The sequence below is a fragment of the Veillonella sp. 6_1_27 genome (assembly GCF_000163735.1).
Lineage (GTDB): Bacteria > Bacillota > Negativicutes > Veillonellales > Veillonellaceae > Veillonella > Veillonella parvula_A.
The window spans coordinates 504,730-546,532 of record NZ_GG770216.1 but is presented as its reverse complement, the minus strand read 5'-3'; the positions used below and the strand labels follow the sequence as shown (position 1 = coordinate 546,532).

Here is a 41,803-nt window from a genome sequence, read left to right as displayed (position 1 = left end):
TGGCCTGGGCAGTCAACGTGTGCATAGTGACGGTTAGCAGTTTCATACTCAACGTGTGCAGTGTTGATTGTGATACCGCGTTCACGTTCTTCTGGAGCTTTATCGATCATGCTGTAATCTTGGAAGTCAGCTTGACCTTTTTCAGCCAATACTTTAGTGATTGCAGCAGTCAAAGTAGTTTTACCATGGTCAACGTGACCGATTGTACCGATGTTAACATGCGGTTTCGTACGTTCAAATTTTTCTTTTGCCATTAGGATTATATCCTCCTTCACAAAAACAAATTACATTCTAGTATTAATATAATATATTAACCCTAATTTATCAATGGAATATAAGATTTCCTTACCTATTATTATACCATATATACAAAGTCTTAGAATAGCATGTCATATGTAAAGAAATAAAAAAATCCCCACCAAGGTGAGGTTTAATGGTGGCGGCACACGGATTTGAACCGCGGACACACCGGGTATGAACCGATTGCTCTAGCCAACTGAGCTATGCCGCCATGTATGGAGCTAGTGACCGGGATTGAACCGGTGACCTTATCCTTACCAAGGATACGCTCTGCCGACTGAGCTACACCAGCACAATGAACGATCATTTCACTGTGGTTTTTATGGTTGCGGGGACAGGACTTGAACCTGCGACCTTCGGGTTATGAGCCCGACGAGCTACCAACTGCTCCACCCCGCTATGAATGGTGGAGGGAGAAGGATTCGAACCTTCGAAGTCGAAGACGGCAGATTTACAGTCTGCTCCCTTTGGCCGCTCGGGAATCCCTCCATAAATAAAATGGAGCTGGCGATAGGAATTGAACCCACAACCTGCTGATTACAAGTCAGCTGCTCTACCTATTGAGCTACGCCAGCATCATTACGACAAGATGAATTGTATCACCTAGCACACTAAGTGTCAAGAACATTTAAAAACTTTTTTGAAGTTTTTCGTTCACTGTGGTCACTCTTAGTGCTTAATCATAATAACATGAAACGATACCCTATGCAAGTATTTTGTCAAAAAAAATTTATATTTTATCAATCCTCTATAAAATGCCTCGTTTTCAGTATATATCCAGTAATCAACTTTTATTTACTAGTATATTCTTTATATACCTTTACATAGTTTCATTCCTTACCAGTCCATGTCTGCTAACATCCATATTTCAGGTTTACTAAAATCAAATAATAGGAAATTACAAAACTATATTTTTTACCTAATAACTGTAATTATATAACTAAAAAAGGAGATAGCCCGCTATCTCCTTCTATACATCTATAGTTTTCCCTATATTCAACCAATATGTTCAAACATACATTTAGTCGATTGCAATAACATGATCTGGATGTGCAATACTAACTACAGCATGTTTAGGATTATTGTTATGTTCTAAGTACAACTGGTCCCCTTCAATATGTCCACGCCAGCCAACGACAATAGGATACTTCTTACTAATAGTTTTTAACAACTCAAATGGTTTTAGATTTAAGATAGGTGCAAAGAATACATTAATACCATCTAGCAGAACTACTTCCGTATCGCTACGGCTAAGAGCACGGCAAATAACTTCTTCCGCTAATTGAGGCCGTTCATCACGAGGCACGAGCAAAAACTCTTCCTCGATGAGTTGCTTAGCTTCCAAGTATTTCCAGCCCTTCTGCTCAGACAGTTCACGAATTAGCAAACTTTTACCAGAACCTGGACCACCAACGATAAACAATATACGTTCATCATCACCTTGAATCTTTTCCCAACGTTCTTTTACATCTTGTACAGTAACCATACCCTTTGCCTCCTCGCTGTGACCTATCCTATTTTACAGGACGGTCAGATAACATAACGGATTTGATATATTGGTTTTTATCATCTAGGGCAAACTGTAAATAAGAGTTGCTTGCCGCTGGATTTTTATATTCATATACGGTAGACGTCCCCGCCTTTGTTGTAGATTCAACAATACGAGTTGGCATACCATACACAAAGAGCAATAAATATTTGGTATCACCCATTGCGATTCCACGACGTGTAGGCGTATACACATTTAATAATACGCGATTGATAAGATCTTTTTTATCTACACTCACACCGTATTCATTATAGCCAATAAAAGTGGAACCAAACAATATGCCTTGATGTTTCCAATCATTATTAGGATCATTAACAAAATGGTCATTCAACTTGAACCCACGCAATACAAAATCATCAGCCGTAAGTGTACCAGCTTCAAAATCATACACTTCAGCTTTCGGCAATCCAAATCTAGGCCATACTTGTCCACTAATAATATCTACAGCCTCTATATTACTTTGTTTAATGGTGAAAGCAATATATTCTTTTTGCTGACCAAGCATAGATTGTTGTTGGCTATTACTATTTGTATTCTCTACGGGACTCTTAAACTCCTTTTTTTGAGGCAATGAATTTTCGGAATGCCCCTCATAAAGGAAAATATATGTCTCATTTTTCTTATCACGCCACATCGCATTAGGACTGCCATAGGCAAATATCAATTCCATCCGTGTGCTACCAGGACCAATGTCGCGTACTGTATTAGAGCCTTTTTTCGTACTATGAATATTTGTAATAGTATTTGGTTCAAAGAAGTAAGTCGCCCCTTGCCCACGTAATTGATTGTTAACCAACAATTCTTGAGCAGGTCCAGTATATACAGTTACTGCTACATCTTTCATGTAATACGTAGTAAAGTTATCACGTACCTCAGTTTTTTCTACATCTTTTGGAACTTCAAACTGATCTCCCAATCGGTATGTGCCGATAGCATAGTCATCCTGAGAACCTAAAGGCGGTAAACTGTTTGCCGTATAAGACTTACCAATATCAGCTAAATTATTTTGAGTGATACTCGGCAAAGGACCTTCGTTCTCACTAGCCGCTTGCCAGAATTGTATAGAATCACCAAATTCAGTTACAGCCATTTGCTCTGCGAGCCATCCGGTTTTAGAACCTTCCTGTTTCGTTTTTGGATCTAGCTTAACAACTCTAACTGGTGCATTATCAAGGTAAGACAAGCTATCAACCTCACCAGTTCCATCTACACTACCATCATTGCTCGCATTAGCGGAATCTTGAGCTACAACGTTAGTGTCATCAGTAGTTTCTACTGCAACTGGATTAACAGTGGAAATGGCAGGCTCTGCTGCATAACTGATTGTAGTAGCACACAAGCCCACAAGGAGGGCCGCTACAATACGGCTCTTCATAGAATAGTTCATCGATTATTCTCCAACTGTGCACGCAACCAATTCAACCATGGTTCAAGACCGTTGTGGGCCGTGCAACTTACTTCAAAAATTTCTCCATTTGGATTTAAATTACGGATATCTTGTATTGCCTGCTCCTTTTTGAAAGGCACATAGGGCAATAAATCAATCTTGTTAATAAGGATGGCCTTAGACTCTTTAAAGATTAACGGATACTTAAGGGGCTTATCTTCACCTTCGGTAACAGATAAAACCGTCACTTTCATGTTTTCACCAATCTCAAATTCCGCAGGGCACACTAAATTGCCTACATTTTCGATAATAATCATATCGAGGTCATCAAGATTCAGATCACCTAAGGCATCTTGAATCATCTGTGCATCGAGATGGCACCCACCAACCGTATTAATCTGGATAACAGGCACACCCAACTCATGAATGCGCTTGGCATCCTTTGCCGTAAATAAATCGCCTTCAATAACGGCTAAGCGATACTCCTTTTTTAAATCTTGTAGGGTTGCCTCCAAAAGGGAAGTCTTACCTGCCCCAGGTGAACCTAACAGATTAAATACAAATATATTCTTTTCCTTAAACAACTGTTGTAAAGCCTCTGCAATAGCATCGTTTTTTGCCAGTACATTAGTTTTAACTTGAACTTGCATGCCCTAACCTTTCTATCAATCGATATCCATAGAGGTCACTTGTAACTCACGACCGCCTATAGTTTGTACGAAATGGCTGTCACAATAAGGACAAATAAACGTATAATTTTTTACAGAAAATATTTTATCACAATCTAAACACTTTCCTTCAATAGGAATAGTATTGATTTCTATGCGTGAGCCTTCCGCAGGGGTTCCCTTTGTAATGGCTTCCCAACAAAATAACAATGAATCAGGTTCTACCCCACTCATTAACCCTAAGTCTAGTTGAATAGAATGAATGACTGTCGCATCGTGTTGACGTAAGGTATCGAGCGCTACATCAAGAATACCTTCTGCTATAGACATCTCATGCATGGTATGCCTCGTATACCGCTTCTAGCATCATTGTCGTTGTTACGGATCCAACACCTCCTGGTACAGGAGTAATGGCAGATGCAATATCTTTTACCGCATCATAATCAACATCACCTACAGTTTTGCCGTCCAGTTCATTAATACCTACATCAATAACAACAGCACCAGGCTTAATCATATTAGCAGTAATCATATGAGCACGACCAGCCGCAGCAATAATAATATCACCACGCTTTACTTGCTCTACTAGATCAGAAGTTCTAGAATGGCACATTGTAACAGTACCATGTGCAGCGAGTGCCATAAGCGCTACAGGTTTACCGATAACTTGGCTACGACCGACTACAACCACATGTTTTCCTTCTAAAGGAATATTATAGTGATTTAAAATAGCCATACAAGCCTTAGCCGTACAAGGAGCAAAGCCACCCTTACCAGCTGTTACTAAACCGATGTTATATGTTGTAAGACCATCAATATCTTTTTTAGGATCTAATATATCGATAAGAGCTTCTGTATCAATGTGTTTAGGCATTGGCATTAGCGGTAAAATTCCATGAATAGATGGATCAGTATTTAATTCATGCAACGCCGCTACTACTTCATCTTGCGTTGCCGTTTCAGGCAATTGCTTTAGCACAAAACCATAGCCAAAATTTTTAGCTGTTTTTTCCATAAATGTAGCATACATATGAGCGCCGTGGTCTTCACCGACAAGTAACACTGCCATAGTAATCACAGAGTTGCCTACTGCTGCAACTTTTTCTTGTAAAATCGCCTTGTGAGCATCTGCTACCGCTTTCCCTCGTAATTCGATCATAAGTATCTCCATTCATTCAAACTATTTATAAAAAAGGTGCCTCCTGAGAGGCACCAAAGTCTCTTATTCTATTATATAACGAACTGTCTATAATTTCTAATTATCTACTAAAGTGAACGGTAATTGCCGTCCCGGGTTGAACAGTAGTGCCCCCACTTTCATCTTGAGAAACGGCAATACCCGTTCCATCTGGCTTAAACGCAAGCCCCGCCTTATGTAACCAATCACGTACCTCACCATAGGTGAAGCCCGTAAAATTAGGTAATGTTACGGAACCATCACCAGAAAGATGTGGCTCTGGTAATGTATTGCTAGGTTTAACAGCTACAGGAGTACTATCTTTAACATATGGGCTCAATTGGTAGTACCGTACAAGTTGAGACACGATGTCTTTAAATACTGGCGCTGCAATTTGTCCACCATAAATAGACCCTTTTTGAGGATCGTCAATGGCTACAAGGACCACAAATTTTGGATCCTCTACAGGGCCAAAGCCGATAAAGGATGCAATGTATTGACCATCTAAATAGCCCCCACGTTTAGTGTCTAATTTTTCTGCGGTACCAGTTTTACCACCGAAGTGGTAGCCTTCCACCATCGCTTTGTTACCACCGCCTTCAGACACCTCTTTTTCCAAGATATCTACAATAGTTTTTGCTGTTTCCTCTGGCACTGGTTGACCTACTACAGTATTTTCAGTAGTGCTTGTTACTTCCCCTTGAGCATTGCTATAAGACTTGATAATATGCGGACGCATCATAGCGCCCCCATTAGAAAGAGCACCAAAGGCACGTACCATTTGTAATGGCGTAACCGCAATACCTTGACCGATAGACATAGTCGCTACATCCAACTTACTCATATCTTCCGGATTATACAGGATACCTGCCCCTTCACCAGGCAATTCAATGCCCGTTTCAGAGCCAAAACCATAATCGCGTACATATTTAGAAAGGATATCTGCTCCAGTTGTTGTACCAATTTCTGCCATACCTGTATTGATAGAATACTTCAAGATATCTAGCAATCGAACTGGTCCATAACCTTCACCATTCCAGTTTCTCATCACATGACCATTCGCTACAAAGGCCCCTTTATCATTGTACACTGTTTCTAATTTCCACTTTCCTGATGCAAGAGCTGCAGATGCAACGATTGGTTTGAATGTAGAACCTGGTTCGTATAAGTTAGTAACAGCAATATTTTTGAAAGCCTCTTCTCCACTTTGGTTATAATTGTTAGGATCATAGCTTGGACGATTTGCCATCGCAAGAATTTCACCAGTCTTAGGATCCATAACGATAACGCTAGCATGTTTAGCCCCTGTATCAGCCATCGCTTTATCAAGCGCACGTTCTGCAATAAATTGGATGGTCGCATCGATTGTTAATGTTACGCTTTTACCCTTATCAGGTAAGAACTTGGACAATACGGAACCAAAGATAGCATTACCTTTGTTATCGGTAGCAACGATTTCTTGCTGTACACCACCCTTTAACTCTTCATCAAGGACCATTTCGAGACCATCAAGGCCTTTATCATCGGTACCTACAAACCCTAGTATTTGAGCCGCTAGTACACCATTTGGGTAATAACGTTTGGACTCTTCCACAAAGTTAAGGCCCGCAATATTATTATCCTTAATAACTTGTGCCACCGCCTTAGACTTGTCCGCATCCATCATGCGATTAATCCATACGAAGGCAGAATCCTCTTGCAGAGCTTTCACAATATTTTCTTTTGACATGGTTACATATGGCGAAATGAGTTCCGCAATCTCTTGGGGAGACTGTTTAATCATCTTAGGGTCCGCATACAAAGATTTTGTAACCACACTCATCGCCAAAGGCTTACCATTACGGTCATAGATCGTACCGCGCGGTGATTGTAATTTTCTATCTACTTGAACCTGTAATAAATTTTTCTTCTCCAGGTCAAATGTATCAAAGACCTGCAACTGTGCCAAACGCCCTATGAGGACAAAGGCAACAGTCATTAGAATGGCAAGACACCAAGTAGTACGACTCCAACCACTCATGCGTCGCAACGCTTTATTTAGTAAATTCATCATTTCTCCACTGGACGGCGTAACTTATGGTCTAATGCGTCATATAGCGCATCTGGTTTATTAGGAATAACCCCATTTTGTACCTGACCTAATAAATACTGCAATCCTTCCCCTACTTGTTTCCCAGCGAGCTTAATCACTCGTTCGTCATAATTTAAATCCTTGGTATGTACAGGCATCTCTAAACTAAGATCTGCCATACATTCTCCAAAGGCTAATGTTCCGTCTGTAGACGAGTAAGGTTTCCCACAACCTAATACATCGGCAGCACAAACCTTAGCTAATTGCTCCCATGCAGTGCGCATAATTTGGCTATCTCGGAATTCACCACTACGGGCTTCCTTGCGAAGCCATTTTTTCTCATTTGCATCGCCATTTTGTACAAAATAGTGAAAACGCATGTGGTTTTTCACAATCCACGCCACGCGTTTTACAAAGGTCTTCGGATATCCTAGTCGGGTTAATAACGTTTCTGCCATCTCCGCACCTAGTGTATCATGCCCACGATCCGTAAGGCGTCCATTAATAATAGCACGTACCGCTGGCATTCCCTTTGCCACATCATGTAATAAGGCACCCCAACGCAACACCAAATCCGGCTCCGTATGGGACACAACGGCTAGTGTATGATACCAACCATCGAATTCGTGAAAGTCCTTTTCTTGGGGCAAATTCACGAGATGATATAGTTCAGGCAAGATGGGAACCTCCCGAGCCGTACCATTTTCTACAACACGACAAGAGCATTCTGCCAAGCGGGATTGAACAAGGACATCAAGGCCTTTAGCCACCGCAGGCTCTAACATGAGACGATTAATCTCATTTCGTACACGTTCTAAAGACAAGCCAGGTACGCGGTGAAAAGCCTTAGGCATAGCCTCTAATAGATCTTTACTCGGCAAGAAATCCAACTTCGCCACAAAACGGCACGCCCTAAATAATCGTAACGCATCTTCTTCAAAACGTTCCTGCGCATTACCAATGGTTCGTAACATCTTATGTTTAATATCACGTCGTCCACCTACAAGGTCTATAACTTCACCATAACGGTTCATAGCCATGCCGTTGACAGTAAAATCACGACGCAACACATCTTCTTCTAAGGTATCGGCATAAGTAATTTCTTCGGGACGATGGCTATCTGCACCATATCGTTCTGTTCTATATGTAGCGATTTCGTATTGCTTGCCCTCTAATGTAGCTACCACTACACCAAAAGATTTTCCTACGAGGTCTGTCGTTTGAATATCATGACCGCGAAGAACCTCAATCACTGTATCGGGACGTGCAGACGTCACAATATCGAAGTCATGTGGCTTTTGATGCATCAACATATCGCGCACAGCGCCGCCTATGATATAAGCTTCATGGCCGGCTTCTTCTAATACGGTCAATATTCGATTTGCTTGTTCCATCATACACGCTCCTTTCTGAACTAGTCTAATCTTTATTTTACTACAAATGAAAGCATGAAAAAAGTGCAATCCTTATAAGGATTGCACTCGTTCTGCAATAGCTGTACCTGTCGGTGTCACCGCAAGACCGCCATCACTTGTTTCACGCAATGCTGCCGGCATAGCACGGCCTATATTATTCATCGCTTCAATGACTTCATCTGGTGGAATTTGGCTTTCAATATTCATTAACGCCATTTCAGATGCAGTAATAGCATGGACTGCATAAAAGCCATTACGCTTAACACATGGCACCTCTACGAGCCCTGCTACCGGATCACAAGCAAGTCCCAATAGATTTTTCATGCACAATGCAATAGCATGACCTACTTGACGTGGTGATCCACCCATCATTTCAACAATGGCCCCTGCCGCCATACACGCCGCTGTACCGATTTCCGCTTGGCAACCGCCAACAGCACCAGCAACACAAGCGCGATTTGCTACTACATTACCAATACCAGACGCAGCTAAGAAGCCTTTTACCACTGTAGCTCTATCTAATTGGTAGTGGTCCGCTACGGCTTTCACAGCACCAGGCATAACACCACAAGAACCCGCCGTAGGACAAGCAACAATGCGGAACATCTTTGCATTTGCCTCATTTACAGCAATAGCATACGTCATTGCCTTATACGCAATATCACTCATAAAACGAGGTGTTTGCCCATTAAGCTGTGCCGCTTGACCACCGGACATACCAGAAGCCGTTTTCTCCGCATAAGCTATGCCATCTTGAATGGAGCTTTCAAAAATATCTAAGCGATTCTCTATTTCACGAACAACCGCGTCTTCACTGCGGTCGTAATTCTCTAATTCATAACGCAATACTACATCGCCAAAAGAAATATTGTTTTCCTCACCTAGGCGAATAATATCTGCAATTGTATCATATGCATAACTCATCATTCGCCCTCCTATAATGCTTCAAAGGTCATCACATCCTGGATGCCTGGAAACTCGCGCATAAACTGAACTGTAATAGGATTTACCACTGTATCTGTAGTAATAACCATGACTGCATCCTTATGCTTGCCCTTACGGAATACGCGCATCGTAGCGATGTTAATATCGGACTCACTCAATGCTTGGCTCACGAGAGAAATCGCACCAGGTCTATCCTCATGGAACACAACGAGCGTAAACTCATCTCCTGTAATGGACATATCATTTCCATCTACTTCGGTAATCATAATCTGACCACCGCCGAGAGAGCGACCAATAACAGTCATATGACGATTATGTTCATCATACATATCAAAACGCACCACATTCGGATGCCCTACATCAAGAGGAGACTCAATAAAAGAAAACTCCATCCCCTCTTTTTTCGCTAATTCATGGGCAACTCGGATGTTCGCATCATCCTCTTTATAACCTAATAAGCCGCCAATCAAAGCACGATCCGTGCCATGCCCTTTATAGGTTTTTGCAAAAGATCCATATAATGTTAAATCTACCTTTTTGGGAGTAGAACGAAAAATACAACGCGCCATCTTCCCTAGCCGCGCAGCCCCCGCTGTATGCGAACTAGACGGACCAATCATAATAGGTCCTATAATATCAAAAATACTATTCATATATGCCTCTACATACACACAAATAATGTGAGAAAGTTCTTACTTACCTATAGTATAACAATCAATATTGATAAATGTCTATATGCACATTAGAGGCATATTTGTGCGTCTATGAAGGACTACTATTTATATGAAAACTATCAAAGAGAAGTATGTTGATGGGACGCCTTTATATCTACAGTTATAAAAAGGAAAGACTATACTTATGCAGCGACATCAGGTCACGAGGAGCAAAGAAGTATAGTCTTTCCTTTCTAACTAAGTTGTGGATACAAAACTGGGCCCCATCAATATGCAAATACTCGATAGATAGCTTTCACAATAATAGTAAAAAAACGCACCTAAGGATAACCCTAGGTGCGTTATTTATAACAACAGTCCTAAATCATAAAAGAGAGGGGACGTAGGACTGTGGTTAACAGATTAATAGATCCTATTAGCCCAAGATAGCTTTCATGTCAGCTTCTGGAGTTGTAATTGGATGTAATTGGAATTTATCTACCAAAATGTTCAATACATTGCTGGAGAAGAATTTAGGCAAGGAAGGTCCGATGTAAATGTTACGGATACCCAATGCCAACAATGTTAACAAGATACATACCGCTTTTTGTTCGTACCAGGACAATACCAATGTCAATGGCAAATCGTTTACATCACATTCAAATGCACCAGCTAAAGCTACTGCTACTTGAATAGCGGAGTAAGCATCGTTACATTGACCCATATCAAGGATACGAGGGATACCACCGATTTCGCCGATGTTCATGTCGTTGAAACGGAATTTACCACAAGCCAATGTCAATACTACAGTATCATTTGGAGTTTGTTTAACGAATTCAGTGTAGTAGTTACGGCCTACTTTAGCACCGTCACAACCACCTACCAAGAAGAAGTGTTTAATAGCGCCAGCTTTTACAGCGTCAATTACTTTATCAGCAATACCCAATACTGTGCCATGACCGAAACCAGTAGTTACTTCATGACCACCGTTGATACCAGTGAATTCTTGAGCTTCTTTGTAGCCGCCCAATTCGATAGCACGGTTGATAACTGCGGAGAAGTCTTTAGTACCATCTTCTTTTTCTTCGATATGTGCACAACCATCGAAACCTACCATATCTGTAGTGAAGATATTAGCTTTGTAGTTTTCTTTTGGTGGCATAATGCAGTTTGTAGTGAACAAGAATGCACCAGGAACATCAACAAATTCTTTTTGTTGGTTTTGCCATGCTGTACCGAAGTTACCTTTCAATTGAGGATGTTTCTTCAATTCAGGATAAGCGTGGCAAGGCAACATTTCACCATGAGTATAGATATTTACACCTTTACCATCAGTTTGTTCCAATAATTGTTTCAAGTCATGAAGGTCATGACCAGTTACAACGATGAAAGGACCTGGTTCTACAGTCAAAGGAACTGTAGTTGGTACAGGTGTACCATATGTTTCAGTATTAGCTTTATCAAGAACAGCCATACATTTCAAGTTAATTTGACCAAATTCCATCAAAAGATCAAGCCATTCTTCAGCACTGTGATCTTTAGCGAATTCTACCATGCCTTTAACGAACCAAGCGTCAACATCAGCATCGTGGAAGCCAAGGCGAGCAGCATGCCATGCATATGCAGCCATACCACGCATACCTAACAATAATGTGGAACGAAGGGATACGATGTCTTCTTCACCTTTCCACAATTGTTCCCAATCGAAATTTTGTTGAGCGCTATCCACTTTTGCATGGTAAGCATTTACTTCGTCAATGAATTCTTGAACGCGGTCTTCAGAGAAGTTTACGTTTGTTACACACATGAACAAACCGCGCATAATATAATCGATACCTTCTTTAGTATGACCCTTTACGTCTAAAGCGCGAGCCAAGCCAACTAAGGCAGCAGTTAATTCGTCTTGTAAGTTAGCAACTGGTGCAGTTTTACCACATACACCTTGTACAGTACAGCCACCTGGTGCTGCAGATTGTTCGCATTGATAACAGAACATACTCATTTAAAAATCCTCCTTTGCGAGACTTCCTCGCAGTCAAGCTAGATAATATAAAACCTATACATTACACTGATGTTTTATCAGTTGTCTGATTGATTACATTTGAAAGTATAACGTAAAGATGATACAATTTCTGTAGCTTGAGCAACAAATAAAAACTTTTTCAAAAATTTTCCTGACTTCCCTTATGGAACAGGTAGACCATTTAGTCTTATACTTTTATTATACAATAATCATTTTTAATTGCTATAGACTTTATCACACCGGAGGTGCTTATGAAACAAATACTTTCAAACGATATCATTAATCAATATATGCCCACCCTCGTGAAATGTCCTTTATTCAATACATTAGGAGAGCCAGAGCTGCGTAGCTATTTAAATAATGCCAAAGTTATCATCCACAGTTACCAAAAAAATGATTTTATAGCCCTCGCTGGAGATCCTATGGAGGGTATTGGTGTCATTCTTGAAGGCAGCGCTTTACTGACTCGTGAAAATGTAATGGGGCAACGGGTTATTATGGCAAACTTAGAGCAATCAGATATTTTTGGAGAAGCACTACTATTTAGCAAACAGCCTTTATGGCCTGCTACCATTAAAGCAACAAAAGCAACTAAAATTATGTTTATTCCCCTTGAAACCTTTATTAAAACATTACCGGATTGTCATCAATGCCAAACTAAAATCCTATCTAATCTATTAGAGGATTTATCTGAAAAAGCAATTCTATTAACCAGAAAAGTCCACTACCTCACATTAAAAGGGATGCGCGAAAAGATTTTTGCGTACTTAACAGATATTTATAAACGTCAGCATTCTAACACAATTCAATTACCCCACAACCGCGAGCAAATGGCTGAGGTTCTCAATGTATCTCGCACAGCCCTTAGCCGTGAATTAGGACGCCTTCGCGATGAAGGTCTCATTGATATTACAGGGCGCACCGTAACAATTAAAAATATTGAAGACATTGAAGAATTCGGCTTTAACACCTTTTAATACTTAATGTCTATTAAATTTAACAAACTAAAAAGTCTCTCAAGATTATCTTGAGAGACTTTTTTATTACACGACTCATAAAATATATAACGGTTTTAAGTATATAATAACTATATAATATAATTTTTCAAACTATATAGTGCTTAAAATTGTAAATTAGAACCAATGAGACAAATCAAATTCTTCACCAATGGTTGCTTTCACATGAGCACGACCTAAGTAAAGGCCTAACAATGTTAAGCTAATTTTAGACATTGGCGTGCTATCAAAGACATCAGCTAAGTCCAATAGAACCGGTGAAATATCATCCATGATATCACGCGCCTCTTGTCCCCTGAAAGCAGTAGGTTTGCTCTTCATCAGAGCTAAAAGATCACGTTGAACCATAGCATTAGAAATTCGTGTTTGTCTAAAGAATTGTGGTGCTAAAGACTCATCTACCAAGGCTAATTTATAAAGATTGGAGTTCAAGCTACGCACCACATAACGTGGATCCACACCATGACCATCTGTAGCACGGAAGAGTTCTTCCTTAGAGAAACCACGATAGTTGAATACAAACGGATATGAATTCGACAACACTTGGCATAAAGTGATAGGCTCTTGTTCTTCTTGTGTACAGCGTAAGTAGTCCAGCTGGCGATAGAAGGAATCATTTCGAGGTAAATCAGAGATGAATGGCTCAATATATTTTTCCACATAATGTTGGAAGTGAATCAATCCATAGTTATTAGAATTTCTAGAATATTGTAACAATAATGTTAAGGCCATAACTTGGAAGTGACCTAATGTTAAATGAGGTAATACACGTAATGCATCAAAAGCTACGAGGTATGGCGTACTAGATTTAGGAGATTGAACCACATCTAGAAAAGCACCTAACGCAGCGGACTTCATCCACTCTGTATTTGTAGCGGCATATGCCTTTTGCATACTCATCAACGCTTCTTGAATAACAATATTCTCTAGTAATGCATTCACTTCAACAATTTTTGTAATATTGAGAGCCGCTAAAGCATCTCTTGTAATAGATTCTACATAGTGTTGCGTATCACCATGTAACACCCCAAAGGAATGAACAAATGGTGCTATAGCCAACTCAACGCATTTATCCTCATGTGCCGTTTTTGCCCATTGACCATGCGGTTCCTCCTCTTCAGCTAAACTTGTTGCCGCCAATTGTGCTTCAATTTCAGAAGCATCAAACAAACGCGTTTCATCTAATACCGATGGACCTTCCGCGGTTTGTATTTCGTTTGCACCACCTATCATTTGTGTAGCATCTATGCTATCCGCTTCATCAGCTTCAAAGGCTTCCACAGATTCACCCATAGCAATTGTATCTTCAACAGAGTTTGCGCTATTGAGAAGTTCATCTGTAACAACATCGAGGACAATAGTTTTATCCACCAACGGAGTAACACCTTGATTGGCTTGATTAGCTTGCTTAAGATCTGATACAGCTGTCATCACAATGGTTTCATCCCCTATTGGTGTGCCATTATCCGAACCTATTGGTGTTCCATTATCCGAACCTAATGCTAACGCATATTCTCCCTCTGAAACATGACTTGAATTAGACTTTAGAGTACTTCTTTTATTATAAGAGGTATCTATAGGATCAACCAGAGGTTCAGCCGGTTCTCGCTCTTCACCGACCACCGTTTCAACTGTATCCGGAATTGATGCAGTATATACATTAGTTCCACTCGTATGTGTGATTGTTACATTGCCCTCTTGCGACTCCGTTGCAAATATAACATCATTATGCGCTTTAGGATTATTTTTATTACTTATGTTTTTATAGGATTTTTCTTTTGCCTTACTTTCACCATCACCACCGCTAAATACAGCATAGCAAACAGCAAAGAATCCCAATGCCACGACGGCTAATACAAAATACGGTATTAGGTTTGACATACTATCCCCCTACATCAATGCTTCATTATATACAGCACGCTCACCGCCAATGCTCTTCGGACGAACACGACAAGCGGTCACATGTGCTTTCCCAATTTCTTTCACACAAAGACGTACAGGCACTGCAACGTGTTTCATGTGCATACCAATGAAAGTATCTCCAATATCGATGCCTACATCAGCTTGAATAAATTCAACCATCACAGGATCATCAAAATATTCGTACGCCATCACAGCCAGGGCACCACCCGCATGACGTTGAGGAACAACATTAACTTCCTCCTCCCATGTCATCGCACTACGTTCCATAACAAGTGCACGATTAATATGTTCACAACATTGAATAGCCAAGTTAAGTCCTTTAGCCTTAACAGCATTGTATATTTCATCAAATACGACCTGAGCCACATCAAGGTGAGAGTCAGTGCCGATTTTTTTACCTACAATTTCGCTAGTGGAACAGCCAACAACGAATAATTGACCTTCGCGAACCTTTGCTAAATCAAGTAATTCAGCCATCGCGTTGCGAGTTGACTGACGAATAGTTTCTACAGAAGTCATGTTATCGCCTCACTCAAATTGAATGTATAAAATCTATATGTATATTATCATAAAACCGACAGAATCGGTAGACTAAACTCTACACGTAACGGATGAACATCTTATGATTATGGCTTAACAACAAAAAGAGGCTTGCTTTAGCAAGCCTCTTTCAATCACTCAATGGTGATATTAGATTTTTCTGTAAGGTTTTTGGCCTAATTCGTAGAAGTTATTACCTTCAGTATCGCCAACCACGATGCAAGGGAAATCTTCAACAGTCAATTCAGCCAAAGCTTCTGGTCCAAGTTCACCATAAGCAAGTACTTCATATTTTTTGATGGATTTTGCAATCAATGCTGCTGCGCCACCAACTGCTGCGAAGTATGTGCAACCATTTTTCTTCATGGATTCAACTACTTCTGGTTTACGGGAACCTTTACCAATCATGCCTTTGATACCTTGGTCAAGCATTGTTGGTGTGTAAGCATCCATACGACCGGAAGTTGTAGGACCAGCGGAACCAATTGGATCACCAGGTTTTGCAGGTGTTGGTCCAAGATAATAAACGAATTTATTTGTCCAGTCGATTGGTAATTTTTCACCACGCGCTAAAGCTTCAGTCATAACTTTATGAGCAGCGTCACGAGCGGAGTAAATTTTACCAGTGATAAGAACGCTATCACCAACTTTTAATTTGCGGGAAAACTCTTCATTATATTCTTCAGTATTAATGCGAATTGATTCAGCCATTGTTTTTACCTCCTATCGATTAAAGTACTACGTGAGCATGACGAGCAGCATGGCACATGATAGTAACTGCAACAGGAAGACCTGCGATGTGAGTTGCACCCCATTCGATGTTTACACCGATACAAGTTGTAGTGCCACCCAATTGTGGTCCAATACCAGTTTTGTTAACCATTTCCATGATTTCTTCTTCTAATTTTGCATAGTCTGCATCTTTATGAGGTACGCTAATGTCACGAAGCAACGCTTTTTTGGACATAACTGCTGCTTGGTCCATAGTACCGCCAATACCAATGCCGAGTACAATTGGAGGGCATGGGTTAGGACCTGCATGTTTTACGATTTCAAGGACTGCATTTTTAACGCCTTCCACACCATCAGCAGGTACGAGCATAGCTACATCGGATTTATTTTCAGAACCGAAACCTTTTAATTCTACTTGAATATCTACTTTATCGCCAGGAACGATTTCAGTATAGATGATTGCAGGTGTGTTATTTTGTGTATTTTTACGATTGAACAATGGTTCAGCTACAACGGATTTACGAAGATAACCTTCAACATAACCAGCTGCAACACCAGCATTGATAGCTTCTGTAAGATCACCACCAACGAAATGAACATCTTGACCAACTTTTAAGAATACCATAGTCATACCAGTATCTTGGCAGTATGGACGATCTTCAGCATCGGCAATTTCTGCATTTTTAATAATTTGATCAAGAACGATACGACCTACTGAAGACTCTTCTGTTTCACGGCCTTTTTTCAAACCTTCATAGATGTCTTTTGGCAAGTGGTAAGCTGCGTCCATACACATTTGACGGACTGTTTTTGTGATTTCAGATACTTGAATCTCGCGCAAGATAATCCCTCCTCAGGAAAATAGTTGAATATTAATTCTAATACCGATGAGATAAAATAAAATTCTCAAACATATGAAAGAATATCTATCTCAAACCGATGAGATTAACTCTATACATAAATCGTAGCACACAATATAGGGGGATTCAACGCCTTACCTATACAGTTTTCTCAATGCTTTTTCGGTTTTTGAGAATTGTTTTCATGAATATTTTTGTATATATTTCGGTTTTTCAATAGGCTATATAGACCTTATTCTCTAGTCACTAAAATAGCCCTGCATTGTGATAAAAGTCATAGTCTATCATATATCAATAAGATTTTTATATCTTATATTTTTACCTACTTTATTATATATAGATTTGGTTTAAAATGAACCACAAACATAGGCTATATCTAATAAGATAAATACACTTCTTTCTTAACTGATACTACTTTTCAACTAAATCTTTTAAACTTTTCTATAATGCATATGTATACCGATTATCTTCAATATACTTATATTGCTAACTCCCATGCATTTGGAGTCATACAATCACCTTAGAACACAGTAAATATCTATAATTATTAAGCTCTATAGATTTTATTAATTTTAATGACTCTCTCATCAAAATTATTGATAACCAATTTTATTTATAAAGTTATGTCTTTTAGTCATAATTGATAGTATCTATTTTATAGTGTTCTAAAAAAAATGCTTGCTTTTATAATTAATCTAACATATAATAACAATCGTACCATTCCTCGATAGCTCAGTCGGTAGAGCAATCGGCTGTTAACCGATCGGTCGTAGGTTCGAGTCCTACTCGAGGAGCCATTTTGGCCCGTTGGTCAAGCGGTTAAGACACCGCCCTTTCACGGCGGTATCCCGGGTTCGATTCCCGGACGGGTCACCACCATGGACGATTAGCTCAGCTGGGAGAGCGCCTGCCTTACAAGCAGGATGTCGGCAGTTCGATCCTGTCATCGTCCACCAGACTAAAGAAGCAAGCTATTAAGCTTGCTTCTTTTTTTTGTATATATGATATAATAATATAAATTGTATAATTTGTAATTTTAAAAGAGTTTTATTAAGAGGAGGAATTATGTTACATAACTTCGGACTCTATAAACGTCCACTACTTACAGTACTTGCTGTACTACTCACAACTGTATTTACAACAGCCAGTGCTGCTATGATCGATTTGAGTCAATTAACGCCAAATACAACACAACCTGTAGCTCTTAGCACTATACAAAGTAGCACAAGTAATGAAGCTCCTACATTAGCCCCTGAAACGAATATGGAGCCTGTCATAAAAGTGGCTGCAACACCAACATCTACACCGATTTCTGGAGCTCCGGAAAAAGCGACAATTAATACTTCTAGTACAAGTCATGATGGACACTTAGAAAACTTTCCGAGCCGTAAAGTTACTATTGTTGTACCAGCAAATTTGCGCAATGAAAACACAGCTCAATTTGGTCGCTACATGACAGATCGCTTATCAAATACACTTAAATATCCTTACTATAATACAACCATCGTAAGTACTAACACACCAACTGCAGAAATTAAAGCCGCTGATCTTGCTCAAATTGCAGAGGCCCAAAATTCTGAAATCGTTATTATGCCTGTACCATTACAAGACGTATATGTACAAGTTAATACTATTAATAGCCCAGATCCGTATAATAAGGATAATCATGAAATTTATATCGCCGCAAAGGTTAATGCCCTTTTATACTATTATGATGTAAACGATAAGATAATCCATACTGTTCGTACGGGCTTCAACCAAACTGATGACTCTTTGACTATGCCAACACATAAATCAGTTTGGAACAAAGTTATGACTATATTACTTGATAAATTACCATATAAACGAATTCCAACAGACCGTGACCGTTACCAAGCACCTGGTATCAATTCTGAGGCACCTGTTGTACTAGATTTTCAAGTAGAACAACCTAAGAATACTGCGTACTCCTTAAAAGGTGTGAGCGTTTTATAATCAAAATTAGAAAGATAAAAAGGCTAGCCAGCTGGCTAGCCTTTTTCTTATAACATTTTTGTAACATGCAAGCGCAATAAGGCACGTTGCAATGCTGCTTCCGCTCTTTCTACATCAATATCAGGTGTAGGATTTGATAACCGACCTTCAGCACGCTCTTTAGCTCGACGAGCACGTTCCACATCAATGGATGTTGGATCTTGACAGTCAGGGGTTACAATACTCACCTTATTATGTTCAATTTCACAGAAGCCCCCAAATACAGCATATTCACGAGATGTTCCATCTGGTTGATCAATGCGTAAAGGTGCCAAGTCTAATGCGATAATCATAGGTGCATGGTTTGGCAAAATACCAAAAGCACCATCGATAGCTTTACCTACAAAGAATGTAGATTGGCCTTCGAATACAATCGCATCAGGTGTAATTATCTGTAGGGTCATAGGTTCCGCCATGGATTATTCCCCCTTCTCTTGCATTTCCTTTGCTTTTTGAACGGCTTCATCTATGGTACCAACCATGTAGAATGCACCTTCTGGCAATTCATCATGTTTACCATCCAAAATTTCTCTGAAGCCTCTCAATGTTTCGGACAATGGCACATATTTACCAGGAGAACCAGTAAATACTTCTGCTACGAAGAATGGTTGACTCAAGAAACGTTGAATCTTACGAGCGCGAGATACAGTGAGTTTATCTTCGTCAGACAATTCTTCCATACCGAGGATTGCGATAATATCTTGAAGATCGCGATATTTTTGCAATACTTCTTGTACGCCACGAGCTACTGCGTAGTGCTCTTCACCAAGTACATGTGGGTCCAAAATACGGCTTGTAGAATCCAGAGGATCCACCGCCGGATAGATACCAAGTTCCGCAATGGAACGAGACAATACTGTTGTCGCATCCAAGTGAGCGAATGTCGCTGCTGGAGCAGGGTCAGTCAAGTCATCGGCAGGTACGTATACAGCTTGTACGGAGGTAATAGAACCTTCTTTTGTAGATGTAATACGTTCTTGCAATGCCCCTACGTCATTAGCCAATGTAGGTTGATAACCTACGGCAGATGGCATACGACCTAAGAGGGCGGATACTTCGGAACCCGCTTGGATAAAGCGGAAGATGTTATCAATGAACAAGAGCACGTCTTGTTTTTTCACATCACGGAAGTATTCAGCCATTGTAAGGCCTGTAAGACCTACGCGCATACGAGCCCCTGGCGGCTCATTCATTTGTCCATATACGAGAGCTGTTTTGTTGATAACGCCGGACTCTTTCATTTCGTTCCACAAGTCGTTACCTTCACGAGTACGTTCGCCTACGCCAGAGAATACGGAATAACCGCCGTGCTCTGTAGCAACATTGTGAATCAATTCCATGATCAATACGGTTTTACCTACACCGGCACCACCGAAGAGACCAATCTTACCACCTTTTACATATGGAGCGATAAGGTCAACGACCTTAATACCTGTTTCCAAGATTTGTGTATCTGGAGAAAGGTCATCAAATTTAGGTGCCGGACGGTGAATAGGCCATTTTTCATCAGCCACCACAGGTGCTGGATCATGGTCTACAGTTTCACCAAGTACGTTAAAGATACGACCCAATACACCTTCCCCTACAGGAACGGAAATTGGAGCACCAGTATCTTCCGCTTCCATATTACGTGTCATACCGTCAGTAGAACTCATGGCAACGCAACGAACTGTATCGTCGCCTAAGTGTTGCATAACCTCTACTACGATTTTTTGTCTATCGTGTGCCTTGTGGTCATGGTAGATGTGGATGGCGTTGTAGATAGCTGGTAAATGACCAGCATCAAAGCGCACGTCTACAACTGGACCGATGACCTGCACAACTTTACCAATATTATTACTCATCGACAGATGTCTCCTTATCTATTGCAAGGCATTAGCGCCACCAACGATTTCAGAAATTTCGTTTGTAATGCTAGATTGACGCAACTTGTTGTATTCAAGGCCTAAGGACTCAATGAGTTCCCCTGCATTATCTGTAGCCGATGTCATGGCCGTCATACGAGCACCCAATTCACTAGCTGCAGATTGCAACAATCCATTATAAACTGTAATTTCTAAGTATTTTGGCAGCAACGCCTCCAAGACGGATACGGCGGACGGCATAAAATCATACTCTTCGCCTTTTACCTCATCTTGTGGTTGCTCTATTGGCAACAAGCGCTCAGCCTGTGCAATTTGCGTCATAGAATTTACAAAACGTGTATAGATCATGATGACTTCGTCTACTTCATGACGTTCATATAGTGAAAGTGCTTCATGCATGATGGCACGCGCATGTTCATAGGACGGTTTATCAGAAAAGCCCGCATAGGACTTATCGATGCGAATACCTCTAGATTTCATGCTATCTCTAGGCTTTCTGCCTGCCGTGATAACACGGTATGTATCAGGAGATTTACCATGTAATTGTTCCATAGCAAATTTCAACACATTAGACGAAAATGCCCCTGCAAGACCTTTATCTGCACCTACTACAATATAGCAAGTGCGCTCTACAGGTCGCACATCTAAGAGAGGACTTTCAAAGCCTTCTAAATCACTATTAGACATATGACGCAAGATTTGCCCTATCTTTTCTGCGTAAGGACGAGTAGCTTCCGCTTTTGTTTGTGCCCTACGAAGACGAGCAGAAGCTACCATCTTCATCGCTTTTGTAATTTGTTGCGTATTGGTAACACTTTTTATGCGTTTTCGCAAATCTTGTGCACTAGCCATACATTACGCCTCCTTACGAGACACTAATGTATGTGTAGAGCCAAATGCTTCAACACATTCTGGGATTGCTTGCTTCAATAGATTTTCAGTTTCTTCGTCAATTTTCTTAGACGTTTCAATGTTAGTGATGATTTCAGGGTAATTTGTTTTTACATAACGTAAAAGTTCAGCTTCAAAGGACAATACATCTGCCACTTGAATATCTGCTAAGTACCCTTTAGTACCAGCGTACAGATTAATAACCATTTCCGCTACACTCATAGGCTCATATTGACCTTGTTTTAACATTTCAGTTAAGCGTTCACCACGATCAAGTTGAGCGCGTGTAGCCGCATCAAGGTCGGAACCAAACTGAGCGAAAGCAGCCAACTCACGATATTGAGCAAGGTCCAAACGCAATTGGCCCGCCACTTGCTTCATCGCTTTAGTTTGTGCGCTACCACCTACACGGGATACGGACAAACCTACGTCAACAGCTGGACGAATACCAGAATAGAACATATCTGTTCCCAAGAAAATTTGACCATCAGTAATGGAAATTACGTTTGTTGGAATGTATGCAGATACGTCACCTGCTTGTGTTTCAATGATTGGCAACGCTGTAATAGAACCTCCACCAAGTTCAGATGAAAGTTTCGCAGCCCGCTCTAATAGACGACTGTGTAAGTAGAATACGTCACCTGGATATGCTTCACGTCCTGGTGGACGGCGCAATAATAGGGACATAGCACGATATGCAGCCGCTTGTTTTGTTAAGTCATCATATACGCATAATACGTGTTTACCTTGGTACATAAAGTATTCACCCATGGCAACACCAGCATATGGTGCAATGTATTGAAGAGGTGCACCTGTGGAAGCACTCGCAGAAACTACGATTGTATATTCCATAGCGCCTGCTTCTTCAAGCTTTTGCACTACGCGAGCAACCGTAGATTCTTTTTGACCAATAGCTACATAAATACAAATAACATCTTTGCCTTTTTGGTTCAAAATAGTATCTAAGGCAATCGCAGTTTTACCTGTACCACGGTCACCGATGATAAGCTCACGTTGACCACGGCCGATTGGTACCATCGCATCAATCGCTTTAAGACCTGTTTGCAATGGTTCATTTACGGATTGACGATCCGCAATACCAGGTGCTGGATGTTCGATAGGACGACGTTCTGTAGCTTGAATAGCACCCTTGCCATCAAGAGGTTGACCAAGAGGATTTACTACACGACCAATCAAGGCATCTCCAGCAGGAACGTCCATAATTTTGCCAGTACGACGCACTTGGTCTCCTTCTTTAATCAAGAAGTCATCACCTAATAGTACGGCACCAACATTATCTAATTCTAAGTTCAAAACCAAGCCATATACGCCGTGTGGTAATTCTAGCAACTCACCGGCCATGGCTCTTTCAAGACCATAAATATGGGCGATGCCATCCCCTACGTCGAGAACAGTACCCACGTCATCGACATTGAGGTCAACATCATAGTCCTGAATCTGCTGTTTGATTATAGCAGTGATTTCTTCAGGCTTCATTTTCATATATACCCATTCACCCCTATCTAATAGAGTTCGTTCTTAATAAAGATTTTTCTAATTCCTCTAAACGACGAGATACAGAACCATCAATGCGTTTATCTCCTACTTGGATAACGATACCACCCATAATTGATGGATCTTGGCGCACAGATAAAATAACATCTTTCCCTGTTACTTCTCGTAATTTAGCTTGTACAGATGCTTCTACCTCAGCTGTGATTGGTTCTGCTACAGTTACAGTAGCTTCCAAAATGCCACGAGCCTCTCGTGATTTTTGAATAAACGCTGCAATGGCCTGCGCAATATAACGATGGCGCCCACGTTTAATCATCACATAGATAAAATGTAAAGCAACTTTGTCGATACTAGATTCAAAGATAGAACCAACTAACTTAATCTTTGCATCTTCTGTAACGATTGGATTTTCAAGGAATGAACGAAGTTCAGGCTGTTCCGCCATAACGGACGCTACATAACCTAATTGCTCCTCCATGAGTTCCAAAATATTTTGTTCTTGAGCTAATTCAAACATAGCTGAACTGTATTTATCTGCTACAATTTCTATGCTCATCGTATCACAACCCTATCGTTTTACTATCAAGTTGACGAATAGCGTCTTCGATCAATTTTGTATTAGTTTCGCTGTTCATATCTTTAGCAACAACTTTACCAGCCATAGCTACAGATAAAGATACCACTTCGTTACGCAAGCTGTTCATAGCACGATCGCGTTCAATAGCGATATCTTGGCGAGCACGATTTTTTTCTTGTTCAATTTGCTCGCGTGCTGTTGACAATTGTTCACGTGTTGTATTTTCTGCTTCTTGAACTGCTTTTTCAACAATTTGTTGTGCCTCTATACGAGCATTAGCAATTTGAGCTGCATAATCAGCTTTAAACCCCTCTGCTTCTGCGCGAGCTTGTTCTGCAGCTTCTAAGTCTTTAGCAATTCGTTCTTTACGTTCTGTCATTATAGCCAATAATGGTTTATATGCAAAACGAGCCAATAGCCAAACTAATATAAAAAAGTTCAACATTTGAGCAAGAATCGTTCCAAGGCTTAAGTCAACCAAGGTTATTCCTCCTCGTTATTATCTGAATAACAAAATAAATGCTACTACTACACCGATGATAGGCATCGCTTCGATCAAACCAATCGCTACGAACATAGTAGACATCAATTGACCGCGCAATTCAGGTTGGCGTGTAATACCTTCAATAACTTTGCTAGATACAAGACCATCACCGATACCTGCACCAATAGCACCACAACCTACTGCAATTGCCGCTGCTAACGCGAATAAACCTTGAGCTTCCATAATATATCCTCCATATAAATTAATTAATGTTCCTCACTAAGCCCCATCCCCAAATAGGATGCAGTAAGAACGGTAAAAATAAAGGCTTGAATAATACCAATAAATAGACTAAAAGCAATCCAAACCCATGGTACCGGCACAAACCAAGGCAAGTTATATAATACTTCTAACAAAATTTCACCTGCCACAATGTTACCGAATAGACGGAAAGCAAGTGTAACAGGTCTAGCAATTTCCTCGAAAATATTGAGTATTAACAAAGCCTTATAAGGTCGTACAAAATGCTTAAAATAAGATAAGCCTTTAACTTTAACCCCCATAACCCATACCACTAATGTACTACATAAAGCTAATGCAATTGTAGTGTTAATATCGGATGTTGGTGATGTTAAAGCCTTGAATGTTGGCATTAAGCCTAACTCATTTCCTACAAAAATAAATAAGAAAAACGTAAATAACAAGGAACTCACCATCGGCCAATGGCGACCCAAATTCGGAGCTAATTGCCCCTCTAAGCCTTCTAATATAGATTCCACTATATTCTGCAAGCCTACAGGCACCAATTTACGTCCCCGGGTGGCTAATACTGTTATCAGTATTACAATAGCCATAGTAACCCATGTAGCAATTAAAGTATCCATATTAAATGTCAACCCCAACCACTGCACGACCTCATGGTGTCCCGCATGTAATTCCACGTTCTCAACCCCTTCCATAAACCTAATAAAAACCTAATATATTTACATTAATATAAATATAATATATATGTATCATCATACATCGTTATAGATATATAATCAACACTTGAAGGGTAAGCAATTCCAATTAATCATAAATATAATGTATACAATGCATAATTGGAATACCTTTGTTGTTCCTATTTTAGGTCATTTTAGAACTAAAACTGGCAACTGAGCCACCAGTACACAGCATATAATGCAGGCTGAATAAGCGCGATACCTATAAACATGCTAACAGCCTCTACACCGGGAATTTTCAGACCTAAGACCACTAGAGAGCCTACTAACATAAGGCGCCAAATCATCTGTCTACGAGATTTACGTACGGCTTTATAAGGATCTCCTGACACAATAGATTGTCCATGCAAAGCTAGGCTAAGTAAGTAGAGAACCATTATAAAGATGCCCCAAAGCCATCCCCATAGATACTGTTCTAAGCCACATAAAACTTGTATTATACTGCCCAAAAAAGCAATAAAAAAACAAGTCAGCAGCACTCGCACTATGAATTTTATATATTGATTCATACATACCTCACTACTTAACTTGTTTATATAACATATAAAACCCTGTTATAGCTCCTATTAGGCCAAATATGACCATGCAGAGTGGTTCCGTTTGAAGCCAAGTATCCAATTTATAACCTAGCCAAATAAAACCTCCTATACAGGAGACCAGTGTGACCCCCGCTGATGTTGCCATGGCGAGGGCTTTCACAAGATCCTTATCCATATTATTTACCAAATCGTTCAGGACGATTAGGATTGCCTAAGAACTCATGGCGCAACGCTTGGATGATGCGTTCAGATGCTTTACCATCACCATATGGGTTAACAGAGTTAGACATCAACTTATACGCTTCAGCATTGCTCAATAATTCATAAGCGGCTTTATGTACCGCATCTTTATCAGTACCTACAAGGCGAACGGTACCTGCTTCTACTGCTTCAGGACGTTCTGTCGTATCACGCAATACGAGAACTGGCTTACCAAGAGCTGGGGCTTCCTCTTGAATCCCACCTGAATCAGTCAAAATCAAGTAAGATTTAGCCATCAAGTTTGCAAATGGTTCATAGTCAAGAGGATCGATTAATGTAACACGATCCACAGAGCCAAGCTCCTCTTGTACAACTTGGCGAACTTTAGGATTTTTATGTACAGGGAAAACAACTTGAATATCTTCAAATTCATTAATTAAATCGCGAATGGCTTGATATACATGGCGCATAGGTTCACCTAAGTTTTCTCGGCGATGTGTGGTAACAAGAACCGTACGTTTTTTAGGATCAAGAGCATTAATAGCTGCATCATCGAATACATAGTTGTCTTGTACCGTCGTATCAAGAGCATCGATAACAGTATTCCCTGTTACATAAAGATGTTCTGTATTAATATTTTCCTTTTTTAAATTGCTTTCAGAACTAGAAGTAGGCGCAAAGTGATACGTCGCAATAGACCCCGTCAATTTGCGATTCATCTCTTCAGGGAACGGAGAGTAAATATCACCTGTCCGTAATCCTGCTTCCACGTGACCTACAGGAATTTCTTGGTAGAAAGAAGCCAAGGCACCAGCAAAGGTAGTTGTAGTATCACCATGAACGAGTACCACATCAGGTTTTGCTTCTTCTAATACATCTTTAAGGCCCATCAAAGCACGATTAGTTACATCATATAGTGTTTGACCTTGGCTCATAATATTTAAATCATAGTCTGGGGTAATATTAAACAAGTTTAGTACTTGATCAAGCATATCTCGATGCTGTGCCGTAACGGTGACGATAGGTTCCATATCTGGTGCTGCTTGTAATGCTTTTACAAGAGGAGCCATCTTGATAGCCTCAGGTCTTGTACCAAAGATTGTCATAACTTTTAACATAGTTGCCTCCAACGTAGTAGGATAGAAAAAATGGGGCGCCAAGCGCCCCACAGATGGTTATTCCTTATGAGAATCATCAGTATTCTCCAAGGCTTTAGCCAATTCATCGCGATCAAAGGATATGGTATCATCCGAGTCGCTACGTTCAATTGTAGGACGTGGTAACGGATGCCCTGCCGCATCACTATGCATGATAACGCCAAGACGTCGTGCAATATAAATACTACACAAGAAAATTACTAATACCAAGGTCGCGCCGACCCAAGCATTAACCTCTGCAACGATAACAGATACACCGCCGAAAAGAGCTGTTACTGCATACATCAACAATACAGCTTGCTTTTGTGTTAATCCTTGTGCCAATAAACGATGGTGAACATGACCTTTATCGGGTTTAAAGATGGGACGTCCACTGATTTTACGGCGCACAATGGCAAATAAGGTGTCCAAAATAGGCAAGCCTAACACAATGGCAGGTACCACTAGAGCAATCATAGCAGCTGTCTTCACAGCGCCCATAACGGAAATAGCCGCTAATGTATAGCCTAATAACATGGATCCCGTATCACCCATGAATATTTTTGCAGGATTGAAATTATACCGCAAGAAACCTACAGTCGCACCTGCTAAGGCAAGAGAGATACAAGCAAGATCAGTTTGACCTAGTTGCAATGTCATTGCACAAACAGCGATACATGCGATAAAAGAAATACCTGCAGCCAAGCCATCAAGGCCATCGATAAGGTTTACAATATTTGTAAAACCAACTATCCAGAAAATAGTCAATGGGATAGCCCAATACTTGAGATATACTACACCACCCCAAGGAAGGTTGATGAAATCTACTCGAATATCATAAGCCACTAGGATAGCGGCGGCTATAATTTGGCCCATTAACTTAGTTTTTGGCTCAATTTGTTTAATGTCGTCCCAAATACCAACTAGCACCAAAATGACTGTACCAAGGACAAACCCAAACAATTTATGATCATGCGGAATGGAATCGTTAAAAAGAACCGATCCCACATAACCGAGAAAGATTGCTAATCCACCAAGTCGTGGAATCGCACCATGATGCACCTTTCGAGCATCAGGCTTATCTATTGCCCCAACAGCAACGGCAAAGCGTTTTACCAATGGGGTAAGTGCAAAGGTTATGATGAGCGCTAGTGCAAAGGCCCACACATAATCGAGCACATATTCACTCATAAGACACCTCCAACAAGTAGGTTGTAAAAACGGATTAGTTCGTTAAGCTACGAATAGGAGCAGGAATTCTGCCACCACGGGCGATGAACTCGGCTGCACTATATGGACTCACTTCGATAATAGGAGCATAACCTAATAATCCACCAAATTCAACAACCTCTCCAACAGTCTTACCAGGTACAGGAATTACACGAACCGCAGTTGTCTTATTATTAATCATACCAATTGCTGATTCATCTGCAATGATAGCAGAAATGGTGTCAGCAGTAGTGTCTCCAGGAATAGCAATCATATCAAGCCCTACAGAACAAACACATGTCATGGCCTCTAATTTATCAAGCGTCAAACTGCCACAGGATACAGCATCAATCATGCCTGCATCTTCCGAGACAGGAATGAATGCACCACTAAGACCACCTACGTGAGAGGAAGCCATAAGACCACCTTTTTTCACCGCATCATTAAGTAATGCTAGTGCCGCTGTGGTACCATGACAACCACAAGAGGACAAGCCCATTTCTTCAAGAACATGAGCTACAGAGTCACCTACAGCTGGCGTTGGTGCCAAAGATAAATCAATAATACCAAATGGTTTACCGAGACGACGGGATGCCTCTTGGGCTACCAATTGACCTACGCGCGTGATTTTGAAAGCAGTACGTTTAATCGTTTCTGCTACAACGTCAAAGGATTGACCTCGAACGGATTCAAGCGCATGTTTTACAACGCCCGGGCCAGATACACCTACAGAAATAGCACTATCCCCTTCTGTTACCCCGAAGAAAGCACCCGCCATAAACGGGTTATCCTCTACAGGATTACAGAAAATTACGAGCTTAGCGCAGCCAAGAGCATCATTATCCTTTGTAAGCTCTGCAGTTTTCTTAACGATGATTCCCATGTCTCGCACTGCGTCCATGTTGATACCAGTTTTAGTAGAGCCCACAGCAACAGAGCTACAAACGATATCCGTAGTTGCCAGCGCTTCAGGAATAGAGTCAATCAAAATGCGGTCAGCTCGAGTGGCGCCCTTTGTTACAAGCGCAGAAAAGCCACCAATAAAATTAACACCTACAGTTTTTGCAGCACGATCCATAGCTTCCGCCACAGGAACATAAGCTGTTAAATCACTCCCCCCTGCAACTAGAGAAATGGGTGTTACAGAAATACGCTTATTGATAATAGGAATGCCGAATTCTCGCTCAATATCTTCCCCTGTAGATACAAGATGTTCTGCCTCTTTTGTAATACGGTCATAAATACAGTCACACAGCTCTTTACCAGAACTAGATGCACATTCTAGCAAGCTAATCCCCATCGTAATAGTGCGCACATCAAGCTTATTATCGTGAATCATCTGATTCGTTTCTAAAATATTGTCGATAGATAACATAGTGCCTCCTATCCTACACGGTGCATGCTCAAGAAAATATCAGCATGTTGTGCACGGATTTCAACACCTAGTTCTTTACCTTGAGTCGTCAAAGCCTCTTGGATAGCTGTAAGATTTTTCATATCTTCAGACTTGGTTTCACACATCATAATCATATTGAAAACACCATCAAGGATGGTCTGATTTATCGACATAATATTTACACCGTAGTTAGCGAGTACGGTACTAACCCCAGCAATGATACCAACGCGGTCTACGCCGACAACGGTAACAACTAATTTCATAACATCACCTTCTCTAAGCACTACAAACTATATAGCCAGTATAGGGCATTCAATAAACTATATTAATATATTATAACACATTTATTATTTTTCATGAGTGAAATCTTTATGAGTTTTCTAGTGAAAACAATATGTTATACTTCGTCAGACAAAGCACTTGTTACAATCTCTTCACCAGCAGTTAACAATGCGATAAGACCTTTGTCACCTTTATAGCTTTCACCATAAATTTTATATAAATCTTCAGTACCAGATGGACGTGCTACAAACCAGCCTGTTTCCGTTTCCACACGAACGCCATCAATAGGCATATCTTTATACAGAGAAGTAGTGCGAACATTAGTAATCGCATCACCATCTACTTCGGTAGCCGTAATGGAGCTTGCATTTAATTGTTTCAACTTAGCCTTGGCCACCTTTGTACAAGGCGCATCAATACGACCAAATCGTGGATCCCCACAGCCTTCCACAATATTGTTATATAGTCTCTCAACAGTTGCGCCCATTACAGCATACATCTCCATTGCTAAGAGAGCCATAATCATACCATCTTTATCTGTGGTCCATACGGTACCATCTTTTTTAAGGAACGATGCACCAGCAGATTCTTCGCCTCCAATGCCAATTTCCCCATCGAATAATAGAGAACTAAAGTATTTAAAGCCTACCGGAACTTCATACACAGGAATTTCTTTAACGGATGCCCACTTATCAATCATGGTTGTACAAACAACCGTTTTGCCTACCCCTTTATCCTTCCAACCACGGGTTGTGAATAGATAATCGGCAGCGGCTACGAGGAATGCATTTGGTGAAGCAAGCCCTTCTGCACTAACAATACCATAACGATCATAATCGGGATCGTTACCAACAGCCAAATCGTAATTACCAATTTGCTTGATAACATCGGCCATAGCGTATTCGGAGGAACAATCCATGCGGACCTTACCATCATGGTCATAGGTCATAAAGCTAAAAGTTGGATCATATTCATCATTGATAATATCCATGTTGAGATTATAGCGCTCTTTAATAGCTCGCCAATAACCTAGTCCACTACCGCCGAGGGCATTAACGAGGACCTTAGGTTTTGCACTTTGTATTGCCTCCATATTAATAATAGAAGACAGTTCTTCTACGTACAGGCCTTTATAGTCATACGGAACTTGTTGGTCAGGTTCAATATTGTCGATGCTAATACGTTTGAACCCTTCTAGTTCACAATATGCACGAACATACTCATTAGCTCGAGTTTCAATCCATTTTGTAACGAGAGTATCCGCCGGACCGCCATTAGTAGCGTTATACTTGATACCACCGTTATCTGGAGGATTATGAGATGGCGTAATCACGATACCATCTGCCTTATCATCGTGGCTTTCATTATAACGAATAATGGCCCGAGATATAGATGGCGTCGGAACGAAATCCATATCGGAATCAACCATTGCCGTTACACCATTGCCAGCAAGAACCTCTAGAACCGTTACAAGGGCTGGCTGAGATAAAGCATGTGTGTCTTGACCGACAAAAAGCGGACCTGTGGCACCGAATTGACCACGGCCATCACAAATAGCTTGTGTAATAGCCGCCACATGTAAATCTGTAAAAGTACCATTTAAAGATGTACCGCGATGGCCAGATGTACCAAAGGATACGAGTTGTGTCGGATCTGTAATATCCGGAGCATTATCAAAATATGCATCCACAAGGGTTTGCACATCGATAATATCTTGTTCTTGTACAGGAGTACCTGCTAATTTATGAGTCATAGAAACCTCTAATCTTATCTTGAGGGCAAGCCCTCTCATTTTACAACCTTGATATTCGATCAATTACATTAAATTATTTTCAAAATGTATGTATCATTCATAAAATATTATATTTACGCATAATTAATATAAGATGACAACAGCCAGAGATTTTATCATAATTCTTTATTTTTATCTGTTACAACTATTTTCATCTATTACAACATTATTGTTCGCTTCGGTAGTTATATCTTGTGATTTCAGCTGTTTAGATATTTCCGCAGGAACAATAGGTTGAGTAAAACCTTGACCGATAACCTCTTGGGCATCAGTAATCAAGATAAACACATTTGGGTCCGCTTCTTGAATAACCTCTTTCAATTTATTTACCTGCAGCAAGTTAACGGCAACCATCACAATTTGCTTAGGCGTCCGTGTATAGGCACCAATACCATTAATAATAGTGGCACCACGACCAACCTTATTGATAATACACTCACATACTTCATCGGTGCGATAGGTAATGATAAAAGCAACTTTACGTTGATTAAAGCCGATTACCACCTTATTTGTAATAATAGTATACACATACACACTGATAAGAGTTACAGCTACCGCTTCAAGTCCAACAACGCCGACAGCAACTAAGAGGATGGCACAGTTGATAGCGCTATTAATGGACCCCATTTGAAGACCATAATATTTGCGAACGATAAGTGCAATTGGATCAAGGCCTCCTGTATTACCACCTACACGGTAGACGATACCAAGTCCTAGTCCAGTTGTGATACCTGCCATCATAGAACTGAGTAGTGGATCCTTAATAATCATGTCATATTGCAAGAAACTAAACAGATCAATCATCCACGATAACATGAGCGTACCATACAAAGTATTAAGCACTACACGTTTACCAAGCCACTTCCAAGCAGCCCAAAATATAGGGACGTTCAAAATAACGTTCCAAGAACCAACGGATAATCCCGTTAGATAATACAAAATCAACCCTACCCCACTAATACCAGTACTAACCAGTTTGTGAGGTAGTACAAAGGCATCTAAACCAGCGCCAAAAATTGCACAACCAACAGCAACTATGACACATTGATAGACAACATCTTTATACTTGGCGAACATAGCTCCCTCCAAATTGCCATTTCACTATAAATATTCTATAATGAACTAATTAAAACATACACTGTTTACAATGCTTTTAATAATCAAACAACAGGTATATACAAAATCATCATAAACCACTTAATGGTTATTTTCAATCACTTTATAACAGTATAAAATAAACATATAAACTGCATATATTTTGTACATTACAAACGAGGCTATTATGAGTAAAAGTTTTGAGCAACTCGGTTGCAGCAAAATTAATATTGGGCTTGCTATTACAGGCAAGCGTGACGATGGATACCACGACATCGATTCTATATTTCAATCGATTCGCCTTAGTGATTCTATTTATTTCGCTAAGCATCATTCCGTAGTCTTTTCTGGTGGCGCTCCTGAGTTACCCGATTACATGCAAAAGCTCGTAAGCTATGGAGAAGATAATCTCGCGCTCAAAGCGTTGCGTGCCATACAAGCCTATACGGGTTGTAAAGCCGGTGCCGCCATCCACCTATTAAAACGCGTTCCTATTCAAGCGGGTCTTGGTGGCGGTAGTGCAGACGCAGCGGCCATGTTATTAGGTCTCAACCGCTTTTGGGACTTACGGCTCACACAAGAGGAACTTTTAAACATTGGTGCCTCACTCGGATCTGATGTGCCGTTCCTACTACAAGGTGGTACCGCTCGCGGAACAGGTCGTGGCGAAGTGTTAACCTATAGCCAATCGCCAGAGGCACATTGGCTATTACTAGTAAAGCCAAAGGTATCTATTTCTACAGCGATTGCTTATGGTCGCTTCAGTGGTAAATCTAATGCCACCGCAAAAACAATCGATACCGTTCTGAATCATCTTCAGAATAATGATTTACAATCTGCTTTCACTAGTAGCGCTAATACTTTCGAAGAATTATTATTCCCAGATCACGAAGAACTAGGAATATGTAAGGAGTTTTTCACTAGCCGTGGTTACCCAACCATCATGACAGGAAGCGGTCCTACGATGGTAGTATTACTTAACAAACCTATGGAAGCCTTACAATTACAAGAAGAGATTAAAGCAGCTGGTCATGATTGGCTGTCACTCATTACTAAAACATGTACACAGGAGGACTTAGTATGACAAAACGGTTACAACCTATACGACTCGATGCGTATAAACCACTAAGAGAAGTGGTAAGTGAAACATTGCGTCAAGCCATCCAAGATGGGGTGTTAAAACCTGGGGAGCGCCTCATGGAAATTCCCCTTGCCGAAGAGTTAGGTGTAAGTCGTACCCCCATTCGTGAAGCCATACGTAAACTTGAACTAGAAGGCTTTGTCGTTATGGTGCCTCGCCGCGGCACCTACGTTGCCAACATCTCTTTGAAGGATATCACGCAAGTATTTGAAATCCGTTCTGCCCTGGAAGAACTTGCGGCAGGCCTTGCAGCAGAACGCATTACAGAAGAGGAAATCGAAACGCTGGAGAGAATGCTTGTAGAAATCGGCGATCATATGGAAAACAAAAATATGGAATCCGTTGTGGCTGCGGACGTAGAATTCCACGAAGTCCTCTACCGCGCATCTCGTAATGAAAGATTGGCGGATATTGTTCACAATTTGCGAGAACAAACCTACCGCTTCCGTAGTTTTTCTATGAACCAACCAGGTCGTCTTAGAAAAACTTGGGAGGAACATCGTCAATTAGTGGAAGCCATCGCCTCTCACAATGCCGCACAAGCTCGTAAACTAGCTCGAATTCACATGGAACATTCTGAACAAACCTTGTTGCAAGGAATGGAAGAGTCACAAGAATTTACTAAGGCATAAAAAACATCCTACAAAATACTATATAAAGCAAAATCCTTCCTATTTGTGAAGGATTTTTGTTTTACATAGTCTATAGAAATTGATACAATATCATTGATTAGTATGAAATATGGATTTTTTATAAGAAAGGGAGTTTTTATGGAAGCAATGCTTAATGATGCTATATCCACCATAAACGGTTATTTATGGAGTTATTTCATCATTTTTATTCTTATCGGCGCAGGTCTCTTCTTTACGATGACAACGAATTTTGTACAAATTCGCATGATTAAAGAAATGATTCGCCTCGTAATTAACGGCGCAGGTAGCTCTACAGAAAAGAACCATGTATCCTCATTTCAAGCATTCTGTGTTAGTACCGCATCTCGTGTAGGTGTTGGTAACATCGCAGGTATAGCTATTGCCGTTGTACTTGGTGGCCCTGGTGCTATTTTCTGGATGTGGGTTATCGCACTCATCGGTGCTGCCACGGGCTTCATCGAATCTACATTAGCACAAATCTACAAAGAACCTGTTGCTAAGGGCGGTTTCTATGGCGGACCAGCTTACTATATTCGGTATGGTCTAAACAACAAGGCATTATCTGTTCTATTTGCTATTTTAATCAGTATTACCTATGGTTGGATTTACAATTCTGTACAAGCCAATACTTTGGCTGCATCTCTCCAGGTATTTAACCTTGATGTGTCCTATACAGGCGCTGTAGTAGCAGTCCTTCTTGGTATTATCATATTCGGTGGTATCAACCGCGTTGCAAAAGCATCTGAAATCATTGTTCCTATCATGGCGATTCTATACATTGCTACTGCATTATTTGTGGTAATTATGAATATCACCCAATTCCCACATGTAATCTATACTATTTTCGCCTCCGCATTTGAGCCTGTTGCAGCAGGTGGTGGCTTATTAGGTGCTACTGTTATGAATGGTATCAAACGGGGGCTCTTCTCTAACGAAGCCGGGGAAGGTTCTGTTCCAAACGCAGCCGCTACGGCAGCTGTTAACCACCCTGTAGAACAAGGTCTTGTACAAGCATTCGGCGTATTCCTTGATACATTCATCATTTGTACAGCTTCTGCTTTCATCGTACTCATCGTGGGTGATTACAGCACTACAGGTCTAACAGGCATTGCTCTTGTACAACATAATCTAGCTCAACAACTTGGTTCTTGGGCGCCTACAGCCGTAGCCATTTTCATCGTTATGTTCTCCTTTAGTTCCTTAATTGGTAACTATTACTACGGTGAAATCAATATCAGCCACTTAACAAATAAACGATTCTACCTACATTTGTTCCGTATTGGCGTAATTCTTATGACATTTGTTGGCTCTATTGCTTCTCTAGATCTCGTATGGAATCTAGCCGATTTATTCATGGCTTTCTTAGTATTAACTAACGTAAGTTCCATCGTACGCATGGGGCGCACAGCAGGTCTTGCCCTTGACGACTATATCAAACAACGCAAAGCAGGTATTGAAACGCCTGTATTTAACCGTTCCATCCTAAATCACACATATGGCATCGTATGGTGGGGCGATGGTCAAACTACAGACTCCTCCGTACCTCCTACTCCGATTGAAGATACAGTGGAAAAATAAAATATATTGACCTATGAGGCTGGTGAAAGTATCTTTCACCAGTCTTTTTCGTATAATCTTTAAATTCGTATAATCTTTAAAATACTTTATTAATGCATACAGATGGGTCTATATTCTTCGGAATATAGATTTTTATTTTTTGTAAAAGTATCCATTTTCATAGATAAGACTATCCTCCACCAAGAGATTTTAAAGTGACAGATATCACAGTAACCATCTATATTTTTCCTACTTTTAAAGGTTAAAAACTATAGAATATATTTATAAAAATATAAAGGGTATTCTATTTATAATGTCGAATACTTAAGTATGTGAAAAATTAGCACTAATTAATTTACTCTGTTATCCGGGAGGTAATTATGAGCGGTTATAACCCATATGAAAACATGTTAAACACATTAGACGTAGCAGCTGAAAAGCTCGGCTATACTCGTAGTGAATACGAAGTATTGCGTCACCCAGAACGGGAACTAAAAGTAGCAGTTCCTCTTCAACTAGACAATGGCGAAGTTCGCGTATACGAAGGCTATCGATGCCAACATTCCACATTGCGTGGTAGTGCTAAGGGCGGTCTTCGCTTCCATCCAGATTCCGACGAAAATGAAGTGCGTGCACTTGCGGCATGGATGACTATTAAAAACGCTATCGCTAACATTCCTTATGGCGGTGGTAAAGGGGGCATCAAAGTCGATCCTAAAACTTTAAACCCTCGTGAGTTAGAACGCTTAACTCGTAACTTCGTACGCCGTATTGCACCTATCATTGGTGTTAATACTGACGTTCCTGCACCAGACGTAAATACGAATGCCCAAATCATGAGCTGGATTGCTGACGAATACAGCACATTAAAAGGCGAATGGAGCCCAGGTATCGTTACAGGTAAACCAATCGAAGTAGGCGGTTCCTTAGGCCGTAATGAAGCGACTGGTCGCGGTTGTCTCATCGCATTGCAAAGCTATCTTGCTAAGAAAAACTTAGATATTAAAAACCTTACAGTTGCAGTTCAAGGCTTTGGTAACGTAGGTTCCGTAGGTGCTCGTCTCATTGCACAAGCAGGTGCAAAAGTTGTGGCTATCGGCGACGTAAGTGTTAACATCTACAATCCTAACGGTCTCGATGTTGAAAAAGCATACGAATATGCTAACTCCCACGGTCGTTCCCTAGAAGGTTACAGCGAACCAGGCATGACTACAATTGGGCCTCAAGAGTTATTGGCTCAACCAGTGGATGTATTGTACATGGCGGCCCTTGAAAACCAATTAAACAAAGACAACATGGAAAATATCCAAGCTAAGATCATCTTGGAAGGCGCTAACGGCCCTACTACTAATGATGCGGATAAATACTTCTATGAAAAGGGCATCGATATCATTCCTGATGTGCTTGCCAACGGTGGTGGCGTAGTTGTATCCTACTACGAATGGGTACAAAACAAAGCAAGCTTCTACTGGACTGAAGAAGAGGTTAATGAAAGATTAACTAAAAATATGCAAAATAGCTTCGAAGCTGTTTGGGAAATGCAACATAAATATAATGTACCTCCTCGTCAAGCAGCATACATGGTTGCTCTTGAACGACTCGTAGTTGAAACTAAGTGGCGTGGCTACAACTGTTAAACTCCTATACCTCCATACATGTTAGCCATGGAAAAGGCGTAAGCTCACATTGAGCTTACGCCTTTTTATTTACCTATATACATAATCGAAACATCTCTTGAGGCTCAATTATTTACTTAGTTTTGTCAATAAAACCACTTATTATTTAAAAGCACCTAATAAAGCAGCCACACTAGGACGGCTCATCAAAGCTTTCACCAATACAGAACCAAGAATCGCTGGAACAGTTTGACCCACGATGAGGTTCAACACTAATGGCCAGTACGGTAGGCCAAGTAATGGGCTGAGCCACAATGGCACACATAGTGCAGGCACAAAAACAATGGGAAGCATTGCCCACCAAGCACTAAGGCCAAGCTTGCGCATGCCTACGATGATGCCTGTCGTTACTACACCGACACCAAAGCCCCCTATCATATCGAAGATACCAAGACCACCGAATAGGAAGTTAGAAATGAGGTTGCCAATCCCCATGGGAATCACCAAGAACGGAAAGGCATAAGCAAGTGCATATAATGATGTTGCTATACGAATTTGATACGCCCCGAAGGAAACGCTTTGCGTTACATACAATACAACGATGTACAATGCCACAACCATGGCAGAAATAGTCAATTTGCGTGTAGAAATCATAACACTCACCTCCTCAAAATAAAAAAGCATGGCAAAACTACCATGCTTACAATGCTTATGAATTTCCGTAGTTTTGTTTAGAGACAGGATGGTTTCAAACTGTCTTATTTAGTTGTCGCCTTTAGGCAGTACTAATATATCATATATCTAATATTTTCGCAATTAATTGGGATTAAGGCGGACTTGTAGGATCATCTACGATTAGTATCAAGATTGTAAGGTGGGGGTGGTGGCAGATACCTTTCCTCATCGCTCCACTGGCGAACCGGCCATCGGCCTAGGGCCTTGACCTGCCAAAGTCGCTCTTTGAAAAGGTATCTGCCACCACTTCAAATTTAGCAACTCTGCTTATCCCCTAATACTAGTGACGTACAAGTCCGCCTTGAATCACATATACATGCTACTCTATTAGAATATATGTAAAGTAGTCGCCTAAAAGGCGACTGCTTGTCTAAGCCAGTTTATGGGTATTATAGTGCTGGGTCTTCGACTCCGTTTGCGTGGAAGGCTTTAGCTCTGTCGATGCAGGTACCGCAGTGTCCGCATGGTTTGTCTCCGCCTTCGTAGCAAGACCAGGTTAAGTGGTATGGTACGTTGAGGCGTAGGCCTTCTTTTACGATGTCAGCTTTGTTGGCGTTAATAAAGGGTGCTTCTAAGGAGCATTCTTTACCAGAGCCTTCAAAGATGGCGTCGCCCATAGATTTGTAGAAGTGTTCTGTACAGTCAGGATAGGCATTACCCGCCGCATCATCACTGTGAGCACCGTAATAGATATAACCGCAGTCTAGAGATAGTGCCAAGGATGCTGCCGCAGATAGGAATAGACCATTTCTAAACGGTACATAAGTGCTCACCGTACCCTTCCCTTCTGCATCTTGTTGTTCTTTGTAGGAACCTTGCGGAATGTCTTCACTAGATTGTACTAACAGGGAGCAGTTACTGAAGGCAAATAGCTTGGTAACATCCATCGTTTTACCTTTCATATTATAGTACTCTAAAATAGCTATGGCAGCTTCTAATTCTTTACTATGTTTTTGACCATATTGAATCGATAAGGGCACCACATTGTCTTTACCAAATCGTTCAATGGCGAGGGCCAAACAAGTAGTACTGTCTACGCCACCGCTAAATAGAACAACAGCTTTTTGTTTTTGAGCCATAGTATCTCCTTTTCTATCACAACAGCCTCATCCGTAGATGAGGCTGTGCTTTTACATTCACTAAAATTTTATAGATCAATAACCAATTCTACTGGACAGTGATCGGAGCCAAAGATTTGTTGATGAATCTTCGCTTCTTGGATTTTATCATCAAGGCGTTTGGATGTGATGAAATAGTCAATTCTCCATCCTGTATTCCGTTCACGAGCTTTCCCCATATAGGACCACCAGCTGTATTGCTCAATAGCATCTGGATAGAGGTGACGGAATGTATCTGTAAAGCCTGCCCCTAAGAGTTCTGTCATCTTTGCACGTTCTTCATCGGAGAAGCCCGCATTTTTACGGTTTGTCTTAGGATTTTTTAGGTCGATTTCTTGATGGGCTACATTGAGATCACCACATAGAATGACAGGCTTTTTCTTATCTAATTCAAGTAGATAATTACGGAATGCGTCTTCCCAAGTCATACGATAATCAAGGCGAGCTAATTCACGTTGGCTATTCGGTGTATAACAGCATACCAAATAGAAATTATCGTATTCAGCAGTGATAACACGGCCCTCTTGATCGTGTTCTTCAATACCGATGCCATTAGTTACGGACAATGGCTTAATACGCGTGAATACAGCCGTGCCACTATAGCCTTTCTTAACTGCACTATTCCAATATTGCTCATACCCTGGCAACTCCAAAGAAATTTGATCGGGTTGCAATTTTGTTTCTTGCAGGCAGAAAATATCTGCATCTAATTCATTAAAGGATTCCATGAAACCCTTTGTTACAGCGGCGCGGAGGCCGTTTACATTCCAAGAAATTAATTTCAATTCTTACTCCTTTATAATACTTCTTTATAATACTTCGCATCAATCTAATACTATTCACCGTATTTAACTTGGTGAAAGTCTCTTTCACATAGAATATACGTCAAGTTTTTGCTTAATGTAAGCTAATCTAAAGATTATATGTTAGCAATACTACTGCTTTTTATGTTTCTTAGCATGTCTTGCTTCTGCACGAGCCTTACGGGCGTTTTCGTTGGCTTTAAGATCACTTTCACGTTTCTCACGGAAATAGTTAGCCACCGCCGACAAGACAAGAATCACTAATACAGTTACATTAAACATACCAGGTCCAAAGGTATAGATGTGATAACACAAATAACCAAAGGCAACGACTGTTAGTAATTGTTTTAATAGATTCATTCGCCCTCCTAAGTTAGTTTAATGTTTCTACACCTGTACTAAGCGGGAAGCCTTCATACGTTACCCAGTCACTAGAACTACCAACATATAAAGCAGATTCAAGTCCTACTTCACTCATGGTTAACAACGCATTGCAGGCAGTCACACCAGACCCACAGTACGTTACAACTGGCCTATTTTGGTAGATTTCGTTGTAATACTCAGCCTCTAAATCTTTCAAGGATTTAGGACCATCTACGGTATAGCCACTTTCATAAAAATGATTAACAGCCCCAGGAATATGCCCTGTCATACCATCCATCGTATCCACTTGAGATCCATCATAACGGAATGGCGCACGAGCATCAATAATAACATGATCTCCGCTTTCACTAGCCTTGAGCACCTCATCGCGACTCATAACCATATCCGTTTGCAACTCGTAGTTAAAAATAGATGGTTCAGCAGGTAACGGGGTCGGCTCTTTAGTTAAGAGATGGCCCTCTCGAACCCATCGTTCAATACCACCGGATAAAACGCGTACATCTGTTAAGCCCATGTAACGTAACGTCCACCAAAGACGGCC

Annotated in this window: 42 protein-coding genes and 8 tRNA genes (1 of these 50 cut by a window edge); 9 read left to right on the top strand and 41 right to left on the bottom strand. The window is 40.7% G+C overall.

Annotation, left to right across the window (positions count from 1 at the left end; genetic code table 11):
• The 16 genes from HMPREF0874_RS06315 to hcp form a co-directional block, all read right to left on the bottom strand.
• A partial coding sequence (locus HMPREF0874_RS06315; protein ID WP_008602477.1) for a GTP-binding protein occupies positions 1-254 on the bottom strand: 254 nt, incomplete at its 3' end.
• A 180-nt stretch (positions 255-434) separates the two neighbouring features.
• A tRNA-Met gene (locus HMPREF0874_RS06310) sits at positions 435-511 on the bottom strand.
• 5 nt (positions 512-516) lie between these two features.
• Positions 517-592, bottom strand: a tRNA-Thr gene (locus HMPREF0874_RS06305).
• 31 nt (positions 593-623) lie between these two features.
• Positions 624-699: transfer RNA gene (locus tag HMPREF0874_RS06300), tRNA-Met, on the bottom strand.
• 5 nt (positions 700-704) lie between these two features.
• Positions 705-789: transfer RNA gene (locus HMPREF0874_RS06295), tRNA-Tyr, on the bottom strand.
• Positions 790-799: 10 nt separating this feature from the next.
• Positions 800-875, bottom strand: a tRNA-Thr gene (locus HMPREF0874_RS06290).
• Between the two features lie 446 nt (positions 876-1,321).
• Entirely contained in the window at positions 1,322-1,786 is a 465-nt protein-coding gene (gene brxF / locus HMPREF0874_RS06285) for a BREX-3 system P-loop-containing protein BrxF (RefSeq protein ID WP_004695092.1), read from the bottom strand.
• Positions 1,787-1,814: 28 nt separating this feature from the next.
• Complete coding sequence (locus HMPREF0874_RS06280) at positions 1,815-3,236, bottom strand: hypothetical protein (protein ID WP_008602474.1); 1,422 nt, start codon at positions 3,234-3,236, stop codon at positions 1,815-1,817.
• A complete protein-coding gene (gene hypB / locus HMPREF0874_RS06275) occupies positions 3,233-3,886 on the bottom strand; it encodes a hydrogenase nickel incorporation protein HypB (RefSeq protein WP_008602472.1) in 654 nt (217 codons plus the stop codon). The genes HMPREF0874_RS06280 and hypB overlap by 4 nt, the downstream gene beginning before the upstream one ends.
• 15 nt (positions 3,887-3,901) lie before the next feature.
• Complete coding sequence (locus HMPREF0874_RS06270; protein WP_008602471.1) at positions 3,902-4,243, bottom strand: hydrogenase maturation nickel metallochaperone HypA; 342 nt, start codon at positions 4,241-4,243, stop codon at positions 3,902-3,904.
• A complete protein-coding gene (locus HMPREF0874_RS06265) occupies positions 4,236-5,063 on the bottom strand; it encodes a bifunctional 5,10-methylenetetrahydrofolate dehydrogenase/5,10-methenyltetrahydrofolate cyclohydrolase (protein ID WP_039965247.1) in 828 nt (275 codons plus the stop codon). Before HMPREF0874_RS06265 ends, HMPREF0874_RS06270 begins: the two co-directional genes overlap by 8 nt.
• A gap of 100 nt (positions 5,064-5,163) precedes the next feature.
• On the bottom strand, positions 5,164-7,131 hold the full coding sequence (locus tag HMPREF0874_RS06260; protein WP_004695087.1) for a penicillin-binding transpeptidase domain-containing protein: 1,968 nt from the start codon (positions 7,129-7,131) through the stop codon (positions 5,164-5,166).
• A complete protein-coding gene (locus tag HMPREF0874_RS06255) occupies positions 7,131-8,549 on the bottom strand; it encodes a CCA tRNA nucleotidyltransferase (RefSeq protein ID WP_039965245.1) in 1,419 nt (472 codons plus the stop codon). Before HMPREF0874_RS06255 ends, HMPREF0874_RS06260 begins: the two co-directional genes overlap by 1 nt.
• A 69-nt stretch (positions 8,550-8,618) precedes the next feature.
• Positions 8,619-9,491, bottom strand: a complete 873-nt coding sequence (gene sdaAA, locus HMPREF0874_RS06250) for an L-serine ammonia-lyase, iron-sulfur-dependent, subunit alpha (protein ID WP_077707631.1) — start codon at positions 9,489-9,491, stop codon at positions 8,619-8,621.
• A gap of 11 nt (positions 9,492-9,502) precedes the next feature.
• The gene (gene sdaAB / locus HMPREF0874_RS06245) at positions 9,503-10,165 is read right to left on the bottom strand and encodes an L-serine ammonia-lyase, iron-sulfur-dependent subunit beta (RefSeq protein WP_038125691.1); all 663 of its coding nucleotides are present in this window, start codon (positions 10,163-10,165) and stop codon (positions 9,503-9,505) included.
• Positions 10,166-10,601: 436 nt separating this feature from the next.
• The gene (gene hcp, locus HMPREF0874_RS06240; protein WP_008602464.1) at positions 10,602-12,167 is read right to left on the bottom strand and encodes a hydroxylamine reductase; all 1,566 of its coding nucleotides are present in this window, start codon (positions 12,165-12,167) and stop codon (positions 10,602-10,604) included.
• Between the two features lie 272 nt (positions 12,168-12,439).
• Between hcp and HMPREF0874_RS06235 the strand changes: the two genes are divergently transcribed.
• Positions 12,440-13,165 carry a Crp/Fnr family transcriptional regulator gene (locus tag HMPREF0874_RS06235; RefSeq protein WP_021148534.1) on the top strand — a complete coding sequence of 242 codons (726 nt, stop codon included), beginning with the start codon at positions 12,440-12,442 and terminating at the stop codon, positions 13,163-13,165.
• A gap of 156 nt (positions 13,166-13,321) precedes the next feature.
• On the opposite strand, the gene HMPREF0874_RS06230 is transcribed toward HMPREF0874_RS06235, so the two are convergent.
• The 4 genes from HMPREF0874_RS06230 to HMPREF0874_RS06215 all read right to left on the bottom strand — a co-directional run bounded on the left by HMPREF0874_RS06230 (position 13,322) and on the right by HMPREF0874_RS06215 (position 17,240).
• Complete coding sequence (locus HMPREF0874_RS06230; RefSeq protein WP_008602460.1) at positions 13,322-15,085, bottom strand: LPO_1073/Vpar_1526 family protein; 1,764 nt, start codon at positions 15,083-15,085, stop codon at positions 13,322-13,324.
• A gap of 9 nt (positions 15,086-15,094) precedes the next feature.
• Complete coding sequence (locus HMPREF0874_RS06225; protein ID WP_008602458.1) at positions 15,095-15,646, bottom strand: TIGR01440 family protein; 552 nt, start codon at positions 15,644-15,646, stop codon at positions 15,095-15,097.
• Between the two features lie 171 nt (positions 15,647-15,817).
• A complete protein-coding gene (locus tag HMPREF0874_RS06220; RefSeq protein ID WP_004695073.1) occupies positions 15,818-16,378 on the bottom strand; it encodes a Fe-S-containing hydro-lyase in 561 nt (186 codons plus the stop codon).
• Positions 16,379-16,397: 19 nt separating this feature from the next.
• On the bottom strand, positions 16,398-17,240 hold the full coding sequence (locus HMPREF0874_RS06215; protein ID WP_004695072.1) for a fumarate hydratase: 843 nt from the start codon (positions 17,238-17,240) through the stop codon (positions 16,398-16,400).
• Between the two features lie 740 nt (positions 17,241-17,980).
• On the opposite strand from HMPREF0874_RS06215, the gene HMPREF0874_RS06210 reads away from it, so the two are divergent.
• The 4 genes from HMPREF0874_RS06210 (at position 17,981) to HMPREF0874_RS06195 (ending at position 19,233) form a co-directional block, all read left to right on the top strand.
• A tRNA-Asn gene (locus tag HMPREF0874_RS06210) sits at positions 17,981-18,056 on the top strand.
• Between the two features lie 4 nt (positions 18,057-18,060).
• Positions 18,061-18,135: transfer RNA gene (locus tag HMPREF0874_RS06205), tRNA-Glu, on the top strand.
• Between the two features lie 4 nt (positions 18,136-18,139).
• Positions 18,140-18,215 (top strand) — tRNA-Val (locus tag HMPREF0874_RS06200).
• A gap of 109 nt (positions 18,216-18,324) precedes the next feature.
• Positions 18,325-19,233: a hypothetical protein gene (locus HMPREF0874_RS06195; protein WP_008602456.1), complete on the top strand. Its 909-nt coding sequence runs from the start codon at positions 18,325-18,327 to the stop codon at positions 19,231-19,233.
• Between the two features lie 47 nt (positions 19,234-19,280).
• Here HMPREF0874_RS06195 and atpC read toward each other — a convergent pair whose 3' ends face one another.
• The 16 genes from atpC to HMPREF0874_RS06115 all read right to left on the bottom strand — a co-directional run bounded on the left by atpC (position 19,281) and on the right by HMPREF0874_RS06115 (position 33,237).
• Positions 19,281-19,688, bottom strand: a complete 408-nt coding sequence (gene atpC, locus HMPREF0874_RS06190) for an ATP synthase F1 subunit epsilon (RefSeq protein ID WP_008602448.1) — start codon at positions 19,686-19,688, stop codon at positions 19,281-19,283.
• A 3-nt stretch (positions 19,689-19,691) separates the two neighbouring features.
• Positions 19,692-21,116 carry a F0F1 ATP synthase subunit beta gene (gene atpD / locus HMPREF0874_RS06185; protein WP_004695069.1) on the bottom strand — a complete coding sequence of 475 codons (1,425 nt, stop codon included), beginning with the start codon at positions 21,114-21,116 and terminating at the stop codon, positions 19,692-19,694.
• An 18-nt stretch (positions 21,117-21,134) separates the two neighbouring features.
• Entirely contained in the window at positions 21,135-21,989 is an 855-nt protein-coding gene (gene atpG / locus HMPREF0874_RS06180) for an ATP synthase F1 subunit gamma (protein WP_004697537.1), read from the bottom strand.
• Between the two features lie 3 nt (positions 21,990-21,992).
• Complete coding sequence (gene atpA / locus HMPREF0874_RS06175; RefSeq protein WP_008602446.1) at positions 21,993-23,531, bottom strand: F0F1 ATP synthase subunit alpha; 1,539 nt, start codon at positions 23,529-23,531, stop codon at positions 21,993-21,995.
• A gap of 16 nt (positions 23,532-23,547) precedes the next feature.
• Positions 23,548-24,099, bottom strand: coding sequence for an ATP synthase F1 subunit delta (gene atpH, locus HMPREF0874_RS06170; RefSeq protein WP_004697545.1), 552 nt, complete (start codon positions 24,097-24,099; stop codon positions 23,548-23,550).
• Positions 24,100-24,103: 4 nt separating this feature from the next.
• Positions 24,104-24,601, bottom strand: coding sequence for a F0F1 ATP synthase subunit B (gene atpF / locus HMPREF0874_RS06165; RefSeq protein WP_004697511.1), 498 nt, complete (start codon positions 24,599-24,601; stop codon positions 24,104-24,106).
• An 18-nt stretch (positions 24,602-24,619) separates the two neighbouring features.
• Positions 24,620-24,847 carry a F0F1 ATP synthase subunit C gene (gene atpE / locus HMPREF0874_RS06160; RefSeq protein WP_004695064.1) on the bottom strand — a complete coding sequence of 76 codons (228 nt, stop codon included), beginning with the start codon at positions 24,845-24,847 and terminating at the stop codon, positions 24,620-24,622.
• Between the two features lie 23 nt (positions 24,848-24,870).
• On the bottom strand, positions 24,871-25,563 hold the full coding sequence (atpB, locus tag HMPREF0874_RS06155; protein WP_004697507.1) for a F0F1 ATP synthase subunit A: 693 nt from the start codon (positions 25,561-25,563) through the stop codon (positions 24,871-24,873).
• 182 nt (positions 25,564-25,745) lie between these two features.
• A complete protein-coding gene (locus HMPREF0874_RS10120; RefSeq protein WP_042986657.1) occupies positions 25,746-25,982 on the bottom strand; it encodes a hypothetical protein in 237 nt (78 codons plus the stop codon).
• 142 nt (positions 25,983-26,124) lie between these two features.
• Positions 26,125-26,319, bottom strand: coding sequence for an AtpZ/AtpI family protein (locus HMPREF0874_RS06145; RefSeq protein ID WP_012864790.1), 195 nt, complete (start codon positions 26,317-26,319; stop codon positions 26,125-26,127).
• Between the two features lies 1 nt (position 26,320).
• On the bottom strand, positions 26,321-27,463 hold the full coding sequence (gene wecB / locus HMPREF0874_RS06140) for a non-hydrolyzing UDP-N-acetylglucosamine 2-epimerase (RefSeq protein WP_021148539.1): 1,143 nt from the start codon (positions 27,461-27,463) through the stop codon (positions 26,321-26,323).
• Positions 27,464-27,520: 57 nt separating this feature from the next.
• Positions 27,521-28,672 (bottom strand): glycosyltransferase family 4 protein, encoded by a 1,152-nt coding sequence (locus HMPREF0874_RS06135; protein ID WP_004697504.1) that lies wholly within the window; start codon positions 28,670-28,672, stop codon positions 27,521-27,523.
• A gap of 34 nt (positions 28,673-28,706) precedes the next feature.
• The gene (locus HMPREF0874_RS06130; RefSeq protein WP_008602437.1) at positions 28,707-30,065 is read right to left on the bottom strand and encodes a PFL family protein; all 1,359 of its coding nucleotides are present in this window, start codon (positions 30,063-30,065) and stop codon (positions 28,707-28,709) included.
• An 8-nt stretch (positions 30,066-30,073) separates the two neighbouring features.
• Complete coding sequence (locus HMPREF0874_RS06125; protein ID WP_004695058.1) at positions 30,074-30,349, bottom strand: ACT domain-containing protein; 276 nt, start codon at positions 30,347-30,349, stop codon at positions 30,074-30,076.
• 134 nt (positions 30,350-30,483) lie between these two features.
• Positions 30,484-32,121, bottom strand: a complete 1,638-nt coding sequence (locus HMPREF0874_RS06120; RefSeq protein ID WP_039965238.1) for a phosphoglucomutase — start codon at positions 32,119-32,121, stop codon at positions 30,484-30,486.
• 171 nt (positions 32,122-32,292) lie between these two features.
• Positions 32,293-33,237 carry a YitT family protein gene (locus HMPREF0874_RS06115; RefSeq protein ID WP_008602433.1) on the bottom strand — a complete coding sequence of 315 codons (945 nt, stop codon included), beginning with the start codon at positions 33,235-33,237 and terminating at the stop codon, positions 32,293-32,295.
• Between the two features lie 205 nt (positions 33,238-33,442).
• Between HMPREF0874_RS06115 and ispE the strand changes: the two genes are divergently transcribed.
• The 4 genes from ispE to HMPREF0874_RS06095 all read left to right on the top strand — a co-directional run bounded on the left by ispE (position 33,443) and on the right by HMPREF0874_RS06095 (position 38,243).
• Positions 33,443-34,339, top strand: a complete 897-nt coding sequence (gene ispE / locus HMPREF0874_RS06110) for a 4-(cytidine 5'-diphospho)-2-C-methyl-D-erythritol kinase (protein WP_008602429.1) — start codon at positions 33,443-33,445, stop codon at positions 34,337-34,339.
• Entirely contained in the window at positions 34,336-35,028 is a 693-nt protein-coding gene (locus HMPREF0874_RS06105; RefSeq protein ID WP_004697535.1) for a GntR family transcriptional regulator, read from the top strand. The genes ispE and HMPREF0874_RS06105 overlap by 4 nt, the downstream gene beginning before the upstream one ends.
• A 138-nt stretch (positions 35,029-35,166) precedes the next feature.
• Positions 35,167-36,627, top strand: coding sequence for a sodium:alanine symporter family protein (locus HMPREF0874_RS06100; protein WP_021148542.1), 1,461 nt, complete (start codon positions 35,167-35,169; stop codon positions 36,625-36,627).
• A gap of 359 nt (positions 36,628-36,986) precedes the next feature.
• Complete coding sequence (locus tag HMPREF0874_RS06095) at positions 36,987-38,243, top strand: Glu/Leu/Phe/Val dehydrogenase (protein ID WP_008602423.1); 1,257 nt, start codon at positions 36,987-36,989, stop codon at positions 38,241-38,243.
• A 141-nt stretch (positions 38,244-38,384) separates the two neighbouring features.
• Here the strand turns inward: HMPREF0874_RS06095 and HMPREF0874_RS06090 are convergent, their stop codons facing one another.
• From HMPREF0874_RS06090 to HMPREF0874_RS06070, 5 genes are all read right to left on the bottom strand, one after another.
• Positions 38,385-38,876 (bottom strand): QueT transporter family protein, encoded by a 492-nt coding sequence (locus HMPREF0874_RS06090; protein ID WP_008602421.1) that lies wholly within the window; start codon positions 38,874-38,876, stop codon positions 38,385-38,387.
• A gap of 470 nt (positions 38,877-39,346) precedes the next feature.
• Entirely contained in the window at positions 39,347-40,036 is a 690-nt protein-coding gene (queC, locus tag HMPREF0874_RS06085; protein ID WP_008602419.1) for a 7-cyano-7-deazaguanine synthase QueC, read from the bottom strand.
• 68 nt (positions 40,037-40,104) lie between these two features.
• Entirely contained in the window at positions 40,105-40,860 is a 756-nt protein-coding gene (locus tag HMPREF0874_RS06080) for an exodeoxyribonuclease III (RefSeq protein ID WP_004695049.1), read from the bottom strand.
• Positions 40,861-41,010: 150 nt separating this feature from the next.
• On the bottom strand, positions 41,011-41,238 hold the full coding sequence (locus HMPREF0874_RS06075; protein WP_008602417.1) for a hypothetical protein: 228 nt from the start codon (positions 41,236-41,238) through the stop codon (positions 41,011-41,013).
• A 13-nt stretch (positions 41,239-41,251) separates the two neighbouring features.
• Positions 41,252-41,803, bottom strand: the 3' portion of a protein-coding gene (locus HMPREF0874_RS06070; protein WP_008602416.1) for a sulfurtransferase. It continues 267 nt past the right edge of the window; only the last 552 of its 819 coding nucleotides appear in the window; its start codon lies off the right edge, out of view — the gene reads right to left on this strand; it ends in the stop codon at positions 41,252-41,254.

Excerpts from the sequence above, each read along its gene's own strand:
- hcp (WP_008602464.1), bottom strand. The coding sequence starts at position 12,167 with ATGAGTATGTTCTGTTATCAATGCGAACAATCTGCAGCACCAGGTGGC.
- HMPREF0874_RS06130 (WP_008602437.1), bottom strand. The coding sequence starts at position 30,065 with ATGTTATCTATCGACAATATTTTAGAAACGAATCAGATGATTCACGAT.
- ispE (WP_008602429.1), top strand. The coding sequence starts at position 33,443 with ATGAGTAAAAGTTTTGAGCAACTCGGTTGCAGCAAAATTAATATTGGG.
- HMPREF0874_RS06135 (WP_004697504.1), bottom strand. The coding sequence starts at position 28,672 with ATGAGTGAATATGTGCTCGATTATGTGTGGGCCTTTGCACTAGCGCTC.
- sdaAA (WP_077707631.1), bottom strand. The coding sequence starts at position 9,491 with ATGAGTTATGCATATGATACAATTGCAGATATTATTCGCCTAGGTGAG.
- HMPREF0874_RS06095 (WP_008602423.1), top strand. The coding sequence starts at position 36,987 with ATGAGCGGTTATAACCCATATGAAAACATGTTAAACACATTAGACGTA.
- queC (WP_008602419.1), bottom strand. The coding sequence starts at position 40,036 with ATGGCTCAAAAACAAAAAGCTGTTGTTCTATTTAGCGGTGGCGTAGAC.
- HMPREF0874_RS06260 (WP_004695087.1), bottom strand. The coding sequence starts at position 7,131 with ATGAATTTACTAAATAAAGCGTTGCGACGCATGAGTGGTTGGAGTCGT.
- HMPREF0874_RS06255 (WP_039965245.1), bottom strand. The coding sequence starts at position 8,549 with ATGATGGAACAAGCAAATCGAATATTGACCGTATTAGAAGAAGCCGGC.
- HMPREF0874_RS06230 (WP_008602460.1), bottom strand. The coding sequence starts at position 15,085 with ATGTCAAACCTAATACCGTATTTTGTATTAGCCGTCGTGGCATTGGGA.
- HMPREF0874_RS06105 (WP_004697535.1), top strand. The coding sequence starts at position 34,336 with ATGACAAAACGGTTACAACCTATACGACTCGATGCGTATAAACCACTA.
- atpD (WP_004695069.1), bottom strand. The coding sequence starts at position 21,116 with ATGAGTAATAATATTGGTAAAGTTGTGCAGGTCATCGGTCCAGTTGTA.
- HMPREF0874_RS06270 (WP_008602471.1), bottom strand. The coding sequence starts at position 4,243 with ATGCATGAGATGTCTATAGCAGAAGGTATTCTTGATGTAGCGCTCGAT.
- HMPREF0874_RS06265 (WP_039965247.1), bottom strand. The coding sequence starts at position 5,063 with ATGATCGAATTACGAGGGAAAGCGGTAGCAGATGCTCACAAGGCGATT.
- atpC (WP_008602448.1), bottom strand. The coding sequence starts at position 19,688 with ATGGCGGAACCTATGACCCTACAGATAATTACACCTGATGCGATTGTA.
- wecB (WP_021148539.1), bottom strand. The coding sequence starts at position 27,463 with ATGTTAAAAGTTATGACAATCTTTGGTACAAGACCTGAGGCTATCAAG.
- HMPREF0874_RS06220 (WP_004695073.1), bottom strand. The coding sequence starts at position 16,378 with ATGGCTGAATCAATTCGCATTAATACTGAAGAATATAATGAAGAGTTT.
- HMPREF0874_RS06125 (WP_004695058.1), bottom strand. The coding sequence starts at position 30,349 with ATGAAATTAGTTGTTACCGTTGTCGGCGTAGACCGCGTTGGTATCATT.
- HMPREF0874_RS06225 (WP_008602458.1), bottom strand. The coding sequence starts at position 15,646 with ATGACTTCTGTAGAAACTATTCGTCAGTCAACTCGCAACGCGATGGCT.
- HMPREF0874_RS06115 (WP_008602433.1), bottom strand. The coding sequence starts at position 33,237 with ATGTTCGCCAAGTATAAAGATGTTGTCTATCAATGTGTCATAGTTGCT.
- HMPREF0874_RS06090 (WP_008602421.1), bottom strand. The coding sequence starts at position 38,876 with ATGATTTCTACACGCAAATTGACTATTTCTGCCATGGTTGTGGCATTG.
- HMPREF0874_RS10120 (WP_042986657.1), bottom strand. The coding sequence starts at position 25,982 with ATGGTTCTCTACTTACTTAGCCTAGCTTTGCATGGACAATCTATTGTG.
- atpG (WP_004697537.1), bottom strand. The coding sequence starts at position 21,989 with ATGGCTAGTGCACAAGATTTGCGAAAACGCATAAAAAGTGTTACCAAT.
- HMPREF0874_RS06280 (WP_008602474.1), bottom strand. The coding sequence starts at position 3,236 with ATGAACTATTCTATGAAGAGCCGTATTGTAGCGGCCCTCCTTGTGGGC.
- HMPREF0874_RS06235 (WP_021148534.1), top strand. The coding sequence starts at position 12,440 with ATGAAACAAATACTTTCAAACGATATCATTAATCAATATATGCCCACC.
- sdaAB (WP_038125691.1), bottom strand. The coding sequence starts at position 10,165 with ATGAATAGTATTTTTGATATTATAGGACCTATTATGATTGGTCCGTCT.
- HMPREF0874_RS06145 (WP_012864790.1), bottom strand. The coding sequence starts at position 26,319 with ATGGATAAGGATCTTGTGAAAGCCCTCGCCATGGCAACATCAGCGGGG.
- HMPREF0874_RS06100 (WP_021148542.1), top strand. The coding sequence starts at position 35,167 with ATGGAAGCAATGCTTAATGATGCTATATCCACCATAAACGGTTATTTA.
- hypB (WP_008602472.1), bottom strand. The coding sequence starts at position 3,886 with ATGCAAGTTCAAGTTAAAACTAATGTACTGGCAAAAAACGATGCTATT.
- HMPREF0874_RS06195 (WP_008602456.1), top strand. The coding sequence starts at position 18,325 with ATGTTACATAACTTCGGACTCTATAAACGTCCACTACTTACAGTACTT.
- atpH (WP_004697545.1), bottom strand. The coding sequence starts at position 24,099 with ATGAGCATAGAAATTGTAGCAGATAAATACAGTTCAGCTATGTTTGAA.
- HMPREF0874_RS06120 (WP_039965238.1), bottom strand. The coding sequence starts at position 32,121 with ATGACTCATAAATTAGCAGGTACTCCTGTACAAGAACAAGATATTATC.
- atpE (WP_004695064.1), bottom strand. The coding sequence starts at position 24,847 with ATGGAAGCTCAAGGTTTATTCGCGTTAGCAGCGGCAATTGCAGTAGGT.
- brxF (WP_004695092.1), bottom strand. The coding sequence starts at position 1,786 with ATGGTTACTGTACAAGATGTAAAAGAACGTTGGGAAAAGATTCAAGGT.
- HMPREF0874_RS06075 (WP_008602417.1), bottom strand. The coding sequence starts at position 41,238 with ATGAATCTATTAAAACAATTACTAACAGTCGTTGCCTTTGGTTATTTG.
- atpA (WP_008602446.1), bottom strand. The coding sequence starts at position 23,531 with ATGAAAATGAAGCCTGAAGAAATCACTGCTATAATCAAACAGCAGATT.
- atpB (WP_004697507.1), bottom strand. The coding sequence starts at position 25,563 with ATGGAAGGGGTTGAGAACGTGGAATTACATGCGGGACACCATGAGGTC.